At 71.9% G+C, this 57671-nt stretch carries 44 protein-coding genes and 2 tRNA genes (1 of these 46 running past the window's edge); 22 read left to right on the forward strand and 24 right to left on the reverse strand.

Going from position 1 to position 57671, the window contains the following annotated elements:
* Positions 1 to 366 precede the first annotated feature (366 nt).
* Positions 367 to 1716 carry an XrtP-associated glycosyltransferase gene (locus GPA10_RS06600; protein ID WP_343040439.1) on the forward strand — a complete coding sequence of 450 codons (1350 nt, stop codon included), beginning with the start codon at positions 367 to 369 and terminating at the stop codon, positions 1714 to 1716.
* A gap of 159 nt (positions 1717 to 1875) precedes the next feature.
* Here the strand turns inward: GPA10_RS06600 and GPA10_RS06605 are convergent, their stop codons facing one another.
* Positions 1876 to 4500, reverse strand: coding sequence for a valine--tRNA ligase (locus GPA10_RS06605; RefSeq protein ID WP_343040441.1), 2625 nt, complete (start codon positions 4498 to 4500; stop codon positions 1876 to 1878).
* 164 nt (positions 4501 to 4664) lie between these two features.
* On the opposite strand from GPA10_RS06605, the gene GPA10_RS06610 reads away from it, so the two are divergent.
* The 3 genes from GPA10_RS06610 to GPA10_RS06620 all read left to right on the forward strand — a co-directional run bounded on the left by GPA10_RS06610 (position 4665) and on the right by GPA10_RS06620 (position 7697).
* Positions 4665 to 5684: a hypothetical protein gene (locus GPA10_RS06610; protein WP_157164695.1), complete on the forward strand. Its 1020-nt coding sequence runs from the start codon at positions 4665 to 4667 to the stop codon at positions 5682 to 5684.
* 160 nt (positions 5685 to 5844) lie between these two features.
* Positions 5845 to 6894 carry a hypothetical protein gene (locus GPA10_RS06615; RefSeq protein ID WP_157164696.1) on the forward strand — a complete coding sequence of 350 codons (1050 nt, stop codon included), beginning with the start codon at positions 5845 to 5847 and terminating at the stop codon, positions 6892 to 6894.
* 80 nt (positions 6895 to 6974) lie between these two features.
* Positions 6975 to 7697: a hypothetical protein gene (locus tag GPA10_RS06620; protein WP_157164697.1), complete on the forward strand. Its 723-nt coding sequence runs from the start codon at positions 6975 to 6977 to the stop codon at positions 7695 to 7697.
* A gap of 152 nt (positions 7698 to 7849) precedes the next feature.
* Here GPA10_RS06620 and clpX read toward each other — a convergent pair whose 3' ends face one another.
* The 5 genes from clpX to GPA10_RS06645 form a co-directional block, all read right to left on the reverse strand.
* Complete coding sequence (clpX, locus tag GPA10_RS06625; RefSeq protein ID WP_058850985.1) at positions 7850 to 9136, reverse strand: ATP-dependent Clp protease ATP-binding subunit ClpX; 1287 nt, start codon at positions 9134 to 9136, stop codon at positions 7850 to 7852.
* A 205-nt stretch (positions 9137 to 9341) separates the two neighbouring features.
* The gene (locus GPA10_RS06630) at positions 9342 to 10013 is read right to left on the reverse strand and encodes an ATP-dependent Clp protease proteolytic subunit (protein ID WP_058850986.1); all 672 of its coding nucleotides are present in this window, start codon (positions 10011 to 10013) and stop codon (positions 9342 to 9344) included.
* 121 nt (positions 10014 to 10134) lie between these two features.
* Positions 10135 to 10740: an ATP-dependent Clp protease proteolytic subunit gene (locus GPA10_RS06635; RefSeq protein ID WP_058851065.1), complete on the reverse strand. Its 606-nt coding sequence runs from the start codon at positions 10738 to 10740 to the stop codon at positions 10135 to 10137.
* 761 nt (positions 10741 to 11501) lie between these two features.
* Complete coding sequence (gene tig, locus GPA10_RS06640; protein ID WP_343040443.1) at positions 11502 to 12914, reverse strand: trigger factor; 1413 nt, start codon at positions 12912 to 12914, stop codon at positions 11502 to 11504.
* Between the two features lie 249 nt (positions 12915 to 13163).
* A tRNA-Pro gene (locus GPA10_RS06645) sits at positions 13164 to 13240 on the reverse strand.
* Between the two features lie 200 nt (positions 13241 to 13440).
* On the opposite strand from GPA10_RS06645, the gene GPA10_RS06650 reads away from it, so the two are divergent.
* Positions 13441 to 13514: transfer RNA gene (locus GPA10_RS06650), tRNA-Gly, on the forward strand.
* Positions 13515 to 13779: 265 nt separating this feature from the next.
* On the opposite strand, the gene GPA10_RS41630 is transcribed toward GPA10_RS06650, so the two are convergent.
* Entirely contained in the window at positions 13780 to 13974 is a 195-nt protein-coding gene (locus tag GPA10_RS41630) for a hypothetical protein (protein ID WP_030564085.1), read from the reverse strand.
* 763 nt (positions 13975 to 14737) lie between these two features.
* Here GPA10_RS41630 and GPA10_RS06655 point away from each other — a divergent pair.
* Entirely contained in the window at positions 14738 to 15991 is a 1254-nt protein-coding gene (locus GPA10_RS06655; protein WP_343040444.1) for an acyltransferase family protein, read from the forward strand.
* Between the two features lie 19 nt (positions 15992 to 16010).
* Here the strand turns inward: GPA10_RS06655 and GPA10_RS06660 are convergent, their stop codons facing one another.
* The 4 genes from GPA10_RS06660 to GPA10_RS06675 all read right to left on the reverse strand — a co-directional run bounded on the left by GPA10_RS06660 (position 16011) and on the right by GPA10_RS06675 (position 21382).
* Positions 16011 to 16445, reverse strand: a complete 435-nt coding sequence (locus GPA10_RS06660; RefSeq protein ID WP_157164912.1) for an HD domain-containing protein — start codon at positions 16443 to 16445, stop codon at positions 16011 to 16013.
* A 5-nt stretch (positions 16446 to 16450) separates the two neighbouring features.
* A complete protein-coding gene (locus GPA10_RS06665) occupies positions 16451 to 18907 on the reverse strand; it encodes an ABC transporter permease (protein ID WP_343040445.1) in 2457 nt (818 codons plus the stop codon).
* Positions 18904 to 19716 carry an ABC transporter ATP-binding protein gene (locus tag GPA10_RS06670; protein ID WP_157164699.1) on the reverse strand — a complete coding sequence of 271 codons (813 nt, stop codon included), beginning with the start codon at positions 19714 to 19716 and terminating at the stop codon, positions 18904 to 18906. The genes GPA10_RS06665 and GPA10_RS06670 overlap by 4 nt, the downstream gene beginning before the upstream one ends.
* A 481-nt stretch (positions 19717 to 20197) precedes the next feature.
* The gene (locus GPA10_RS06675) at positions 20198 to 21382 is read right to left on the reverse strand and encodes a PP2C family protein-serine/threonine phosphatase (protein WP_058850992.1); all 1185 of its coding nucleotides are present in this window, start codon (positions 21380 to 21382) and stop codon (positions 20198 to 20200) included.
* A 164-nt stretch (positions 21383 to 21546) separates the two neighbouring features.
* On the opposite strand from GPA10_RS06675, the gene GPA10_RS06680 reads away from it, so the two are divergent.
* Positions 21547 to 22785 carry a GNAT family N-acetyltransferase gene (locus tag GPA10_RS06680; protein WP_157164700.1) on the forward strand — a complete coding sequence of 413 codons (1239 nt, stop codon included), beginning with the start codon at positions 21547 to 21549 and terminating at the stop codon, positions 22783 to 22785.
* A 100-nt stretch (positions 22786 to 22885) separates the two neighbouring features.
* Here the strand turns inward: GPA10_RS06680 and GPA10_RS06685 are convergent, their stop codons facing one another.
* Together GPA10_RS06685 and GPA10_RS06690 are read right to left on the reverse strand one after the other, a co-directional pair.
* Positions 22886 to 23719: an Fpg/Nei family DNA glycosylase gene (locus GPA10_RS06685; protein ID WP_343040446.1), complete on the reverse strand. Its 834-nt coding sequence runs from the start codon at positions 23717 to 23719 to the stop codon at positions 22886 to 22888.
* Positions 23720 to 23886: 167 nt separating this feature from the next.
* Positions 23887 to 24375 carry a ribose-5-phosphate isomerase gene (locus tag GPA10_RS06690; protein ID WP_157164701.1) on the reverse strand — a complete coding sequence of 163 codons (489 nt, stop codon included), beginning with the start codon at positions 24373 to 24375 and terminating at the stop codon, positions 23887 to 23889.
* Positions 24376 to 24580: 205 nt separating this feature from the next.
* On the opposite strand from GPA10_RS06690, the gene GPA10_RS06695 reads away from it, so the two are divergent.
* Together GPA10_RS06695 and GPA10_RS06700 are read left to right on the forward strand one after the other, a co-directional pair.
* Positions 24581 to 26044: an amino acid permease gene (locus GPA10_RS06695; RefSeq protein ID WP_157164702.1), complete on the forward strand. Its 1464-nt coding sequence runs from the start codon at positions 24581 to 24583 to the stop codon at positions 26042 to 26044.
* 128 nt (positions 26045 to 26172) lie between these two features.
* Positions 26173 to 27519, forward strand: a complete 1347-nt coding sequence (locus GPA10_RS06700; protein ID WP_157164703.1) for an FAD-binding oxidoreductase — start codon at positions 26173 to 26175, stop codon at positions 27517 to 27519.
* A gap of 65 nt (positions 27520 to 27584) precedes the next feature.
* Here GPA10_RS06700 and GPA10_RS06705 read toward each other — a convergent pair whose 3' ends face one another.
* Complete coding sequence (locus GPA10_RS06705; RefSeq protein WP_157164704.1) at positions 27585 to 28175, reverse strand: biotin transporter BioY; 591 nt, start codon at positions 28173 to 28175, stop codon at positions 27585 to 27587.
* 424 nt (positions 28176 to 28599) lie between these two features.
* Between GPA10_RS06705 and GPA10_RS06710 the strand changes: the two genes are divergently transcribed.
* The 3 genes from GPA10_RS06710 to GPA10_RS06720 all read left to right on the forward strand — a co-directional run bounded on the left by GPA10_RS06710 (position 28600) and on the right by GPA10_RS06720 (position 32491).
* Positions 28600 to 29919 (forward strand): amino acid permease, encoded by a 1320-nt coding sequence (locus GPA10_RS06710; RefSeq protein ID WP_246258924.1) that lies wholly within the window; start codon positions 28600 to 28602, stop codon positions 29917 to 29919.
* Between the two features lie 270 nt (positions 29920 to 30189).
* Positions 30190 to 31596, forward strand: coding sequence for an amino acid permease (locus GPA10_RS06715; RefSeq protein ID WP_157164705.1), 1407 nt, complete (start codon positions 30190 to 30192; stop codon positions 31594 to 31596).
* Between the two features lie 244 nt (positions 31597 to 31840).
* Positions 31841 to 32491 (forward strand): superoxide dismutase, encoded by a 651-nt coding sequence (locus tag GPA10_RS06720; RefSeq protein WP_157164706.1) that lies wholly within the window; start codon positions 31841 to 31843, stop codon positions 32489 to 32491.
* Between the two features lie 141 nt (positions 32492 to 32632).
* On the opposite strand, the gene GPA10_RS06725 is transcribed toward GPA10_RS06720, so the two are convergent.
* Positions 32633 to 33310 carry a mycothiol-dependent nitroreductase Rv2466c family protein gene (locus tag GPA10_RS06725; RefSeq protein WP_157164707.1) on the reverse strand — a complete coding sequence of 226 codons (678 nt, stop codon included), beginning with the start codon at positions 33308 to 33310 and terminating at the stop codon, positions 32633 to 32635.
* 155 nt (positions 33311 to 33465) lie between these two features.
* Between GPA10_RS06725 and pepN the strand changes: the two genes are divergently transcribed.
* Positions 33466 to 36054 (forward strand): aminopeptidase N, encoded by a 2589-nt coding sequence (pepN, locus tag GPA10_RS06730; RefSeq protein WP_343040447.1) that lies wholly within the window; start codon positions 33466 to 33468, stop codon positions 36052 to 36054.
* 232 nt (positions 36055 to 36286) lie between these two features.
* Here pepN and GPA10_RS06735 read toward each other — a convergent pair whose 3' ends face one another.
* Positions 36287 to 37363 (reverse strand): S1 family peptidase, encoded by a 1077-nt coding sequence (locus GPA10_RS06735; protein WP_425505680.1) that lies wholly within the window; start codon positions 37361 to 37363, stop codon positions 36287 to 36289.
* Positions 37364 to 37684: 321 nt separating this feature from the next.
* On the opposite strand from GPA10_RS06735, the gene GPA10_RS06740 reads away from it, so the two are divergent.
* Together GPA10_RS06740 and GPA10_RS06745 are read left to right on the forward strand one after the other, a co-directional pair.
* Positions 37685 to 38767, forward strand: coding sequence for a hypothetical protein (locus GPA10_RS06740; RefSeq protein WP_157164708.1), 1083 nt, complete (start codon positions 37685 to 37687; stop codon positions 38765 to 38767).
* 306 nt (positions 38768 to 39073) lie between these two features.
* Complete coding sequence (locus tag GPA10_RS06745) at positions 39074 to 39592, forward strand: DUF1203 domain-containing protein (RefSeq protein WP_157164709.1); 519 nt, start codon at positions 39074 to 39076, stop codon at positions 39590 to 39592.
* Positions 39593 to 39753: 161 nt separating this feature from the next.
* Here GPA10_RS06745 and GPA10_RS06750 read toward each other — a convergent pair whose 3' ends face one another.
* A complete protein-coding gene (locus tag GPA10_RS06750) occupies positions 39754 to 40641 on the reverse strand; it encodes a LysR family transcriptional regulator (protein ID WP_343040448.1) in 888 nt (295 codons plus the stop codon).
* A 144-nt stretch (positions 40642 to 40785) separates the two neighbouring features.
* Between GPA10_RS06750 and GPA10_RS06755 the strand changes: the two genes are divergently transcribed.
* On the forward strand, positions 40786 to 41970 hold the full coding sequence (locus GPA10_RS06755; RefSeq protein WP_157164710.1) for an MFS transporter: 1185 nt from the start codon (positions 40786 to 40788) through the stop codon (positions 41968 to 41970).
* A 95-nt stretch (positions 41971 to 42065) separates the two neighbouring features.
* Here the strand turns inward: GPA10_RS06755 and GPA10_RS06760 are convergent, their stop codons facing one another.
* Positions 42066 to 42263, reverse strand: a complete 198-nt coding sequence (locus tag GPA10_RS06760; protein ID WP_157164711.1) for a hypothetical protein — start codon at positions 42261 to 42263, stop codon at positions 42066 to 42068.
* 136 nt (positions 42264 to 42399) lie between these two features.
* The gene (locus GPA10_RS06765; protein ID WP_343040449.1) at positions 42400 to 43419 is read right to left on the reverse strand and encodes an aspartate-semialdehyde dehydrogenase; all 1020 of its coding nucleotides are present in this window, start codon (positions 43417 to 43419) and stop codon (positions 42400 to 42402) included.
* 285 nt (positions 43420 to 43704) lie between these two features.
* Here GPA10_RS06765 and GPA10_RS06770 point away from each other — a divergent pair, with 285 nt between their 5' ends.
* The 3 genes from GPA10_RS06770 to GPA10_RS06780 all read left to right on the forward strand — a co-directional run bounded on the left by GPA10_RS06770 (position 43705) and on the right by GPA10_RS06780 (position 46852).
* On the forward strand, positions 43705 to 44310 hold the full coding sequence (locus GPA10_RS06770; protein ID WP_246258881.1) for an RNA polymerase sigma factor: 606 nt from the start codon (positions 43705 to 43707) through the stop codon (positions 44308 to 44310).
* On the forward strand, positions 44307 to 45125 hold the full coding sequence (locus tag GPA10_RS06775; protein ID WP_343040450.1) for a hypothetical protein: 819 nt from the start codon (positions 44307 to 44309) through the stop codon (positions 45123 to 45125). Before GPA10_RS06770 ends, GPA10_RS06775 begins: the two co-directional genes overlap by 4 nt.
* A gap of 224 nt (positions 45126 to 45349) precedes the next feature.
* A complete protein-coding gene (locus GPA10_RS06780) occupies positions 45350 to 46852 on the forward strand; it encodes a M28 family peptidase (RefSeq protein ID WP_343040451.1) in 1503 nt (500 codons plus the stop codon).
* A 90-nt stretch (positions 46853 to 46942) separates the two neighbouring features.
* Here GPA10_RS06780 and GPA10_RS06785 read toward each other — a convergent pair whose 3' ends face one another.
* Positions 46943 to 50281, reverse strand: coding sequence for a S8 family serine peptidase (locus GPA10_RS06785; protein WP_157164712.1), 3339 nt, complete (start codon positions 50279 to 50281; stop codon positions 46943 to 46945).
* Positions 50282 to 50531: 250 nt separating this feature from the next.
* On the reverse strand, positions 50532 to 51086 hold the full coding sequence (locus tag GPA10_RS06790; RefSeq protein ID WP_343040452.1) for a CGNR zinc finger domain-containing protein: 555 nt from the start codon (positions 51084 to 51086) through the stop codon (positions 50532 to 50534).
* Between the two features lie 104 nt (positions 51087 to 51190).
* Here GPA10_RS06790 and GPA10_RS06795 point away from each other — a divergent pair, with 104 nt between their 5' ends.
* From GPA10_RS06795 to GPA10_RS06805, 3 genes are all read left to right on the forward strand, one after another.
* On the forward strand, positions 51191 to 51637 hold the full coding sequence (locus GPA10_RS06795; RefSeq protein WP_343040454.1) for an NUDIX hydrolase: 447 nt from the start codon (positions 51191 to 51193) through the stop codon (positions 51635 to 51637).
* A gap of 529 nt (positions 51638 to 52166) precedes the next feature.
* The gene (locus tag GPA10_RS06800; protein WP_157164713.1) at positions 52167 to 53951 is read left to right on the forward strand and encodes a TIGR03767 family metallophosphoesterase; all 1785 of its coding nucleotides are present in this window, start codon (positions 52167 to 52169) and stop codon (positions 53949 to 53951) included.
* Positions 53952 to 54108: 157 nt separating this feature from the next.
* Positions 54109 to 55302, forward strand: coding sequence for a serine hydrolase domain-containing protein (locus GPA10_RS06805; RefSeq protein ID WP_157164714.1), 1194 nt, complete (start codon positions 54109 to 54111; stop codon positions 55300 to 55302).
* A gap of 7 nt (positions 55303 to 55309) precedes the next feature.
* Here the strand turns inward: GPA10_RS06805 and GPA10_RS06810 are convergent, their stop codons facing one another.
* From GPA10_RS06810 to GPA10_RS06820, 3 genes are all read right to left on the reverse strand, one after another.
* Positions 55310 to 56599, reverse strand: coding sequence for a flavin-dependent oxidoreductase (locus tag GPA10_RS06810; protein ID WP_058851071.1), 1290 nt, complete (start codon positions 56597 to 56599; stop codon positions 55310 to 55312).
* 5 nt (positions 56600 to 56604) lie between these two features.
* Complete coding sequence (locus tag GPA10_RS06815; protein WP_157164715.1) at positions 56605 to 57426, reverse strand: ABC transporter ATP-binding protein; 822 nt, start codon at positions 57424 to 57426, stop codon at positions 56605 to 56607.
* Positions 57427 to 57554: 128 nt separating this feature from the next.
* A protein-coding gene (locus GPA10_RS06820; protein WP_343040456.1) for an ABC transporter permease crosses the window boundary here: on the reverse strand, positions 57555 to 57671 show its final stretch. It continues 693 nt past the right edge of the window; 117 of the gene's 810 nt are visible here — the last part of the coding sequence; the start codon falls outside the window, past its right edge; it ends in the stop codon at positions 57555 to 57557.

Genomic DNA, 57671 nt, shown 5'->3' on the forward strand with positions numbered 1-57671 from the left:
CCGGCCGCGCCTGAAGCCCCACGCTCGCCGCACGCGCTTGAAAGCCCCGCCCGCCGGACGGTCCCGCCATCCCCCACCGACCGGCCCCGCCCGGAAACCCCACTCGCCGCACGCACCAAAACCCCCGCCCACCGAACGAGCCCGACATCCCCCGCCCACCGGACGGGCCCGACATCCCCGCTCCCGTGCGGACCTGAAAACCCCTGCTCGCCAGGCGGGCCTGAGAGCCACCCGCTCACCGGACCGGACGGGCCTGACGTCCTTCCGCCCACCGGACGGGCCTCAGAACATCCCGCTCGCCACGCGGGACGAAGCGCCGTTCCGCCCAAGACCGCCCGCCCCACCACCCCGAGGACCGAGGACCCCGTGCTCACCCCCCACTATCTCCTCTACGCCCTGCCCTTCTTCCTGCTCGCCTGCTTCCTGCTGTACTGGGCCGGCGCCCGCCACGCGTACACGCGCCGCAAGCCCGTCCCGGACGGGGACCCCGCCGCCTTCGACTGGCACTTCTTCGTGCCGTGCCGGGACGAGGAGACCGTCATCGGGGCGACCGTCGCGCAGTTGCGCGCCGACTTTCCCGCCTCCCATGTGTGGGTCGTCGACGACGACAGCGACGACACCACCGCGGCGGTCGTGGCCGGGCTCGCCGACGGTGACGGCCAGGTGCACCTGGTGTCGCGTCGGCGCCCCGACGCCCGTATCGGCAAGGGCGCGGCGCTCAACTCGGCGTACGCGGCCCTGAACGACTTCCTGCCCGTGGCCGCGGACCGCTCCCGTACCGTCGTGTGCGTCGTCGACGCCGACGGGCGGCTCGCCCCGGACGCGCTCGCGCGGGTCAGCGGCGACGCCGGGTTCGGTGACCCGGAGACCGGCGGGGTGCAGGTCAGCGTGCGGATGCGCAATGTCGCGGACGCCCGGCCGCTGCCCGAGCGCGGGCGTGCCGCCAACGCCGTGGCGCGGCTGCTCGTCCGGATGCAGGACATGGAGTTCGCGGTGTCCAACGCGGGCATGCAGCTGCTGCGCGGCCGCACCGGTTCGGTCGGCCTCGGTGGCAACGGCCAGTTCACGCGGCTCACCTCGCTCGACCGGATCGCGGCGGCGGAGCGCCGCCCCTGGCAGCGCGACGCGCTCCTGGAGGACTACGAACTCGGCCTGCACATGATCCTCGGCGGCTACCGGATCGCCCACATCGCCGACACCCACGTCTCGCAGGAGGCACTGCCGCGCGCCCGCCGCTTCCTCACCCAGCGCACCCGCTGGGCGCAGGGCAACCTGCAGTGCGTGCGCTACGCGCCCCGCATCGTCGGCTCCCGGCACTACTCGGGCCGGGGCGTCCTGGAGACCCTGTACACCTTCATGCAGCCCCTCGCGCACGTGGCGACGCTCGTCCTGAGCGTGATCCTGCTCGCCGCCGTCGTCGCGGGCGGTTCCATGCGGGACGCGTTCCTCGGGAACTGGCCGCTGATCCTGCTGCTGTGCGCCCTGTCGGTGCTGCCGTTCGTGGCCTGGGGGCCGCTCTACCGCCGGGACTTCGCACCCGACCGCTCCCGCCTCACCGGTCTGCTCTGGGGGCTCGCGCTGTGGCTGTACGCGTACCACGTGTTCGTCGTGGCGGCCCGCGGGTTCCTGCGCCTGCTGCGGGGCCGCAACGGGTGGGCCAAGACGCGGCGCAACGCGGAGGCCGTGGGGACGGGGCCGGTGGCGACGGAGGCCTGACCTACGAGGGCCGACGGGAGCGGACGAGGGCCGACGGGGGCGGATACGGCGAAGGCGCCCGGAACTCGGTATCCGATGTTCCGGGCGCCTTCGAAGCGCTACCCAGCTGCCCAGCTGCCCAGCTGGCAAGTCTCCCAGTCGCCGAGCCGCCCGCCGGCGTTACGCGGCCGGGAGGCCGTCCAGCTGCGCCTGGAGGCGGGCGATGTCCTCCTCGGCCTTGGCGAGCCTGCCGCGGATCTTGTCCACGACCTGGTCGGGCGCCTTCGCCAGGAACGCCTCGTTGCCGAGCTTGCCGGTGGCCTGGGCCTTCTCCTTCTCGGCGGCGGCGAGGTCCTTGGCGAGCCGCTTGCGCTCCGCCGCCACGTCGATCGTGCCCGACAGGTCGAGCGCGACCGTGGCGCCGGAGACCGGCAGCGTCGCCGTGGCCGCGAAGCCCTCGCCCTCCGGCTGGAGGCGCAGGAGCTGGCGGACCGCGGCCTCGTGCGGGGCGAACGGCGTGCCGTCCAGGGTGAGGCGGGCCGGGACCTTCTGGCCCGGCTGGAGGCCCTGGTCGGCGCGGAACCGGCGGACCTCGGTGACCAGGTCCTGGAGGGAGCGGATCTCCTGCTCGGCGGCCGGGTCCCGGAAGCCGGAGTCGGCGGGCCACTGGGCGATCACGACGGACTCACCGCCGGTGAGGGTCGTCCACAGCGTCTCCGTCACGAACGGCACGACCGGGTGCAGGAGGCGCAGCGTGACGTCGAGGACCTCGCCGAGGACGCGCTTGCTGACCTCCGCGGCCGGGCCGCCCGCCATGAACGTGGTCTTGGACAGCTCCACGTACCAGTCGAAGACCTCGTCCCAGGCGAAGTGGAACAGGGCGTCGGAGAGCTTCGCGAACTGGTAGTCCTCGTAGTACGCGTCGACCTCGGCGACCACTGTGTTCAGGCGGGAGAGGATCCAGCGGTCGGTCGCCGACATGTCGGCGGCGTCCGGGAGCGGGCCCTCGACGGTGGCGCCGTTCATCAGGGCGAAGCGGGTGGCGTTCCAGATCTTGTTGGCGAAGTTCCGGGAGCCCTGCACCCAGTCCTCGCCGATCGGGACGTCCACGCCGGGGTTGGCGCCGCGGGCGAGGGTGAAGCGCAGCGCGTCGGAGCCGTACTTGTCCATCCAGTCCAGCGGGTTGACCGCGTTGCCGAAGGACTTCGACATCTTCTTGCCGAACTGGTCGCGGACCATGCCGTGCAGGGCGATGGTGTGGAACGGCGGGGTGCCGTCCATCGCGTACAGGCCGAACATCATCATCCGGGCGACCCAGAAGAAGAGGATGTCGTAGCCGGTGACGAGGACGGAGTTCGGGTAGAACTTCGCGAGGCTCTCGGTGTTCTCCGGCCAGCCGAGGGTGGAGAAGGGCCACAGGCCGGAGGAGAACCAGGTGTCGAGGACGTCGGTGTCCTGCGTCCAGCCCTCGCCGGTGGGCGCCTCGTCGTCGGGGCCGACGCAGACGACCTCGCCGTTCGGCCCGTACCAGACCGGGATGCGGTGGCCCCACCAGAGCTGGCGCGAGATGCACCAGTCGTGGAGGTTGTCGACCCAGTCGAAGTAGCGCTTCTCCATCTCCTGCGGGTGGATCTTGACCTGGCCGTCGCGGACCGCGTCACCGGCGGCCTTGGCGAGCGGGCCGACCTTGACCCACCACTGCATGGACAGGCGCGGCTCGATCGTCGTCTTGCAGCGCGAGCAGTGCCCCACGGAGTGGGTGTACGGGCGCTTCTCGGCGACGACGCGGCCCTCGGCGCGCAGCGCGCCGACGATGGCGGACCGGGCCTCCAGGCGGTCCAGGCCCTGGAAGGGGCCGGGGACCGTGATCACGGCGTGCTCGTCCATGACCGCGAGGTTCGGCAGGTCGTGGCGGCGGCCGATCTCGAAGTCGTTCGGGTCGTGGGCGGGCGTCACCTTGACGGCGCCGGTGCCGAACTCGGGGTCGACGTGCGTGTCGGCGACGACCGGGATGGCGCGGTCGGTGAGCGGCAGCTTGATGGTCCTGCCGATCAGGTGCTTGTAACGCTCGTCGTCGGGGTGCACGGCGACGGCCGTGTCGCCGAGCATGGTCTCGGCGCGGGTGGTCGCGACGACGAGGGTCTCGTCGCCGTCCCCGTACGTGATCGAGACCAGCTCGCCGTCGTCGTCCTGGTACTCGACCTCGATGTCCGAGATCGCCGTGAGACAGCGCGGGCACCAGTTGATGATGCGCTCGGCGCGGTAGATCAGCTCGTCGTCGTAGAGCCGCTTGAAGATCGTCTGGACGGCCTTGGACAGGCCCTCGTCCATGGTGAACCGCTCGCGCGACCACGCGACGCCGTCGCCGAGGCGGCGCATCTGGCCGGAGATCTGGCCGCCGGACTCGCCCTTCCACTGCCACACGCGCTCGACGAAGGCCTCCCGGCCGAGGTCGTGCCGGGACTTGCCCTCCTTGCCGAGCTCGCGCTCGACCACGTTCTGGGTGGCGATACCGGCGTGGTCCATGCCCGGCTGCCACAGGACCTCGTACCCCTGCATGCGCTTGCGGCGGGTCAGGGCGTCGATGAGGGTGTGCTCGAAGGCGTGGCCCAGGTGCAGGCTGCCGGTGACGTTCGGCGGCGGGATGACGACGGTGAAGGGCTCCTTGTCGCTCTTCGCGTCCGCGTCGAAGTAACCGCGCTCTACCCAGCGCTCGTACAGCACCCCTTCCACCTCGGCCGGCGCGTACTGCGTCGGGAGCTCGGGGGTGGTCGCTGGCGGCTGCTGCTGAGCGTTCTCGGTCACGGGGTCAGTTTAGAGGTGTCACAGAGTGGTCCCGAAACCCGAATCTTCAGTAACGGTTGCCGTCCCGGTCCCCACCCCACGCTCCAGGTCGGTCAGGATGTCGGGACCACATAAGCGCGCGGGAGTATGAGGGCGCGCTCAGGCGTTCGAGGGGATCCCCAGTAATGAGCTACAACCAGCCGGGCCCGTACGGCGGGCAGCAGCCGCAGCAGCCCGGACCGTACGGCGGTGGCCAGCCGCAGCAGCCTGGCCCCTACGGCCAGCAGCCGCCGCAGGCCCCGCAGCCCGGCTACGGCTACCCGCAGCAGCCGCCCCAGCAGCCGGGATACGGGCACCCCCAGCAACCCCCGGGCGGCGTCCCGCCGCAGCAGCCCTACGGCCAGCCCGGCTACAGCCAGCCGCAGCAGCCCGGCCCCTACGGGCAGCCGCCGCAAGGCCCCTACGGCCAGGTACCGCCGCCCCCTCCGGGCGGAGGCGGCGGGAAGAAGACGGGCCTGGTCATCGGGGCGGTCGCGGTGGTCGCGGCGATCGGGGTGGGGGCGTACTTCGTGCTGGGGAGCAGTGACAGCGGCGGCTCCGGCAAGGTCAAGGACGACGGCGCGCACAAGCTGACCACCCCCGAGACGGTCCTCACCGACTACAAGAAGAAGCCGGGCAGCGCCAGCGGCGGCGACATGTCCTCGGAGCAGACGAAGAACGCCGCGAAGTTCGGGGTGAAGGACCCCAAGGAGATCGCCGCGCAGTACAGCTCCGGCAGCCAGGACAACCCGCTCGCGCAGAAGATCCTCCAGTTCAACGGTGTCTACGGGGAGATCGAGGACCCTGCGGCGGTCGTCGACAAGATGTTCGCGGAGGCCAGGAAGAAGTCCGAGAAGAGCGACGCGAGCGGCACCGGGCGCAAGGTGACCGTCGTCGGCGAGCCGAAGTCGTACAACCCGTCGGCTCTGGACGGCGCGGTGATGAAGTGCCAGGAGATGAAGTACGCCATGGGCTCGTCGTCGTCCTCCACCAGCCAGGGGCCCAAGGAGATGTCGATGGCCACCTGCATATGGGGCGACAAGAGCACCATCGGCGTGGTCGTCACCACGACCGTGGCGGACGCGCTCGCCAACAAGGCCGCCGATTTGGCGGACGGCGCGGAGAAGGCCGCCGGCTTCCGCAAGGAGGCCCGCGTCAAGCTCTGATGTCAGCAGCCGCCCGCTGACGTCTGCGGATGTCTGCTGACGTCTGCTGACATACCGACGCGGGTCGCGTACGCGCAGCGGGCCCCGGCCGCCACGGCCGGGGCCCGCTTCCGTCACGATGGGGTGGCGCAGCACCGTATCCCGAAGGGGGAACCGAGGAATGAGCCACAACCAGCCGGGCCCGTACGGCGGGCAGCAGCCGCAGCAGCCAGGCCCCTACGGCGGCGGGCAGCAGCCCCCGCAGCCGGGCCCCTACGGGCAGCCCCAGCAGCCCGCGCAGCCCGGCTACGGCTACCCGCAGCAGCCGCCCCAGCAGCCGGGATACGGGCACCCCCAGCAACCCCCGGGCGGCGTCCCGCCGCAGCAGCCCTACGGCCAGCCCGGCTACGGGCAGCCGCAGCAGCCCGGCCCCTACGGGCAGCAGGCCCCTTACGGCCAGCAGACCCCGTACGGGCAGCAGCCCCAGGCCCCCTACGGCCAGGTCCCGCCGCCCCCGCCGGGCGGAGGCGGCGGCAAGAAGACGGGCCTGATCATCGGCGCGGTCGCGGTCGTCGCCGCCATCGCCGTGGGCGCCTACTTCGTCCTCGGCGGCAGCGACAGCGGCTCCGGCAAGGTCGAGGACGACGGCCCGCACAAGCTGACCACCCCCGAGACCGTCCTCTCCGAGTACAAGAAGGAGTCCGGCAGCGGTGGCGGGGGCATGTCCTCCAGCGACATCAAGGAGGCCAGGAAGTTCGGGGTGAAGAACCCCAAGGACGTCAGCGCCCAGTACCAGGCGGGCGACGAGGAGAACCCGCTCAGCCTGAAGCTGATCGAGTTCGGCGGCGTGTACGGGGAGATCGCCGATCCGGAGAAGACCCTCGACGCCATGTTCGCCAACATGAAGAAGGAGTCCGAGGAGGACAAGGAGGGCGCGTCCGGCGACCGCGAGATCGAGATGACCGGCGACCCCAAGTCCTACAACCCCGACTCCCTCGACGGCGCGATCCTCAAGTGCCAGGAGGCGAAGGCGTCCAACTTCGACTCGGGCGGCGGCGCGGGGGCGCCCAAGGAGATGAAGGTCGTGTTCTGCCTGTGGGCGGACCACAGCACGCTCGGTTTCGCCACGCCCATGGAGGTCGCCGGGATGGCGGCGGGCAAGGCCGCCGACCCCGAGGCTGCCGCGGAGACCACCGCCAAGCTGCGCAAGGAGATCCGCGTCAAGATCTGACCCGTGGGGGTCGGTCGTACGAACAGCGCGAGGGCCCGGCTCCGGCCGGGCCCTCGGCATGCGTCAGGGAGTAACGAGCAGTGAGCGGACGAGAAGTGAGCGGCGCGAGGGGCGCGGGCGTGGCCGTGGAGGCGGTGGTGCTCGCACTCCTCGGGGCGGTCTGCGTCGGGTGCGGCGGTAGCGACGCGTCCGGCGGCAGTGAGGGCGCGGGCGGCGGCAAGGCCGGGGCGGTCGTGGACGACGGGCCGCACAAGCTGGTGGCGCCGAAGACCGTGCTCGGCGGGTACCGGACGGTCGACGGCATCACCTCGGCCGGTCTTGAAGGCCACGCGCGGCTCGGGGTGCGCGACGCCGAGAACGTCCAGGCCGTGTACGGGTCCGGCGCCAAGGGCAATCCGATGGGCGGTGGGATGATCCAGTTCACCGGTGTGTACGGGAAGATCGCCGATCCGGAGAAGACCGTCGACGCGATGTTCTCCGACCTTGAGGACAAGGCGGAGAAGAAGGGCAGGGGCGGCGAGCGGAACGAGATGCTCGGCACGCCGCAGGACTTCGACGCGGACGGCGCGGTCCTCAAGTGCCAGGCGACGAAGGTGTCCCAGGGCTCCGCCGCCGGTACGGGTTCCGGCCCCGAGGAGGCCCGTACGGCCCGCATGGCCCTGTGCGCCTGGGCGGACCGCAGCACCGCCGCGGTGGTACTGCCGATGGACGTCCGCGCCATCAAGGCGGGCAGGGCGACACCCCTCCGCGAGGCGGCGGAGACGACGAGGAAGCTGCGCGCGGAGGTCCGCGTCGAACGCTGACTGGGCCCACTCCGACGGCGGCGTCGCCGGCAACGGCAACGGCAACGGCAACGCCGAGGGGCGCCGAGCGAGTTCGTCTCGCTGGGCGCCCCTCGGCGTTGCTTGTTACTTGTTGCTTGTTGCTTGTTGCTTGTTGCTTGCCGTCGTGTCGGCTACGCCGACTTCTGCTCGCCGGGGCCGGAACCCCGCGCGTCGCGCGGCACCAGCGTCGGGTTCACGTTCGAGTGGACGACGTCCGCCGTGATGACGACACGGGCGACGTCCTTGCGGGACGGGACCTCGTACATCACCGACTGGAGGACCTCCTCCATGATGGCGCGCAGGCCGCGGGCGCCGGTCTGGCGGAGGATGGCCTGGTCGGCGATGGCCTCCAGGGCCTCGCGCTCGAAGTCCAGCTCCACGCCGTCGAGTTCGAACAGGCGCTGGTACTGCTTGACGAGGGCGTTGCGCGGCTCGACCAGGATCTGGAGGAGCGCCTCGCGGTCCAGGTTGTGCACGGACGTGATGACCGGGAGGCGGCCGATGAACTCGGGGATCATCCCGAACTTCACCAGGTCCTCCGGCATGATGTCCTCGAACTGGTCCTTCTCCTCCAGCTCCCGCTTGGAGCGGATGGTGGCGCCGAAGCCGATGCCCTTGGCTCCCGCCCGCGCCTCGATGATCTTCTCCAGGCCCGCGAAGGCGCCGCCCACGATGAACAGCACGTTCGTCGTGTCGATCTGGATGAACTCCTGGTGCGGGTGCTTGCGGCCGCCCTGCGGCGGTACGGAGGCCGTCGTGCCCTCCAGGATCTTGAGCAGGGCCTGCTGGACGCCTTCGCCGGAGACGTCACGCGTGATCGACGGGTTCTCGCTCTTCCGGGCGACCTTGTCGATCTCGTCGATGTAGATGATGCCCGTCTCGGCCTTCTTGACGTCGTAGTCGGCGGCCTGGATGAGCTTCAGGAGGATGTTTTCCACGTCCTCGCCGACATAACCCGCCTCCGTGAGCGCCGTCGCGTCGGCGATGGCGAAAGGGACGTTCAGCATGCGGGCGAGCGTCTGGGCGAGCAGCGTCTTGCCGGAGCCGGTGGGGCCGAGCAGCAGGATGTTGGACTTCGCCAGCTCGATGGCGTCCTCGCGGCCCTGCGCGCCGCCGTTCTCCCCGGCCTGGACGCGCTTGTAGTGGTTGTAGACGGCTACGGACAGCGCCTTCTTGGCGGGTTCCTGGCCGACCACGTACCCCTCGAGGAACTCGTAGATCTCGCGGGGCTTGGGCAGTTCCTCCCAGCGGACCTCGCTCGTCTCGGCGAGCTCCTCCTCGATGATCTCGTTGCAGAGATCGATGCACTCATCGCAGATGTACACGCCGGGGCCTGCGATGAGCTTCTTGACCTGCTTCTGACTCTTTCCGCAGAACGAGCACTTGAGCAGATCGCCGCCGTCACCGATGCGTGCCACGGTGTGCTTCCCCTTCGCCTGGGAGACGCCGTTGGTCCAGCGGCTCCTGGTGCCTTGTATCCGACGGTACCTTGCCTGGCCCCTCGTTCGGGCCCCCCTTGGCGTGGTTCGCTTCGACGCGGGTCGTGCCGAGGGGTGGGCGGACGGTGCCCCGACGCCCCGGACGAGGCCGGCAGGTGGTCTCGCCCGGGGCTCGGCCGAGCTCTCAGAGAACCGAGGAGTTGTTCATCTTGCGGGTGGAGATGATCTGGTCGATCAGGCCGTACTCCAGCGCGTCCTCGGCGGTGAGGATCTTGTCGCGCTCAATGTCGTCGCGGATCTTCTCGATGGGCGTCGTGGAGTGCTTGGCCAGCATCTCCTCCAGCTGCGTACGCATGCGGAGGATCTCGTTGGCCGCGATCTCCAGGTCGGAGAGCTGCTCACGGCCCGTACCGCCGGACGGCTGGTGGATCAGGACGCGGGCGTTCGGCAGGGCCATGCGCTTGCCCGGCGTACCGGCGGCGAGGAGCACGGCGGCCGCGGAGGACGCCTGGCCCATGCAGACCGTCTGGATGTCGGGCTTCACGAACTGCATCGTGTCGTAGATCGCGGTGAGCGCCGTGAAGGAGCCGCCGGGGCTGTTGATGTAGACCGAGATGTCCCGGTCGGGGTCCATCGACTCCAGGCACAGGAGCTGCGCCATGACGTCGTTGGCGGAGGCGTCGTCGATCTGGACGCCGAGGAAGATCACGCGCTCCTCGAAGAGCTTCGCGTACGGGTCGTACTCGCGCACGCCCTGCGAGGTGCGCTCGACGAAGCGCGGGATCACATAGCGGTTGTCCACCTGGGGGCCGGTGTGCAGGCCCGAGGGCTGGCCGCTGGCGGGGAAGGTGTTCATCTGAGGTGTTCCGTCCTGGGTGTGAGCGTGGGCTGGGTCGGCTGGGGCCTCGCCGGTGTCCCCTCCGGGCGCGGCGACCGCGACGGGTCCGCCTGCGCCGGGGGGCCGGCCGGATGCCTGGTCAGGCCCCCGTGCCGCCGCCGCCCGGAACACCCGAAGCGGCGCTGATGATCTCGTCGATGAGGCCGTACTCCTTGGCCTCCTCGGTGGTGAACCAGCGGTCGCGGTCACCGTCGCGGATGATCGCCTCGACCGTCTGGCCGGAGTGGCGGGCGGTGATCTCGGCCATGCGCTGCTTGGTGCGCAGCAGGTACTCCGCCTGGATCTTGACGTCCGACGCGGTGCCGCCGATGCCGGCGGAGCCCTGGTGCATCAGGATGTCCGTGTGCGGCAGGGCGAAGCGCTTGCCCGCGGTGCCGCCGGTCAGCAGGAACTGGCCCATGGAGGCGGCCATGCCCATGCCGATGGTGACGACGTCGTTCGGGATGTACTGCATGGTGTCGTAGATCGCCATGCCGGCGGTCACCGAGCCGCCGGGGCTGTTGATGTAGAGGTAGATGTCCTTCGAGGGGTCGGCCGCGAGGAGGAGCATCTGCGCCGTGATCTTGTTCGCGATGTCGTCGTCGACCTGCTGCCCGAGGAAGACGATGCGCTCGCCGAGCAGCCGGTTGTACACATGGTCGCCGAGGCCACCACCGATGGACGGCTCACCGGCTGCGTTGGGCATCAGATTCGTCACGTATCCACCTGCTCGTCTCTGACGGCACCGGCCGTCTCAGCATCTTCGTTCCGAGGGCAACGAGTCCACTGCCCTCGTATTCATGGACCCTAACGCCCAGGTGGGACAACGCCATCCCGGTTCCCGAACTGTTCGCTGGCAGCGCAAGGTCTGGCGGGGGCGCCTCGGGCGGGGCGGCAACCGTCCCGCCGCCGCGCGGCGGGCTTCCCACCCGCCCACCCGTGACCGCCGTACCCGGGCTCGGGAAACAGCCGTCCTCGGGGTGGGGCGGATTGCGTCCGGGGGCCGGGGGGTGGGGTGCCCGGGGCGCGGGGCCGCGCGGGTCGCCCCGGCAGAGGGCGGTAAGGCTGGGACTGCCAGTACGGGTGGGTGGGAAGCCCGCCGCGCAGCGGCGGACGGCGGAGGCAGCCGACGCGAGGAAAGGTGCCGGGCGGCTGGAACGACCGACCGCTCGGCTCGCCCCCAGCAGGGGCGGTAAGGCTGAGACCACCCGCACGGGTGGGTGGGTGGGAAGCCCGCCGCGCAGCGGCGGACGGCGGAGGCAGCCGACCCGAGGAAAGGTGCCGGGCGTGCGGGGACCACCCGGCCGCCCCGCACGGCCCGGCAGGGCGGCCGGGTACGCGGAAGGCCCCCGTCGGGCGCAGGGCGCGGCAGGGGCCTTCGTGGCGTACGTGGGCCGCTGGACGCGGCCGGATACCAGCGGGTGGTACCGGCGGCGGTGTGGCCGCCGGCACCGGGTGGTCCGAGGGTCAGGCCTTGGGCTTGTCCTCGGAGGCGTCGGCCTCGGAGGCGTCGGCAGCGGCCTCGGCGGGGGCGTCCTCCGTGGAGGCACCCTCGGCGGCGTCCTCGTCCTCGTCCTCGAGGTCGACGACCTCGCCGTTGGTGTCCTTGACCGTCGCGGCCTCGACCACGACGGCAAGCGCCTTGCCGCGGGCGACCTCGCCGACGAGCATCGGCACCTGGCCACCCTCGACGACAGCCTGGGCGAACTGGTCGGGGCTCATGCCGGAGGACTGCGCGCGACGCATGAGGTGCTCGGTGAGCTCCTCCTGGTTCACGTTCAGCTTCTCCTTGTTGACGAGCTCGTCGAGGACGAACTGCGTCTTGATGCCCTTGACCGCCTGCTCACGGGTCTCGGCGTCGAACTCCTCCTCGGTCTTGCCCTGGATCTCCAGGTACTTCGCGAGGTCGAGGCCCATCTGGCCGAGCTGGTGGTGCTCCAGGTTGTGCTTGCGGGTGCGGATCTCGTCCTCGAGCAGCTTCTCGGGGACGGGGACCTCGACCAGCTCCAGGAGCTTCTCCAGGACGCGCTCCTGGGCCTGCGTGGCCTGGTCGAACTGACGGGCGGTCTCCAGACGCTTGCGGCTGTCGGCCTTCAGCTCGTCCAGGGTGTCGAACTCCGACGCGAGCTGCGCGAAGTCGTCGTCGAGCTCGGGCAGTTCACGCTTGGCGACCTGGGTGACCTTGACGGTGACCTCGGACTCCTTGCCGGCGGCCGAGCCGCCCTTGAGCTCGGAGGTGAAGGTGGCCTCAGCCCCGGCCTCCAGGCCCTTCACGGCGTCGTCGATGCCTTCGAGCAGCTCGCCGGAGCCGATGGTGTAGGAGACGCCGGACGCGACGCCGTCCTCCAGGACCTCGCCCTCGACCTTGGCCTCCAGGTCGATCGTCACGACGTCGCCGTCCTCGGCGGCACGCTCGACCGGGGAGGTGGACGCGAAGCGCTCGCGCAGCTCCTCGACGGCCTTGGCGATGTCCTCGTCGGAGATCTCGACGGCGTCGACCTCGACCTCGATGCCGGAGTAGTCCGGGATCTCGATGGCCGGACGGACGTCGACCTCGGCGGTGAAGTTGAGGGTCTCGTTGTCCTTCAGCTCGGTGATGTCCACCTCGGGCTGGCCCAGGACGTTGAGCTCGGCCTCGTTGACCGCCTCGGTGTAGAACTTCGGGAGGGCGTCGTTGACGGCCTCCTCGAGCACGGCACCGCGGCCGAACCGCTGGTCGATGACGCGGGCCGGGATCTTGCCCTTGCGGAAGCCCTTCACCGTGACCTGCTGGTTGATCTTCTTGTACGCCGCGTCGAGGCTGTCCTTGAGCTCCTCGAAGGGCACCTCGACAGTGAGCCGAACCCGGGTCGGGTTCAGGGTCTCCACGGCGCTCTTCACGGTTCGGTCTCCTTGGGGGCTGACTTCTTGGTTTCTGCCCGGTTGAGAGACACACGGGCACACAGCTTGCATAGTAACGGCACGCGGGAGCCGACCCACAATGCGATCTTGGAAGAGGGACCGCGGGGGCCGTACGGGCGCCCCTCGCCGCGGGAGAGCCGCCGGGGAGCTGTCGGGAAGCTGCCGGAATACTGCCGGAGAGAAGCCGGGAACCCGCCGGGAACAGGCCACGCGGGCGGGGGACCGTACTGGTCGGGGTGGCGGGATTTGAACCCACGGCCTTCCGCTCCCAAAGCGGACGCGCTACCAAGCTGCGCCACACCCCGTCGGTGCGACACGTAGGGTACATGCCCGCAGGCAGTGCGGCTCCCGGTTTGTGGGGGCGCACGGAGGTGGTGTGCGAGGGGCCGTACCGACCCGCTACGATGCTTGCCGTGCAGCGGTCACCGGCATCCCGCCGGGGTCCGTGACGATCAGTGGCGACCGACCATGGCTGGCAGTCGTGATCGTCACCTGTGCGAAGCATGCGGGCGTAGCTCAATGGTAGAGCCCTAGTCTTCCAAACTAGCTACGCGGGTTCGATTCCCGTCGCCCGCTCCAAGGCCTCCGGCCCGGTCCCCGACACGTTCGGCGGCCGGGCCGGAGGCGTTTCCGCCCGGCGGCGGCGGGCACCCGCTGGTCAGCCCGTCACCGCGCCCGCCGATCAGCAGGGCGCGCGTGCCCCGTCGCACCCGTCACCGGGGTCGCCTGCCCGGCGCCCGGCCACGGACCCCGGAGAGGGGCCGGCCGGACGCTCATGGGCACGCACGGCATGCGTACAGGCACGCGCGCGGGCCCGTGGGCACACGTGTGCCCACGGGCGCCGTCAGAACTGTATGTCTCCGATGGTGTTCGCGAGCGAGTCCAGGAGTTCCTGGATGTCGTCGGCCATTCCCGTCGAGGCGAGGACGAACCCGAAGAGGGCCGCGACGATGGCGGGCCACACCTTGATGTTCCCCTGACGAATCATCATGACAAGGACGATCGCCAACAGCAGTACCACTGACAGCGAAATGGCCACACTGATCACACCCTAGGTCGGTCGCTTGCCCACCCGGGGGGTACGACCCGCACTCCCCCGCCAGAACCATCGTGCCACCAACAGGACCCCGTCATGCGGCCGGTGACACATCGTCGGCCAAGGCTTGACCAGTGCCGCCCCTGTCCCGAGCGGTACTTGAGGCACCGCGGCGCACCGGTCACAGGGGAACCGGGGTTATCCGTACGGGAATTCGACGGCCCACCCACGGCCGAATTCGACGTGATCGTTTCCATGGCCGGACAACGCCCCGCCATCACAAGGACACCGTCCCGTCACCCGTACACGGGGACGTTCGCACAAGTTCCTCACAGGAATTCGCATTGTCATCGGGAGCACACCGAGCGGAGCGTCATATTCCGCCACGACCCATTCAACACGGACATTCCCCCCGAGTCCCCCGCGGGCGTTATGCACGATTTAAGCGGTGCGAGTTATGACGTACCGGACAGTTAGCTGTCCCGAAACAGGGGTAACCGATAGTCGCATTCAAGCCGGTAGCCCGGCCGGAGAAGGACCGGAGAACGTCGGCGAGCGGGAGAAATCAGTGCGCGACGAGTGGCGGAATCCGCCGAACTCCAGCGAACTCAGACGCCCACCGGGCAATGCACGGGAGGAATGAGTTGAGAGTTTTACGGGAACACCACGGCGACGCTAGGGTGCCTCAGATGTTCCACGCTGCCACGACCCCCGCAGGCGCAGTGCGGTCCCGGATCGTCTCACCGAGCTCGTGGTGGGAGGGCCTGTGACGAACTCCGTGCAACCGCATGGCAGGCATCGGGCGCCGCTGCCTCCCGTACAGCCCCCCGTACCGGAGCCGGCCGACGCGATGCCCGCCCCGCGCGCCCCCCACTCCGTCCCGAGACCCGCCCCGGGATCCGCCCCCGGATCCTCCTCGGCGTACGCGGCGGCCCCGGCTCCCACGGCCACCGGTGACTCCCGGGCCGCGGGCAGACCCGCCAAGCAGCGCGACTCGTTCTTCGACAACGCCAAGTACCTCGCGATCGTGCTCGTCGCGATGGGCCACGCGTGGGAGCCGCTGACGGACCACAGCCGCAGCGCCGAGGCGCTGTACATGACCGTCTACACCTTCCACATGCCGGCGTTCATCCTGATCTCCGGCTACTTCTCCCGCAGTTTCGACATGCGCCCCGACCGGCTCAAGCGCCTGGTGACGGGCGTCGCCGTGCCGTACGTGATCTTCGAGGTGGCGTACACCCTCTTCAAGCGGTGGGGCGACGACGATCCGACGCAGCCGATCAGCCTGCTCGACCCGTGGTACCTGACGTGGTTCCTGATCGCCCTGTTCGTGTGGCGGCTCACCACCCCGCTGTGGAAGATCGTGCGCCGGCCGGTGCCCCTGGCCCTCGCCATCGCGATGCTCGCCGTGATCTCGCCCGACATCGGCGACGACCTCGACCTGCAACGCGTCCTTCAGTTCTTGCCGTTCTTCGTCCTCGGCCTGTTCATGAAGCCCGAGCACTTCCAGCTCGTGCGGCGGCGCGAGGTGCGCATCCTGTCGGTGCCGGTGTTCGCGGCCGCGGTGCTGTGCGCCTACTGGGCCGCGCCGCGGATGACGTCGGTGTGGTTCTACCGCCGTGACAGCGCCCAGGAGCTGGGCGTCCCGTGGTGGGTCGGCATCGTCATGACCCTCGCCCTGTTCGGCTGCTCGGTACTGCTCACCGCGTGCTTCTTCGCCTGGGTGCCGCGGCGCAGGATGTGGTTCACCGTGCTCGGCGCAGGCACCCTGTACGGCTATCTGCTGCACGGCTTCCTGGCCAAGGGCTCCCGGTTCTGGGGCTGGTTCGACGCCAACCCGTGGCTGCACGAACCCGCGGGCGAGGTGTTCGTGACGGTCGTCGCGGCCGCCGTCGTCACCCTGCTCTGCACGCCGCCCGTCCAGCGCCTCTTCCGCTTCGCGATGGAGCCGAGGATGGAGTGGGCGTTCCGCAGGGACGCGGCCGCCCTCGCCCGCGAACGAAGTTCGTCCGGGCGCTAGCCGGGCGCGGCTCTCCCGTTCAGCCGAGTCCCAGCAGGGCGCGCATGCGCGCGTACTTCGCCGTGAGGCGGTCCCGGGTCGTCCCGTCCAGTACGGACAGGCGGCCCGGGTCCGCGTTGTGGGCCAGGTCGGCCTCCTTGACCAGGAGCGCGCCCGGTGTTTCGAGGATTCGGGCGGCGTACGCCTCCGGGGTCTCGCCGGGCCGCTTGGTGACCGCGAGCACGATCGCCCTGGTGGCCGGGGTCAGCGCCGCCCGTGCCAGCCAGTCCGCCGTGAGGGCGTCGTCCTCGACCGCGTCGTGCAGCCACGCCGCCGCGACCTGCTCGTCCGAACCGCCCCGCGCCCGCACCCCCGCGGCGACCGCCGCCAGATGCTCGGCGTAGGGCCGCCCCGCCTTGTCGGTCTGCCCGGCGTGCGCCCGCCGGGCCACCGCCTCCACCTCTGCCGGTGTCATCAGCGTCATGACCGGGACCTTAGCGCCGCCCGTGCCGGTACCGCCGTGGCCACCAGGCCGAGCACCACGGCCGACCCGGCGAACGCCCCGTACAGGAGCGGCGGGATGTACGGGCCCTGGCCCGTGAGGCCCTTCATCATCGGGACGAGGGTGGCCAGGGCGATCGCGGTGCCGATGACGACCCCGGCGCCCGTCACGAGCAGCGCCTCCCAGCGCACCATCCGCAGCACCTGGCGCCGGGTGGTGCCGATGAGCCGCAGGGTGCCCAGCTCGCGCCGCCGGTCGAGGACCGTCATCACGAGCGTGTTGGCGGCGGCGACCGCGGCGAAGCCGCCGAGTACGGCCGCCATGGTGGTGTTCGCCCAGGCGTTCAGCTCCCGGTCGTCGGACTGGGCCGTGGTGTAGTCGTCGCGGCCGAGGAGCGTGCCGTGGGACGTCAGCCGCTTCAGGGCCGCGGCGGAGGCGCCCTTCGTCCAGACCTCCGTGACGAACGCCGAGGTGACGTGCTCCTTCAACGTGTCGGCGGACAGCGTGACCTGGGCGAGTCCGAGGCCCCGCTCGTACGTGGCGACGACCGTGGGCCGGACCTTCGTGCCGTCGGGCAGCCGGATCTCGACGCGGTCGCCGGCCCCGACCTTCGCGGAGTGCGCGAGGTTCGCGTCCAGGGCGACCTTGCCCTTGCCGAGGGCGAGTTCACCGGTCTCGGTCTTGAGGTCCTGCACCTTCGCGAGGTCGGCGGCCGTGCCCGCGACGCCCTGGGTGCTCGCCGACTCCAGCCAGCGGTCGCCGCCCGAGCCGACGGGCAGCAGCACGGAGGTCTTCAGCACGCCGACCGCGGCCCCGCCCCCGGACGCCGCCCCGCGTACCGTCGGCGCGTCGAAGCCGGTCCGCGACGTCACGACGTGGTCCGCGGTGATGCCGTCCCGCTGCTGGTCGGCCGCCACCCTGTCCTCGCTGGTGTGCATGAAGACGAGGGTGGAGGCGAACGCCATGGCGAGCACGATCGGGGTGATCGCGGAAGCGAGGCGGCGGGAGTTGCTGCGGGAGTTGGCTGCGGCCAGCGACGCGGACGCGCCCGCCCCGCGCAGCGGCAGGCCGAACAGCGCCGCGCAGCCGCGCGCCACCAGGGGCCCGAGGAGCGCCACCGCCAGCATGAAGAGCATCACCACGCCGAGCGCCGCGTTCGCCGCGTCCTCACCGGTGGTGGTGGCGGCGACCCGCGCGAGGATCACACCGCCGACCGTCGCGGCGACCCCGAGGGGCGTACGGATCCAGCCGACCGGAAGCGGCTCCACTGACGCCTCGCTCAGCGCCTGGCCCGGCTTGATGCGGGAGGGGCGGCGCGCGGCCATGTACCCGGCGAGGAGGGCGGAGAGCACCGCCGTACCGGCCGCGACGAGCAGCGGGATCCAGGACACGGACAGGTCCACGGCCTCGGGGACCGCGCCCTTGTCCTTGAGCTGCCCGAACCACCAGCGGGCCAGGGCGGTGCCGGGCAGGCAGCCGAGCACGCCCGCGAGCGGCGCGACGAGCAGGGACTCGGTGGCGATGGTCCGGCGGATCTGCCGGGGCGTGGTGCCGATGGCCCGCAGGAGCGCGAACTCGCGGGCGCGCTGGCCCACGGAGAGGGCGACCGTACCGGCGGCCGTGAAGACGGCGACCGCCGTGGCGATGCCGCCGAAGGAGCCGCCGATGCCGGCGAGCATGTCCTTGGCCTCGGCGAGGCCCGGGTCCTCGACGGCTCCGCGCGCGTCGCCGGTGTGCACGTCGGCTCCGTCCCCGAGGGCCTTCGCCACCTGGGACTTGAGCTCGGGCGTGCCGACGCCGTCCTTGGGCAGCACGGCGATCGCGTCGACACGTCCCGGGTGCCCGGAGATCCGTACCGCCTCCGCGTCGCTGAACCACGCCGTCGGCACCGCTCCCCCGGCGATCCCGGACACCCGGAAGTCGCGGGGGCCCGCCGCCGTGGTCAGCGTGACGTGCTCGCCGACGCGGGCCCCGGCCGGGCCCGCGAGAACCACGTCCCCGGCGGCGGGTGCGCGGCCCGCGGAGAGCTTCTCGCCGGTGAACGCGGTGGAGCCCCAGCCGTGTGCCGTCAGCTCCTTACCGCCGTGCTTGACGGGGAACGTGACGTCGGCGACGGCGGTACGGGCGCCGGGTACCGCGGCGGCCTTCGCCACCAGGGACCCGTCGATCCTGGCCCGGTCGGGCACCGGTGTGCTCTCGTCCTCGCGGTCCTCGCCGCCGCCGGTGACGAAGTGGGCCTTCTGGTCATCGGCCGCCACCACGGGCGCGTTCGCGTAGCGCACCGGCGGCACCGAGGCGCGCAGGCCCGTCTCCAGGAGGATGCCGCACGCCGTCACGATCAGGGAGGCCATCGTGAGGGCGACGAACGTGCCCACGAACGCGGCGGGCTTGAAGCGGACGGCCGCGCGGGCCAGGCCGTTGGGTACGAGGCTCACGCCGCCGCCCCCACGTACGCGGGCGCGGTGAGCGCGGTCATGCGGTCCGCGATCCGGGCGGCCGGGGCGCGGTCCAGGTGGTCGACGATCAGGCCGTCGGCGAGGAACAGGGTGCGGTCGGCGTGGGCCGCGGCGGCCGGGTCGTGGGTGACCATCACGACCGTCGCGCCCATGCCGTCCACGGCCGCGCGCAGCAGGGTCAGGATCTCGGTGGCGGTGGTGGTGTCGAGGGCGCCGGTCGGCTCGTCCGCGAAGACCACGTCCGGCGAGGTCACCAGGGCGCGGGCGATCGCCACGCGCTGCTGCTGGCCGCCGGAGAGCTGCCCCGGGCGGCGCCTGCCCTTGTCGCCGAGGCCCACCCGGGCCAGGACGTCGGCGGCCCTGCGGCGGTCGGGGCGGTGGCCCGCGAGGCGCATCGGGAGCAGGACGTTCTGCTCGACGGTGAGTGACGGGAGCAGGTTGAAGGCCTGGAAGACGAAGCCGAGGCGGGTGCGGCGCAGGGCCGTCAGCTTGTTCTCGCTCATGCCGGTGATCTCGGTGCCGCCGAGGCGGACGGTGCCTGCCGTGGGGCGGTCCAGGCCCGCCGCGCACTGGAGGAACGTGGACTTGCCGGAGCCCGAGGGGCCCATCACGGCGGTGAAGCTGGAGCGGGGCAGGTTCAGGTCGATGCCGCGCAGGGCGTGCACGGCGCCGGAGCCGCGGCCGTACTGGCGGCGCACCCCGCCCAGCTCCACGGCCCAGTCGCCCGCCGTTCCCCGTACGGGGGCCGCGATCTCCTCGCCCCGCTGCTTCTTCCTGCGCAGCCCCATGGCGTGCACCCTCTCCGTCGTTTGCGTCGTTCTTACTTGGCCGATGCATTGAACGTACGGAGTGCGGGGTGGGCGGGGCCATGAGGCGGCCCGGCCAGTGGGGGGTGGGGTTTACCCCACCTCGGGGGTCGTGGCTGGCGGAGGCCCTCGCGGGGCGCCCCTGGCCCGCCCCTTCACCGAAACCATGGGGCTCCGCCCCCTGGACCCCCGGTCCTCAATCGCCGGACGGGCTATATCCAGCCCGTCCGGCGATTGAGGACGAGCGCGCAGCGCGATCCACGGTGGCCGACGCCCCCGGCCCCGTATCGGCGCTCCGCGCCTCGTCCTCAAACGCCGGACGGGCTGAGAACCCCCGCCGGAGCGGCACTTGAGGACGAGCGGGCGGGAAGAAGCCCGTCCGGCGATTGAGGACGAGCGCGTCAGCGCGACGGGCGGCAACCGCAGCCCCGGCGAAGGGGAGACCGCAAGGCCCAGGGGCCCGCTAGATGTCCCGGCAGATGAGCAGCAGCGCCCGGTCGTCGTTGACGTCCTTGGCGACCGCCTCGATGAGGTGCCACGCGGCGCCGTGGAAGCCGCCGGGGACATAGCGGTCGGCTTCGCCGGTGAGGCGGTCGATGCCTTCCGCGATGTCGCGGTCGGCGGACTCGACGATGCCGTCGGTGAAGAGCATCAGGACGTCGCCGGGGCGCAGCGAGCCCTTGACGGGGTCGAACTGGGCGCCGTCGTAGACGCCGAGGAGGGGCCCCTCGGCGGCCTTCTCCTCCCAGCGGCCGGTGCCCGCGTTGAGCTGGAGGGCGGGGAGGTGGCCCGCGGAGAGGAGTTCGTAGTCGCCGGTCTCCAGGTCGAGGACGAGGTGGATGGAGGTGGCGAAGCCCTCGTCCCAGTCCTGGCGCAGGAGGTAGCCGTTGGCAGCGGGCAGGAAGGCGTGCGGCGGCAGGGAGCCGAGCAGGCCGCCGAAGGCACCGGAGAGCAGCAGGGCGCGGGAACCGGCGTCCATGCCCTTGCCGGAGACGTCGGTGAGGACGACCTCCAGGGTGCGCCCGCTGTTCGTGCGGGCGGCCACGACGAAGTCGCCGGAGAAGGACTGGCCGCCGGCGGGCCGCAGCGCCATCTCGCGGTGCCAGCCGCGTGGCAGCTTCGGCAGCTTGCTCTGCACGCGGATGCGTTCGCGCAGGTCGAAGAGCATGGTGCCGCCGCCGCGCCAGGGCACGCCGACGCGGCTGCGGAACTGGGCGATGAGGAGCCCGAAGAAACCGCAGGCGGCGACGGTCAGGACGGTGCCGGGAGTGACCCGCGCGGGCCCTTCCGCGTAGGGCCCGAGCTTGGCGGACTCCACGATCAGGGCGGCGGCCGACGCGGCGTACAGGCCGAGCAGGCTGGAGGGCCGGAGCAGCAGGCCGCCCGCGACGATGGGCAGGACGAGGGTGGACGGCGAGAACCACACCGGGTTGACGATGGTGCAGGTGGTGATGACGGGGATGGTGAGGAGCAGCGCGGCGAGGGCCACCCAGTCGGAGCCGTCCCCGCGGAAGTAGTCGACACCGGATTTGCGCAGCCCTGTGCGAGCCCGGTGCACCCGCTTCTTCATCCGGGCCGGGAACGTCTCGGCTTCGGCACGCCGCGCACGCTGTTCGCGTCGCTCGCGCCCTTCTCGTCGTACCGCCATTGCTCGTGGACCCTATCCACCGGGCCAGGCGCTTCGCACGGGAGGTACCTCTTGTCCCCCTTCAGGGGCACCTCACCCGTATCTCCGCACCCAGCGTCCACACGCGCGTTCCGGTACGCGGAAAACCACTCGCCGCGTCCTGGGAGCCCTGGTAGGCATGGCATATGACAGCAGAATTGCGGCAGTTGGACCAGAGCGAATGGGAGCAGTGGTACGCAACGCTGGAGCGGGCCTTCGGCGGGGTCGCCGAGGCGCCGGAGGAGCGGCAGCTGTGGGACGACCTCACGGAGTGCGAGCGCTCGATCGGGGCCTGGGACGACGGTGTCTGCGTGGGCACGGCCGGTGCGTTCAGCTTCCGCGTGACCGTGCCGGGCGGCGCCCTCCTGGACACGGCGGGTGTCACGATGGTGGGCGTGGCGGCCACGCACCGGCGTCGCGGTCTGCTGCGGGCGATGATGCGGCGCCAGCTCGACGACGTGCGCGAGCGGGGCGAGGCGGTGGCGGTCCTGACCGCGTCGGAGCCCGCCATCTACGGCCGGTTCGGGTACGGCACGGCGTCGTACAGCCTCCGCCTGGAGATCGACACGACCCGGGTGCGGCTCGCCGTCCCGCCGGGCACGGACGAGGTCCGGCTGCGCTACGCGGTGCCCGCCGAGGCCGGCCCCGCCTGCGAGGCGGTGTACGCGCGGCGGGTCGCGGGCCGCCCCGGCATGCTGGCCCGGCGGCCCGGCTGGGAGCGCCTGATCACCCTGGACCCGCCGGGTGAGCGCAACGGCGCGTCGCCGCAGCAGTGCGTGCTCGCCGAGCGCGACGGCGAGGTCGTCGGGTACGCGCTGTTCGCGGTCAAGCCCGAGTGGGACGCGCGGGGCCCCAAGGGCACGGTCCGCGTGCAGGACGTCGAGGCCCTGGACCCGGCGGCGTACGCGGCGCTGTGGCGCTTCCTGTGCGACATCGACCTGACGACGACGGTCCTCGCGCTGAACCGTCCGGTGGACGACCCGGTGGTGCAGCTCGTCTCCGACGTACGCCGCTGCGACCTCCGCTCCCGGGACTCCCTGTACGTACGCCTGGTGGACGTCGGCGCCGCCCTCGAAGCGCGTACGTACCAGGCGCCGGTGGACGTGGTCCTCGACGTCGAGGACGCCTTCTGCCCGTGGAACGAGGGGCGCTGGCGCCTGGTGGGCGACCCCAAGGGAGCGTCCTGCAAGCGCGTGGACGCCGACGGCACACCGGCCGACCTCGCGCTGTCCGTACGGGAGTTGGGCTCGGCCTACCTCGGCGGGGTGCCGCTCGCGCAGCTCGCGGGCGCGGGCCGGGTGCGTGAGCTGCGCCAGGGCGCGCTCGCGGAGGCGTCACTGGCGTTCGGCTCGGCGTCGGCGCCCTGGCTGCCGCACGGCTTCTAGCGGAGCCCTGCCGCCGTACGGCTGCCGGCCGGGTCCTGGCTGCCGTACGACGGCCCGCCCGGCCCTGGCTGCCCGCCTGGCCTCGGCTGACGTACGGCCGCTAGCGGCGGGCCCTGGGCGGCTGGCATCCGGGGCACCAGAACAGGTTGCGGGCGGCGAGATCGGCGGTGCGGATCTCGCCGCCGCAGACGTGGCAGGCCTGACGGGCTCTGCGGTACACGTACACCTCGCCGCCGTGGTCGTCCACGCGCGGCGGGCGCCCCATCGCGTCCGGGGTGTGTTCGGGCCTGACCGTGTCGATGCGGTTGAGCCGCACCCCCTCGTGCATCAGGTCCACCAGGTCCGCCCAGATCGCGGTCCACTGGTCGTACGTGAGGTCCTTGCCGGGGGTGTACGGGTCGATGCCGTGCCGGAACAGGACCTCCGCGCGGTAGACGTTGCCGACGCCAGCGACGACCTTCTGGTCGAGGAGGAGTGCGGCGATCGTGGTGCGGCTGCGGGAGACGCGGCGCCAGGCCGTGTCGGGGTCGTTGCCGTCCGCGGTGTCCGGGCGCAGGGGGTCGGGGCCGAGGCGGGCGTGTATCGCCTGCTTCTCCTCGTCGGTGGTCAGGGCGCAGGTCGTCGGGCCGCGCAGGTCCATGTACGCGGTGTCGTTCGCCAGGCGGAGGCGGACCGTGTCCGTGGGTGGGGGCGGGGGTGCGGTGCCGAGGGTCACCTTGCCGAAGAGGCCCAGGTGGATGTGGATCCAGCCGGTTTCCGCGAAGCCCAGGAAGAGGTGCTTGCCGTGGGCCTCCGCCGTGGTCATCGGCTGCCCCGTCACCAGGGCGGCGCTGTCGGAGAACTTGCCCTGCGGGCTGCTCGCCCGCACCGGCCGCCCCTCGAACCGCTCCCGGTGATCGGCCGCGAGGCGGTGGATGGTGTGGCCTTCCGGCACGGGTGTCTCCTGATTGGGGGGGGGGGGGGGGGGGGCCTCGCGGGGCGCCCCAGTCCCGCCCCTTCTCCGAAACTGGGGCTCCGCCCCAGACCCCGCTCCTCAAACGCCGGAGGGGCTGAATATCCGCCGGTGCGGGGTCTGGGGCGGAGCCCCTGGACGGGGGCGACTCAGCCCTGCTGCGGGTGGTGCGCCGGGATGGCGGGGAGTTCGCCGGTGGTCTCGTAGGCCGTGAGCATCTCGATGCGTCGCGTGTGGCGGGGCTCGCCCGAGTACGGCGTACCGAGGAAGATCTCGACGAACTTGGTCGCCTCGTCCTGGGTGTGCATCCGCCCGCCGATGGAGATCACGTTGGCGTCGTTGTGCTCACGCCCGAGCGCGGCGGTCTGCTCGCTCCACGCGAGAGCGGCCCGCACCCCCTTCACCTTGTTCGCCGCGATCTGCTCGCCGTTGCCGGAGCCGCCGATGACGATGCCGAGGGACTCGGGGTCCGCGGCCGTCCGCTCGGCGGCGCGCAGGCAGAACGGCGGGTAGTCGTCCTGGGCGTCGTAGATGTGGGGCCCGCAGTCGACGGGCTCGTGCCCGTGCGCCTTGAGCCATTCGACGAGGTGGTTCTTGAGTTCGTAGCCGGCATGATCCGAGCCGAGGTACACGCGCATGCGACTGAGTGTGGCACGGGTCGCGCCGGGAAGACGCCCTGGGTCCGGGCGATTGGTGCAGGCCAATCCCGCCACCGTCATCGTCCGTAACCAGTCGCGCACCGAGGATACCGGCGAGTACAACGATCCGGAGACGGGCCCTTTCGCGCCAAGAGCGCCTGAGTTTGAATGCGGAAGCTCTGCTTGTGAACCAAAGGAACTGCTTATGACCTCGCAACCATCCCTTGCGAAGGAAGACGGCACCCCCGAAGGGCCCGTGCATTCCCAGACGGGGACCGGGCACGGCGGCGGTGACGGCCTTCAGGCGGGGCTCAAGAACCGCCATCTGTCGATGATCGCCATCGGCGGTGTGATCGGAGCGGGTCTCTTCGTCGGCTCCGCCTCCGGCATCAAGGCGGCGGGCCCCGCGATCCTCGTGTCGTACGCCCTCGTCGGCACGATGGTCGTCCTCGTGATGCGGATGCTCGGCGAGATGGCCGCGGCGCGGCCGACGTCCGGCTCCTTCTCCGCCTACGCCGACCAGGCGCTCGGCCGCTGGGCGGGCTTCTCCATCGGCTGGCTGTACTGGTTCTTCTGGGTCGTGGTGCTCGCGGTGGAGGCCACCGCCGGAGCCGTGATCCTGGAGGGCTGGGTGCCCGCGATCCCCCAGTGGGGCTGGGCGCTCATCGTGATGGTGGTGCTCACCGCGACGAACCTCGTCTCGGTCGGCTCCTACGGCGAGTTCGAGTTCTGGTTCGCCGGGATCAAGGTCGTCGCGATCGGCGGGTTCGTGCTCATCGGTCTGCTCGCCGTGTTCGGCGTGCTGCCGGGCTCGGACAACCCGGGCAAGGGCTTCGCCCACCTCACGGACGCGGGCGGCTTCATGCCGGAGGGCGCGGGCGCGATCCTCACCGGTGTCCTGATGGTCGTCTTCTCCTTCATGGGCTCGGAGATCGTCACGCTCGCCGCCGGTGAGTCGGAGGACCCGCAGCGCGCCGTCACCAAGGCCACCAACAGCGTCATCTGGCGCATCGGCGTCTTCTACCTCGGCTCCATCTTCGTGGTGGTGACGCTGCTGCCCTGGAACGACAAGTCCATCGCCGAGGACGGCTCGTACGTCGCCGCGCTGAACTCGATCGGCATTCCGCACGCCGGTCAGGTGATGAACGTGATCGTGCTCACCGCGGTGCTCTCCTGCCTCAACTCCGGTCTGTACACCGCCTCGCGGATGGCCTTCTCGCTCGGGCGGCGCGGGGACGCGCCGAAGTCCTTCGCGCGCACCGACGCCAACGGCGTGCCGCGCACGGCGATCCTCGGCTCGGTGGTCTTCGGCTTCGCCGCCGTGTGGTTCAACTACCAGTGGCCGGACACCGTCTTCGACTTCCTGCTGAACTCCTCCGGCGCCGTCGCGCTGTTCGTCTGGCTCGTCATCTGTTTCACGCAGCTGCGGATGCGCGGCATCATCCTGCGCGAGGAGCCGGAGAAGCTGGTCGTGAGGATGTGGCTCTTCCCGTATCTGACGTGGGTCACCATCGGCATGATCTCGTTCGTGATCGTCTACATGCTGTACGACGACGCCGGGCGCAAGCAGATGGTGCTCTCGCTGCTCGTGGCGGCCCTCGTGCTCGGCTTCGCCCTCGTGCGGGAGAAGGTGCTGCCCCGCTCGGCCGAGGAGCGCTCCCGGGTCTGAGAGACCTGACGCGGGGTGCCTGGGATGCCCGGGGTGCCCGGGGTGCCGAGAAAACCTGACGCTGGGTGTCAAGTTATTGCGCCAGGGTGTGCTCATCGGCAAGGCCGTACCACCTCAGGGAGCACACCATGGATTCGCGCAGCCCCGGCACCCGCACCGCCCCGCCCCTCGTCCTCCGGCCCGGTGACGACGGGTACGACGACGAACTTGCCGGGTTCCAGACCGGGTTCGCCCAGCGCCCGGACGTGGTCTTCGCGGCCCGTGGCACCGACGACGTCGTCGCGGCCGTGACGTACGCCGCCGGGGCCGGTCTGCCCGTCGGCGTGCAGGCCACCGGGCACGGCCTCCCGGACGCCTCGCGGGGCGGCGTACTGATCAGCACCCGCCGCCTGGACGAGGTCGCCGTGGACCCGGCGGCGCGCACCGCCCGGGTCGGGGCCGGGGTGCGCTGGGGGCAGGTCGTCGCGGCCGCGGCGGAGCACGGGCTCGCGCCGCTGAACGGCTCGGCTCCGTCCGTGGGCGCCGTCTCGTACACGCTTGGCGGCGGACTCGGCATCCTGGCGCGCGAGTTCGGGTACGCGGCCGACCATGTGCGCTCCGTGGACCTCGTCACCGCGGACGGCAGCGTGCGGCACGTGACGGCCGCCGGTGACCCGGAACTGCTCTGGGGGCTGCTCGGCGGCGGCGCGAACCTGGGCGTGGTGACCGCCCTGGAGATCGGCCTGGTGCCCGTGACGCACCTCTACGGGGGTGCGCTCGCCTTCGACGGGCGCGAGGTCGACCCCGGGGCGGTCCTGCGCGCGTACGTGGCATGGACCGGGGGCCTGCCGGACGAGGTGACCTCCTCCGTCGCCGCGCTCGTGTACCCGGATCTGCCGATGCTGCCGGAGGCCATGCGCGGGCGGTACCTGGTGACGGTGCGTGTCGCGTACACCGGCCGCGCGGAGGACGGTGAGCGGCTCGTGGCCCCGCTGCGCGCGATCGGCCCCGCCTTCTCCGACTCCCTGCGCGAGCTGCCGTACACCGACAGCCACACCATCCACAGCGACCCGGACTTCCCGCACGCGTACTACGGGGAGAGCCGGATGCTGGACGGCCTCGACACCGCCGGGATCGCACGGGTCCTGTCCCGCACCGGGCCCGCCGCGGGGCACATGCACGTGGTGCAGCTCAACCATCTGGGCGGCGCGCTCGCCCGGCCCGCGGACAACGCCGTGCCGCACCGGGACGCGCGCTGGCTGCTGCGGATCCTGTCCCCGCTGGACGGCACGGACCGCGAGACGCTGCGGGACTTCTACGCCGAGACGCTGGCCGGGGTGCGGGGGCACGTCGTCGGGCGGTCCCTGAACTTCACCTTCGCGAGCGGGGACCGTACGGAGGGGCTGTACGACGCGGAGACGCAGAAGAGGCTCGCCGGGCTGAAGGCCCTGTACGACCCGGCGAACCTCTTCAGGCGGAACTACGGCGTCGGCTGACGGCTGCTGCTGACGGCTGCTGCTGACAGCTTCTGCTGACAGCTTCTGCTGGTGGAACTCCCGCGTCAGTGCTTCTCGTCGGCGCCGTTGATGAACTTCCACGCCAGCGGCAGCACACCCATCGCGAGCGCCGCCTTGAGCGCGTCGCCGATGAGGAACGGTGTGAGTCCGGCCGCGACCGCCTCCGTCAGGGACATGCCGGTGGCCGCGGCCAGGTACGGCACGCCGACGGCGTAGATGATCGCGGAGCCGAGGACCATCGTGCCCGCCATCCGCGCCACGCTCCGGTCGGCGCCGCGACGGGCGAGCGCGCCCACCACGACGGCGGCCAGCATCATGCCGAGGACGTAGCCGAGGCTCGGCGCGCCTATGCCCGCCTTGCCCTGCGCGAACCAGGGCATGCCCGCCATGCCGACGATCGCGTACACGGCGAGCGAGGCCGCGCCGCGGTAGGCGCCGAGCGAGGTGCCGACGAGCAGGGCCGCGAAGGTCTGGCCGGTGACCGGGACCGGGGAGCCCGGGACCGGGACGGCGATCTGGGCGGCGACACCCGTGAGCGCGGCACCGCCGAGCACGAGCGCGGCGTCCTTCACGCGGGAGGCGGGCAGGAGGTCGGCCAGGACCTGGCCCGGACGGGTTATGACGGCTGTGCTCATCGGGACTCCGTGGTTGAGGGGGCCGTGGGGCGGGTGAGCGGGACGCTGTGACCCTATCCCCGGCCCCGGCAGCTTTCAGGAGGCGCCGGTAACAAAGGGAACGGCCCGGCGTTGGTGGGCTTCGCACAAAGGCCTGGGGCCACACCCGCTTCGGCGTGACGCTCGTCACTGAGGTCAGGGGGACATGGGCCCGGGTTGCTCGTCGGGGCGCCCTGCGGTGACACTGTAGATTCTCACCAAACTCCTGCGCATCGAGAGCCGACTGAACGTGAAGCACGACTCCAGGCCGTCCCAGTCGGCGGTGCCCTCCGGCGCGAGCCCCGAACCGGCCGCCCCCGGCTCCGGTCCCCTCGGCGCGGGCCCCGGTCCTCTGGGCGCGGGCCCCGAACCCCTCGGTGGCGGGCTCAAGCAGCGCCATCTCACGATGCTGGGCCTCGGCGGTGTGATCGGTGCCGGGCTCTTCGTGGGCTCCGGGGCCGGGATCGCCGTCGCGGGGCCCGGGATCGTCCTCTCCTATCTCATCGCGGGCGCCCTCGCGATGTGCGTGATGCGGATGCTCGGCGAGATGTCCGCCGCGATGCCGGCCTCCGGCGCCTTCTCCGTGCACGCCGAGCGCGCCCTCGGACGGTGGGCGGGGTTCTCGGTCGGCTGGCTCTACTGGTTCCTGCTCGTCGTGGTGCTCGCCGTGGAGGCGACGGGCGCTGCGCGCATCGCGAACGGGTGGGCACCCGGCGTGCCGCAGTGGGCCTGGGTCCTCGTCTTCATGGTGGTCTTCACCGGCGCCAACCTCGCGGCGGTGAAGAACTTCGGCGAGTTCGAGTTCTGGTTCGCCGCGCTGAAGATCTTCGCGATCGTCGCCTTCCTCGTACTCGGACTGCTCGCGATCCTCGGTGTGCTGCCCGACACGGACCCGGTGGGCCTCACCCACCTCACGGGCGACGGCGGCTTCCTGCCGCACGGCTGGAGCGGAGTGGTCTCCGGCGTGGTCGCGGTCCTCTTCGCCTTCGGCGGCCTGGAGATCGTGACGATCGCCGCCGCGGAGTCCGACGATCCGGTGCGCTCGGTGGCGCGGGCGGTGCGCAGCGCGGTGTACCGCATCCTCTTCTTCTATGTGGGCTCGATGCTCGTCGTCGTGACGGTCCTGCCGTGGACGGCACAGCAGGCAGGTATCAGCCCGTATGTCACGGTTCTGGACTCCATCGGCGTCCCGTCGGCCGGGACCCTCATGAACATCGTGGTGTTCGTGGCGCTCCTGTCGTCCCTGAACGCCAATCTGTACGGCTCCTCGCGGATGGTCTTCTCCCTCGCCGAGCGCGGGGAGGCGCCGAGGGGCCTCCTGAAGGTGTCGGAGGGCGGGGTGCCGCGGCGCGCGGTGCTCGCCTCGGTGGCGTTCGGCTTCGTGTCCGTCCTGCTGAATCTGAAGTGGCCCGAGTCCGTCTTCCTCTATCTGCTCAACTCCGTGGGCGCGGCGCTCCTCTTCGTCTGGGCCCTGATCGCGCTGTCCCAGCTGCGCCTGCGGCGGCGGATCGAGCGCGAGGCGCCGGAGACCCTGACGCTGCGGATGTGGTTCTTCCCCTGGCTGACCTGGGCGGCGCTGGCCGGGATGGCCGTGGTGGTGGTCCTGATGCTGCGGGACGACGGGGCGCGGCCGCAGTTGCTCTGGTCGGCGGGGGCCGCGGCGCTCGTGATCGCGGTGGCCTGGGTGAGGGAGTGGCGCACCGGGCGCTCGGCCTCGCGGTGCTGAGGGAGTGGCGCACCGGGCGCCCGGCCTCACAGTGCCGAGGGAGTGGCGCGGCGGGCGCTCGCCTTCGCGGTGCTGCGGAAGCGGCGTACCGGACGCCCCTCCTCACACTTCTGACGCATATGTGCCCATGATGTGAAGATCTCTTCACCATGTGTGAGCGTCGTGTCCGTATACCGGTCAACGGTTCCCTGTGAGCGGTGCCAGTGCTCACACTGTGGGCCGCTCCCCCGTCTCAGCTACCTCGTCTCAGCTACTGAACAGGGCACGCCCATGTCTCGGACGTCCGTGCAGGACGCACCACCCCAGGCCGACTCCCCGCTCGGGCACGGCCTCAAGCAGCGCCATCTGTCGATGATCGCCCTCGGCGGCGTGATCGGCGCCGGGCTCTTCGTGGGCTCCGGGACCGCCATCGCCGCGGCCGGGCCCTCGATCATCCTGGCCTACGCGATATCCGGCGCCCTGGTCATGCTCGTCATGCGCATGCTCGGCGAGATGGCCGCCGCCAACCCGGCGTCCGGCTCCTTCTCCGTGCACGCCGAGCGGGCGCTCGGCCCGTGGGCGGGATTCACCGCCGGCTGGTCCTTCTGGTTCCTGCTGTGCGTGGCGGTCGGCCTGGAGGGCATCGGCGCCGCGAAGATCGTGCACGGCTGGGTGCCCGGCGTGCCGGAGTGGGCCTGGGTGGCCCTCTTCATGCTGGTCTTCTGCGGCACGAACCTCGCCGCCGTGAAGAACTTCGGTGAGTTCGAGTTCTGGTTCGCCGCCCTGAAGGTGGGCGCGATCGTCCTCTTCCTCGGCATCGGCGTGCTCGCGATCCTCGGCTGGCTGCCCGACACCGACGCGCCCGGCATGACCAATCTGACCGGGCACGGCGGCTTCATGCCCAACGGCGTGGACGGACTGATCGTCGGCCTGCTCGCCTCGGTCTTCGCGTACGGCGGTCTGGAGACGGTCACCATCGCCGCCGCCGAGTCCGAACATCCCGTCCAGGGCGTGGCCAAGGCCGTGCGCACGGCGATGTGGCGGATCGCCCTCTTCTACGTGGGCTCCATGGCCGTCGTCGTGACGCTGCTGCCGTGGACGGCGGAGGAGGTCGCGGCCAAGGGTCCGTACGTCGCCACCCTCGACCACCTCGGCATCGACGGCGCCGGGCAGATCATGAACGTGGTCGTCCTGGTCGCCCTGCTGTCCGCGATGAACGCCAACATCTACGGCGCCTCGCGCATGGCCAACTCCCTGGTGGCGCGCGGCATGGGCCCGAAGGCGCTCGGCCGCCTCTTCGGCGGCGTGCCGCGCATCGCCGTCCTGACCTCGTCGGTCTTCGGCTTCCTCTGCGTCCTGCTGAGCTACTGGCGGCCCGACGACATCTTCCAGTGGCTGCTCAACACCATCGGCGCGATCATCCTCGTGGTGTGGTTCTTCATCGCGGCCGCGCAGTTGAAGCTGCGCACCGCCCTCGAACGCGAGGCACCGGAGAAGCTGGTCGTGAAGATGTGGCTCTTCCCCTGGCTCACCTATGTGGCCCTGGCCGGCATGGCCACCGTGTTCGTCCTGATGGCCCGCGAGTCCGAGACGCGCACCCAGCTCTTCTACACGGGCGGCCTGACCGTGCTCCTCATGGCGATCGGGTACGCCCGCCAGAAGGTCATGGAGAGCCGCGGCACCGGCCCGCGCGCCTAGTCCTGCCCTGTCCCACGTCATCCTCATCCGTCATCCCGAAGGCCCCGCTCCCCCCTGTGGAGCGGGGCCTTCGGCCGTCGGCGCCCGGGACCGTGCGTCCCACGCCCTAGGACCAAGGGCTGATCAACTTCACGGTACTACTGCTGCTAGCCTGCATCTGCACATAGGTCGCAATAAGAGGTGCGAGGCGGCGCCGCGCGACACGGCGCGGCACAGCACGCAGAGCACGTCGGAGGGCTAGATCATGGCCATTTACACGCTTCCTGAACTTCCGTACGACTACGCGGCGCTCGAGCCGGTCATCAACCCGCAGATCATCGAGCTCCACCACGACAAGCACCACGCCGCGTACGTGAAGGGCGCGAACGACACCCTGGAGCAGCTGGCGGAGGCGCGCGACAAGGAGTCGTGGGGCGCCATCAACGGGCTGGAGAAGAACCTCGCGTTCCACCTCTCCGGCCACATCCTGCACTCCATCTACTGGCACAACATGAACAGCCCGAAGGACGGCGGCGGCGGCGAGCCGACGGCCGCCGACGGTGTCGGCGAGCTCGCGGACGCCATCACCGAGTCCTTCGGCTCCTTCGCCAAGTTCAAGGCCCAGCTCACCAAGGCCTCGGCGACGACGCAGGGCTCCGGCTGGGGCGTGCTCGCCTACGAGCCGCTCAGCGACCGCCTGATCGTCGAGCAGATCTACGACCACCAGGGCAACGTCGGCCAGGGCTCCACCCCGATCCTGGTCTTCGACGCCTGGGAGCACGCCTTCTACCTCCAGTACAAGAACCAGAAGGTGGACTTCATCGAGGCCATGTGGGAGGTCGTGAACTGGCAGGACGTGGCCAAGCGCTACGAGGCCGCCAAGCAGCGCGTGAACAGCCTGCTGCTCGCCCCCTGACACCCCGCGGGCCACGCCCGCACGCAGCGTCCTGCCTCGTGATCGTCTTCTCAACCTTCATGCGGGCAGGCGGATGAAGGAAGGACCCCCGCGAGGACGTGACTCGCGGGGGTCCTTCGGTATGCCGGGCGCACATCGGGCTCAGTCGAAGACGGGGCCCTGGGTGCGGGTGCGCTTGATCTCGTAGAAGCCCGGTGTGGCGGCCACCAGGAGGGTGCCGTCCCACAGGCGGGCCGCCGCCTCGCCCTTGGGGGCGGGGGTGACGACGGGGCCGAAGAAGGCGACTTCCTCGCCGTCGGGTCCGGGTACCGCGATGACCGGGGTGCCGACCTCCTGGCCGACCTTCTCGATGCCCTCGTTGTGGGAGGCGCGCAGAGCGGCCTCGTAGGGCGTGGCGTCCCAGTGGTCGAGGAGCGAGGCGGGCAGCCCGACCTCCTTCAGGCCCCCGGCCACGGCCTCCTTCGTGGGGCCCTCGCCGCCGTTGTGGACGCGGGTGCCGATGGCCGTGTAGAGGTCGCCGAGCACCTGGGCGCCGTGCTCCTCCTGGGCCGCGATGACGACGCGGACGGGACCCCAGGCGTACTTCTCCAGCCATTCGCGGTACTCCTCGGGGAGTTCGTCCAGCTTGTCCTCGTTCAGGACGGCGAGGCTCATCAGATGCCAGCGGACCTCGATGTCGCGGAGCTTCTCCACTTCGTGGACCCAGCGCGATGTCATCCAGGCCCACGGGCACGACGGGTCGAACCAGAAGTCGACCGGGGTCTTGCCGCTCGACGCATTGCCGCTCGACGCATTGCCGCTCGTGGCGTTCTCAGCCATGTCTCTCCCTAAGGAATCCGTTCGATGACTGGCCAAGAAACGTCGGGGACGGGCGGGGGCATTCCCGGATGTCCGCCGTTCGGGACGCATGCGAGGATCGGAGTCATTAAGAATTCCGACGTCAGTGTCATGCGAGCCACAAGGGAGTGCCGCCCGTGCCCGGTGAGAATCTGTCCCGTGACGAGGCCCAGGAGCGGGCCGCGCTGCTGTCCGTCGACGGGTACGAGGTCTTCCTCGACCTGCGCTCGGCAGTGGGCGAGAGCAACGGCGACGAAGGCGCCCCGCGCACGTTCCGTTCGGTGACGACCCTCCGCTTCCGCTGCGCCGAGCCGGGCGCCGCCAGCTTCGCCGACCTGATCGCACCGAGCGTCACGGCGGTGTCCCTGAACGGCAAGGACCTGGACCCCTCCGAGGTCTTCGACGGCGCCCGCATCACCCTGGAGGACCTCCGCGAGGAGAACGAGCTGGTGGTGGACGCCCAGTGCGCCTACAGCCGCACGGGCGAGGGCATGCACCGCTTCGTCGACCCCGAGGACGGCGAGGTCTATCTCTACACGCAGTACGAACCAGCGGACTCCCGTCGCGTCTTCGCCAACTTCGAGCAGCCCGACCTGAAGGCCCCCTTCCGCTTCTCGGCGCAGGCGCCGGAGGGGTGGACGGTGTGGAGCAACGGCGTCGGGGAGGTCGCCGACCAGGTGTGGAAGTTCGCCGAGACGAAGCCGATCTCGACGTACATCACGGCGGTCGTCGCAGGCCCGTACCACTATGTGGAGGACGCCTACGAGCGCGTCCTCGACGACGGCACCCGCCTGGAGATCCCCCTCGGCGCGATGTGCCGCAAGGGCCTCGCCAAGCACTTCGACGCCGACGACATCTTCCTCGTCACCAAGCAGGGCCTGGACTTCTTCCACGACAACTTCGACTACCCCTACCCCTTCGGGAAGTACGACCAGGCCTTCGTCCCGGAGTACAACCTCGGGGCGATGGAGAACCCGGGCTGTGTCACGTTCCGCGAGGAGTTCATCTTCCGCGGCCGCGTCACCCAGGCGTCCTACGAGCGCCGGGCCAACGTCATCCTGCACGAGATGGCGCACATGTGGTTCGGCGATCTCGTCACCATGCAGTGGTGGGACGACCTGTGGCTGAAGGAGTCCTTCGCCGACTTCATGGGCTCCTTCTCCATGGTCGAGGCGACACGTTTCAGCAGCGGCTGGATCACCTTCGCCAACAACCGCAAGGCCTGGGCCTACCGCGCGGACCAGCTCCCCTCCACCCACCCCGTCACGGCCGACATCCGCGACCTGGAGGACGCCAAGCTCAACTTCGACGGGATCACGTACGCCAAGGGCGCCTCGGTCCTCAAGCAGCTCGTGGCGTACGCGGGCCGGGACGCCTTCCTGGAGGGCGCCCGCCGCTACTTCAAGCGGCACGCGTACGGCAACACCCGCCTCGGCGACCTCCTCTCCGTCCTGGAGGAGACCAGCGGCCGCGACATGACGGCATGGTCGCGGGCGTGGCTCCAGACCGCGGGCGTCAACTCCCTGACCCCGCAGGTGACCCTGAACGCCGAGGGCCGCGTCACTGAACTCGCCGTGGTCCAGGAGGCCGCCGAGTCCCACCCGGAGCTGCGCCCGCACCGTGTGGCCGTGGGCCTCTACCGCCGCGAGGCCGGCGGCGACCTGGTGCGGTACGCCCGCGCGGAGGTGGACGTCGAGGGCCCCCGGACCACGGTCGCCGAACTCGCCGGGGCCGAGGCACCGGAGCTCGTCCTCGTCAACGACGACGACCTGACGTACTGCAAGATCCGCTTCGACGAGACCTCCCTCGCCACGCTCCGCGCCCATCTGGGCGACATCACGGACCCGCTGGCCCGTGCCCTGTGCTGGTCGGCGCTGTGGAACCTCACGCGGGACGCCCTCATGCCCGCCCGGGACTTCATCGGCCTGGTCCTGCGCTTCGCGGGCCAGGAGTCCGACATCGGCGTCCTGCAGATGCTGCACGCCTGGGCGAACGCCGCCCGGACGCACTACGCCGCCCCCGGCTGGCGCGAGGAGGGCGGCCGGCTGCTCGCCGAGGGTGCCCTGCGGGAGCTGCGGCTCGCCGAGCCGGGCAGCCAGCATCAGCTGACGTGGGCGCGGTTCTTCACGTCGGTGGCGTCGTCGGCGGCCGACCTCCAGCTCCTGCGGGGCCTCCTGGACGGCACGGCCAAGATCGACGGCCTGGAGGTGGACCAGGAGCTGCGCTGGACGTTCCTCGGCGCGCTGGCGTCCCAGGGGGCGGCGGACGAGCAGGCGCTCGCCGCCGAGCTGGCCCGCGACGACACCGCGTCCGGCAAGCGGCATCAGGTCCGCTGCCTGGCCGCGCGGCCCTCCGCCGCGGTGAAGGCGCAGGCCTGGGCCACCGTGGTGGAGTCGGACAAGCTGTCCAACGCGCTGGTGGAGGCGACCATCGCGGGCTTCCAGCAGCCCTCCCAGGCCGAGCTGACCGCTCCCTACACGGCGCGGTACTTCGAGGCGATCGAGCGGGTGTGGGCCGAGCGGTCCATCCAGATCGGCATGGACGTGGTGCGGGGTCTCTTCCCGCATTCGCAGGACAGCCCGGAGACGCTGGCGGCCGCCGACTCGTGGCTCGGCTCGCACGAGCAGGCGCCGCCCGCGCTGCGGCGGCTCGTCCTGGAGTCGCGGGACGATCTGGCGCGGTCGCTGCGGGCGCAGCGTTGCGACGGGGCCTCGGGCCCCGTGTAGGGGGTGGGTGCGGTGGGCCAAGGGGTTGCCGCCCCTTGGCCCACCGTTTGTCGCGCTGCGCGTGAATACGGCGTAAGTGCGGTGGGTCGAGAGGGTGCCGCCCTCTTGGCCCACCGCTCATCGCGCTGCGCGCTCGTCCTCAAACGCCGGACGGGCTGGGACTGTTCCGCCCGCCCCCGTAGGGGAACACCACGGTTCGCCCCGTGGGTGTCGGGCGGGGTGGATGGTGGTCTCAGCCGATCTCGGCGCCGTAGTGGTCCAGGGCGTCGGTGACCGGGGCGAAGAAGGTCTCGCCGCCGACTGAGCAGTCGCCGCTGCCGCCGGAGGTCAGGCCGAGGGCGCTGTTGTCGGCGAACAGGGAACCGCCGCTGTCGCCGGGTTCGGCACAGACGTCGGTCTGGATGAGGCCGTGGACGTCGCCCTCCGGGTAGCTGATGGAGGCGTCCAGGGCCTGGACGGTGCCGTCGTGGACCTGGGTGGTGCTGCCGCTGCGCCGGACCCGCTCGCCGACGACGGCCTCGCGGGCGTCGGAGATCGGCTGGGCGCTCCCGTCGTAGAGGTTGACCTCGCTCGGATGGGCCACGTCGGCGGTGTACTCGACGAGGGCGTCGTCGTTGCCGGGGAAGCGGTAGTCGTCGACCTCGCCGACGACCGGGCCGCCCTCGGTCTCGGACCAGGTCGCGCCGGAGAGGGCGGCGCAGTGCCCCGCGGTGAGGAAGTACGGCCGGCCGTCCTTGACGACGTTGAAGCCGAGGGAGCAGCGGCCCTCGGAGCTGTAGATGGCGTCGCCGCCGCTGAGGAGGGACCGGAACGTGCCCGCGGTGCGCCGGAGCACGGCCTTGCCGTCCTGGGCGGCGACGTCCCGCTCCAGCCGGTTCAGGGCCGCGCCGCGGACCGTGCTGTCGGCGGTGACGACGACCTTGTTGAGCTTCGGGTTCACGCCGCGCGCGGTACCGGGGACGGCGCGCTCGCCGAGGCTGTCCTGCACGTTCTTCAGCTGGGCACGGGAGTGCTCGACGTGCCGGGGTTCGGCACCGGCGTCGCGGACCCGGTCGGCCGCGTCGTCGTCGAGGACGTTGACGACGAGTTTCCGGGCCGTGCTGTCGTAGTAGGCGCCCGCGGTGCCGTTCTCGGGTCCCGCGGTCAGGGTGCGGGCGAGCTTGCTCGCCGAGGACGAGGTGAGGGTGTGGGGGGTGGGGGCGGGCGCGGCGGCGCCGGTGTCCGCCAGCGTCAGGGTGCCGGCCGCGAGCGCGGCGACACCGATCGCGGTGCGGGTCAGTCGTCGTCCGCCTGTTCGTCGGATGCTCACGCAGTACCTCCGTGGGGGGATGGGCCGCTCAAGTGGGGTTGGCGGCCTGGAGAGTTACCGGTGCCTGGCGCACGGGACCCCCGAGGGTCACTCTACGAAGTCGCGTGCATGCCAAGCGTTACGATCTAGTGTGACAACATCCCCCGGATGCCTTCAAGAGAGCGCCAAACGGCAGCGCACGCCCCCCACTTCACCCCCGCGCTCCCCGAACCGACTCTTTTCGGCTCTCGAACGCCCGTACTTTAGGACGGGGTTGTCCGGTTTTGTCGACGGGACTGTAACAGCGGTTAACGGGGCGAGCGGGCGCGGAAAGCCCCCCTCATGAACCACAACACCCCGCTCCACCCCCGCCCCCTGCACCACCTCACCACCTCCCAGCGCCGCGTCATGAGCACCGCCCAGCTGCGCGACCACGGCGTCTCCGGCGCCGAAACCTCCGCGCACTGCCGCCCCGAAGGGCCCTGGCAGCAGTTCCTGCCCGGCGTCGTCCTGCTCCACCCCGGCCCCCCGACCAGCGAGGAACGGCTGCACGGCGTGCTCCTGTTCGCCGGCAGGCCCCCGGCGGGGCGGACCGGTGCCGTGCCCGCGCAGCCCGGCCCCGGCGCACCGCACGCGGCGTACACGGACGTGATGATCACGGGGCTCGCCGCGCTCGCGCTGCACCGGTTCTCCTGCGCGCCGCCGCTGCCCTCCCTGGACCGCATCGACGTCCTGGTGGAGCGCACCCGGCGGTTGCGCTCCACCGGCTGCGCCCGGCTCGTGCGTACGCATGCGCTGCCCGCCGCGCAACAGATCGCGGGCCTGCCGGTGGCCCCGGTGGAGCGGGCGCTCGCCGACGCGGTGGCCCAGCTCGCCGACGCGGGCGCGGTACGGCGGCTGCTCACCGAGGCGGTGCGCGCAGGACACTGCGAACCCGCGGCCGTGGTACGGGAGTTGAACTCCGCGCGGCTCCTCACCCGGCCGCACGTCGTGGACGCCGTGGACGCCCTGCTCGCCGAGGGGCGTGCGATCGCGGAGGACCGCCTGTACGGGCTGATCCGTGAGCACGAGCTGCCCGACCCGCTGTGGAACGTCGACCTGCGCCTGCCCGGCGGGCCGCACCTCGGGAGCGTCGACGCCTACTGGCCCGAGCACGCCGTCGCCGTCGAGCTCGACACCCGGGCGCCGCGGCAGGGCGAGGACAGCTCGGGCTGGACCCTGGTGGAGCGGAGCCGGGAGCTCGGCGAGTGGTCCGAGTACGCCCGCAAGCGCGAGCACCTGGAGCGCCTCGGAGTCACCGTCGTCCACATCACGCCACGGAAGCTCCGCGACGCCGCGGAGCAGCAAGCCACCGTCCTGCGAACGGCCCTGATGGCGGCCGCCGACCGGGAGCCCGCCGCGTATCTCGTGGTGCTGCCCAGATAGCGACTGCCGCGGTGTCCTCGGGGGGCCGCGGTGTCCTCGGGGGGCCGCGGTGTCCTCGGGGGGCCGCGGTGTCCTCGGGGGGCCGCGGTGTCCTCGGGGGGCCGCGGTGTCCTCGCGGGGCGCCCCATCGCGTCCGTCAGCGCGCTCCGCGCGGGCACCCCTCCACCGGAACCGGGACTCCGCCCGGGAACCCGCTCGGCACACGCCGGAGGGGCTGTTCACACCCCGCCCTGCACGGGGCGGGGGGAGAGATCCACGTCCGGAAACCGCCAGCCCCGCGCCCGCGCCCGCGCGAGCCTGGGGTCCATGGCCACCACCACCGCATACACGCCCCGCCCCATCCCCCGGGACACCCTTGAGGAGCTCCGCCGCACGGACGACGCGGGTCGGCCGTGTGCCCCGTACACGGCTGAGGAGGGGGGCTCCCCGCTGCGCTGCTGCCTCCGCCCCGCCCGGCAGGGCGAACGGCTCGCCCTGGTCTCCTACGCGCCCCTCCGCCGCTGGGCGGCGGCCACCGGCGCCGCCCCGGGGGCGTACGACGAGCAGGGGCCTGTCTTCATCCACGCGGAGCCGTGCGAGGGCCCCGACCCGGCGGACACGGGGCAGGACTATCCGTTCGCCAGGGCGGGGGCGCTGCGCGCCTTCCGTCGTTACGACGCCCGCGGGCACATCGTCGGCGGCCGTCTCGTCGAGATCCCCGAGCGTCCGGCGGAGGGCTTCGACGCGGCGCTCACCGAGGCGTTCGCAGACCCGCAGGTCGCCCTCGTGCACGTGCGCGCGGTGGAGTACGGCTGCTTCCACTTCGAGGTGCGCCGACCGGTGTGAGACGGCCGGTGTGCGACGGCCGGTGTGGGACGACCGGTGCGAGACGACCGGTGTGGGACGACCGGTGCGAGACGACCGGTGTGGGACGACCGGTGCGAGACGACCGGTGTGGGACGACCGGTGCGAGACGACCGGTGTGCGGCGGAACGGGCGGCCGGGGTTCAGGCGGCCGTGACGGCGGCGTCCCCGGCCCCGGCCACCGCCCGCGCGAGCGCCCGCACCCGCGCCGTCTCCCCGTCCCGGTGCCACACCATCCCGAGCACCGAGTCCGGCACCCCGGCCACCGGCACGAACACCACGTCCTGCCGTCCGTGGTACTCCGCCGTCGGCCGGCACAGCAGCATCGCGCCGCGGTCGGCGGCCACCAGGGTCAGCCCCTCCTGGAGCGTGCGCACGGCGGGCGCGGGCACGGCGGACGGCGCGTGGGCCGCCCGCCAGTACGCGGGGGCGGGAGGAGCCGCCGAGATCAGCGGGGTGTCCGCGAGGTCGGCGGCGGCCAGGGACGTGCGGGCCGCGAACGGATGGCGCACGGAGACCGCGACCGTCTGCTGCTGCCGGGAGAACACCGGGCCGAGCACCAGGTCCGGCTCGGCCACCGGGAGCAGCACGATCGCCGCGTCCACCTCGCCGTGCCGCACCGCACCGAACGGGTCCGCGAACGGCACCTCCGCGATCTCCGCGACACAGCCCGGATGCTGCTCCTGGAACGCCGTGATCGCCGCCATCAGCCGCGCGTCGGCCGTGCCCTGGAAGCCCACCCTGATCCGCCCCGAAACCCCGCGCGCCGACTCCCGGGCCCGCTCCACCGCGCCCGCCAACTCGTCGTAGGCGGGACGCAGCTCCGTACGGAACCGCTCGCCGAGCGGGGTCAGCCGCACCCGGCGGCTCGTCCGCTCCACCAGGCGGGCGCCGATACGGTGCTCCAGTGCCGCAAGGAGCTGACTGACCCGGCTCTGGGAGACGTAGAGCCGCTCACCCGTCCGGCCGAAGTGCAGCTCCTCGGCGAGGACGAGGAAACACTCCAGCTCCCGCATCTCCAGACCGCTCACCGCTCGGGTCCGTTCCCTCGTCCCCCGGCGGGCGCGCCCCGCGCGTTCCCGCCCCGCCTGTCCTGCGATCGATTAGCCACGCTCATTCAAGGATGAGAACTCCGGCGTTGTTCCCCGAGGCCGCGCGGGCGTTGGGTGGAGGCCATGGAAACCGTGACCACAACCGCGCCCGCCCCCACCGGACGGCGGTCCCTGCCGCTGTCCGTCGTCGCCGTCGCGGCCGCCACCTTCTCGGTCGTCACCACGGAGATGCTGCCCGTGGGTCTGCTCACCTCGCTGTCCGCGGGACTGCGCGTCTCCGACGGCACCGCCGGACTCACCGTCACCCTGCCCGGCGTCGTCGCGGCGCTCGCCGCCCTGCTGCTGCCCGTCGCCGTGCGCCGCACGGACCGCAAGCGCGTGCTGTGCGGCCTGATGCTGCTGCTCGGCGCCGCGAACGTGCTGTCGGCGCTTGCGCCCTCCTTCGCGGTGCTGCTCGCCGCGCGGATCGTCGTCGGGCTGTGCATCGGCGGCGTCTGGGCCGTCGCCGCGTCGCTCGCGGTGCGCCTGGTCGCCTCCGAGTCCGTCGGCCGGGCCACCGCCGTCATCTTCAGCGGCATAGCCGTGGCGTCGGTGCTCGGTGTGCCCGCCGGTACCTTCCTCGGCGAACTCGCGGGCTGGCGCTGGGCGTTCGGTGCCGTCGCGGTGCTCGGGTTCGCCGTCGCCGCGCTGCTCGCCACCGTCGTGCCGCCGCTCCCCGCCGACGAGCCGGTGCGGCTCGGAGTCTTCCCCGGCCTGCTGCGTCTTCGCCGGCTGCGGATCGGTCTGATCGCCGTGGCGCTGCTCGTGGTGGGGCACTTCACCGCGTACACCTATGTGCGGCCGGTCCTCGAGCGGGTGCCGGACCTCGGTGCGGGGCTCGTCAGCGGGCTGCTGCTCGCGTACGGCGTCGCCGGGATCGCCGGGAACTTCATCGGCGGCTCCCTCGCCGCCCGCGACCCGCGCCGGGCGCTGCTGATGATCTCCGCCGCGCTCGGTGGCGTGGTGCTCCTGATGGGGCCCGCCGGGGGCTCCCTCGCCCTGTCCGTGGTGCTGCTCGTGGCGTGGGGGCTCGCCTACGGCGGGGTGTCCGTCTCCTCGCAGAACTGGGTGATGGCCGCCGCGCCGGGGGCCCGCGAGGCGGCGTCCGCACTGTTCGCCGGGGTGTTCAACGTGGCCATCGCGGTGGGCGCGCTCGCGGGCGGCCGGGTGGCCGACGGCATCGGGGTCACCGACGTGCTGTGGGTGGGCGGCGGGCTCGCCGTCGCCGGCCTCGGCGTGATCGCGCTCGCGGCGCGCGAGGAGGGATGACGAGCGGCTGCGCGACGGCAGCCGCGCCCGGGCGGACCTGGTCGGAATCCGTACGGGCGCGGCTGCCGTCCCCGGGGCTCCTCGGCCCCCTCAGCTCAGGGTGCGAGGCACCCGGTGGCCGGGATCTCGGCGGGTACGCCGAGGCCGGCCGGGTCGACGAGGCCGGTGACCTCCTGCACGGCGCAGTCGACGGTTGCCACGGGGTCCGGTACGGCGCTCGCCGGGGCGGCGAGGGCGCCGACGAGGGCGAGGGTTCCGATGGCCATGGTGGTCATGGCGGCGATACGGCGCATGAACTTCCCTTGTGAGTGGTGCGGTTGGTGCACCCCATCACTGCCCGGACACGCCCGGGGCACATGCGCCGTATCACTCGTTGGTGGGTGCGGAAACGATCCCCCGCGATCTGGACGTTTCGGCCGGTCCCGGCGGTCAGGAGCCCGAGAGCTCCGCCGCCACCAGCTCCGCGATCTGCACCGCGTTCAGCGCGGCGCCCTTGCGGAGGTTGTCGTCGGAGATGAAGAAGGCGAGGCCGTTCTCGACGGTCTCGTCACCGCGGATGCGGCCCACGAACGACTCGTCGCGGCCCGCGGCCACCAGCGGCGTCGGCACGTCCGTGACGACGACGCCCTCCGCGCCGGACAGGACCTCGGTGGCGCGCTCGGGGGACAGCGGCCGCGCGAAGCGGGCGTTGACCTGGAGGGAGTGGCCGGTGAAGACGGGCACGCGGACACAGGTGCCGGAGACCTTGAGCTCGGGGATCTCCAGGATCTTGCGGGACTCGTGGCGGAGCTTCTGCTCCTCGTCGGTCTCGTTCAGGCCGTCGTCGACGATCGAGCCCGCCATCGGCAGGACGTTGTACGCGATCGGCGCCACGTACTTGTCCGGCTCGGGGAACTCCGCCTGGTCGCCGCCGTGCGTCAGCTTCGGTGCGTCGTCACCGATCTTCTTGACCTGCTCGAAGAGCTCCTCGACGCCCGCGAGCCCGGAGCCGGACACCGCCTGGTAGGTGGCGACGACCAGCGAGGTCAGCTCCGCCTCCAGGTGCAGCGGCTTCAGGACCGGCATGGCCGCCATCGTCGTGCAGTTCGGGTTCGCGATGATGCCCTTGGGGCGGTCGGCGATGGCGTGCGGGTTCACCTCGGAGACGACCAGCGGCACCTCGGGGTGGCGGCGCCAGGCCGAGGAGTTGTCGATCACCACGGCGCCCTGGGAGGCGACCTTCTCGGCGAGTGCCTTGGAGGTGGCGCCGCCCGCGGAGAACAGGACGATGTCCAGGCCCGTGTAGTCGGCCGTGGAGGCGTCCTCGACCGTGACCCCGTCCAGGACCGTGCCGGCCGAGCGGGCCGAGGCGAACAGACGCAGCTCGTCGAGCGGGAACTCGCGCTCGGTGAGGATCTTGCGCATGACCGTGCCGACCTGACCGGTGGCTCCGACGATTCCGACCTTCACAGGGTTCCTCCGTAGGTATGTGCCTGGCGCGCGGCCGTCCGGCCTGGGGCGTTGTCGCCGTCGCTCCATCATGCGTCTGTCCGAGGCCGCTTTGTCCAATCCATTGTCCGAGGTGTGGAACACCACATGTGACGTCGGGCGGAACCGGAACCCGGTTCCCGCTCCGGCAGCCGAACGTTTCCGCGCCTTCCCGCGTCGTAGGGGAGACGCGGGAACGCGCGGGCCGAACGGATACGGATCGGGACGAGGCACCGGGACGAGGCACCGGAACGAGGGGGAGGGCCATTGCTGCGCAGAATCACGCGCCGCGGACCACGGGGGCGGGCACCCGCCGGTCCGCTCGACCCGGCCCATGAGACCGCCGCCCCTGCCGCGGCCACCGCCCCGGCCGCCGCTCCGGCCACCGACCCGCTCGACGCCGCCCAGGAGGACCGGGTCCGGGCCGTCCTCTCGCTGGGCGGGGTGCCGCACGGGGAGCTCCAGGACGGCGTGCAGCACGTCAGGCTGCGGCTCCTGGAGCGGGCGGCGCGCGGGCAGGAGGCACCCCGGGAGGTGTCGGCGTGGGCGGCCGTCGTGGCGTCGAACTGGGCCATGGACTACCACCGCGCCCGGCGCCGCCAGGAACGGCTCGGCGAGCGGCTCGCGGCCCTGCACCCCGAGGAGCCGCAGGAGGACGGCGCCGAGTCGCGGCTGCTCTCGCTCGCCGTGGCGCAGGGGCTCGACGAACTGCCGGACAGCCAGCGCCAGGTCGTCGTGCTGCGCTTCTACGCCGATCTGCCGGTCCGCGACATCGCGGATGAACTGGGCATTCCGGAGGGCACGGTGAAGAGCAGGCTGCACGCGGCGGTACGGGTGCTGCGCACGCGGCTGCACGAGGGAGAGGTGGTGTGACCGTGGCGCACGAGGAGCCGTACGACCCCGTCGACGCGCTGACGCGGGCGGTCACGGACGAGCCGGTGCCCGCGGCGAACCGTGCCGACGAACGCTTCATGGCCGAGTACGCCGCGGCCGTCGCCGATGTCGCGGTGCTGCGGGACCAGCTGCGGATCGTGGGGGACACGCTGGCGCGGGGCGCACCGGGGGCGGAACCGGCCGCTTCCCCCCGTCCGGCACGCCCCGCGCTCCCCTCACCGCTTCCCGCGCCCTCCCGCGCAGGAGCCCCGGCCAGGTCCCGGCCCCCGGGACGTCCCCCGCGCGCCGCCCGCCGCGGCGCCGTCCTCGCCCTAGCCGCCGCTCTCGGCGCCGGGCTGCTCGGCGGAGTGGTCTGGCTCGGCGTGCGGAGCGGGACGGGGGACGACGACATGACGTCCGGGGCGGCCGACGCGAAGGGCTCCGCGCCGAGCCGCGCCCACGACCGGCCGGGGCACGCCGCCGAAGGGGCCAAGAGGTCCCCCGAGGGCTACGTCGCCTGCTCGCGGCTCATCGCCGAGGGCACCGTACAGAGCGTGGAGCTGCTGCCCGACGGCACCCAGGACCGGATCACCCTCGACGTGTCCCGCTACTACAAGCCCGCCGAGGGGAAGGAGCAGGTCACCTTCGTGATGGATGTCTCCGTGGACCCGCGGCTGCGCACGGGGGACCGCGTACTGGTCGCGATCCCCGAGGGCGAGGCGTCCCCCGACCTCTGGTCCACCGGCGCACGGCTCGCCGAGGACCGGGCGTGGATCGAGAAGGCACTCCCCCGGGCGCGCGGCACACAGTGCTGAGCCGGCACCGATACCGCCCCGCCGAGGCGGATTACTGAGTTCCGGTGACAACTCCGTGAAGGCGCGGTTGCGAACCCGGCGAACCACCCGACCTGCGATTTCACCGGGCTACGGTCCTTCCACCGCTCGCCGCTGATCACCGGCGTACGAGGTCGCGCACCTGACCAGCGCGCGACCACGGAGATCAGCGGCGCCCCGTACCGACCACGCAAGGAAGGACCTCCGTGCGCGCACCCCGCAGCCGGACGACGGCCGCTCTGCTCTCCGCCGTCGTCGCCGCCCCCGTCCTGTTCGCCGCCGCGTCCCCCGCGGGCGCGCAGGACGCCGCCCGGCACGACAAGCACCCGACGGCACAGGCCCAGAAGGCGCAACAGCTCGCCAAGAAGCTGGTGAAGAGGTCCAGCGGCAAGAGCGCCCACCGCCACCTGGAGAAGTTCCAGGAGATAGCCGACGCCCACGGCGGCAACCGCGCCGCGGGCACCCCGGGCCACAAGGCCTCCACCACGTACGTGCACGACCGCCTGGAGAAGGCCGGGTACAAGGTCTCGTACCAGGACTTCGTCTTCCACACGTCGCAGACGGTGCGGGAGGGCGCGAGCGTCCTGTCGCCCGAGGCGCGCAAGCTCAACGCCCTGGCGTTCGACTTCAGCAAGTCCACCCCCGAGGGCGGCCTCGCGGCCCCGGTCGCCGCGGCCCGTGTCGACGACACCCCGGGCTGCGAGGCCGACGACTACACCTCGGACACCTTCACCGGGAAGATCGCCCTGGTGAAGCGCGGCACCTGCACGTTCGCCGAGAAGGAGGCCGCCGCGGCCAAGGCGGGCGCCGTCGGCCTCGTCCTGTACAACCACTCCGGCGACGCGCCCGTCAAGGGCAACCTGGAGACCCCGGACAACGCGCACATCCCCGCCGTCGGCATCTCCAAGGCCGAGGGCGAGAAGCTGGCCGAGCAGGTGAAGCAGGGCGAGGTCAGGATCTCCCTGGACGTCGTCACCAAGGCGATCCCGCACAAGACCCGCAACGTCGTCGCGGAGACCCGAGGCGGCCGCGCCGACCGGGTGGTGGCGCTCGGCGCGCACCTGGACTCCGTGGAGGAGGGTCCCGGCATCAACGACAACGGCTCCGGTTCCGCCGGTCTGATCGAGGTCGCGGAGAAGCTCGCCAAGGAGACCAAGGGCGGCAAGAACCTCGCCCACAAGGTCCGCTTCGCCTGGTGGTCGGCCGAGGAGCTGGGCCTGCTCGGCTCGGACCACTACGTGAAGACCCTGAGCGCGCGGCAGAAGAAGGACATCAAGCTGTATCTGAACTTCGACATGATCGCCTCGCCCAACGCGGCCGAACTCGTCTACGACGGCGACGACTCGGACAAGACGGGCGCGGGCGCGGGTCCGGCGGGCTCCGCCCAGATCGAGAAGCTGATCAACGGCTTCCTCGACAAGAAGAAGGTCCCGCACTGGGGCACCGACTTCGACGGCCGCTCCGACTACGGCGCGTTCATCGCGAACGGCATCCCGGCGGGCGGCACCTTCACCGGCGCCGAGGGCCTCAAGACCGAGGAGCAGGCGGCGAAGGCGGGCGGCAGGGCCGGTCAGCCGTACGACCCGAACTACCACGCCAAGGGCGACGACATCAAGAACATCAACCGCAAGGCGTTCGACGTGAACGTCGACGTCATCGCGAACGCGGTCGGCACCTACGCGCAGGACCTCAGCTCGCTGAAGCACTGATCCCAGCAGCCCGACGGGGGCGGACACTTCGCTGTCCGCCCCCGTCTTCGTGCCGCTGTCAGCGTGTATCAGCGCTTCGGCGTGCGACGGTCACTCAGTGACCTTCTCCAGCGTCACGCTGCCGGTGCCCGCGACCGTGCCGCGCGCGTTCAGGAGGTTCACCTCACCGAAGAGGACCCGGCCCGCGGCGCCGGGGGCACCCACGACCAGCTCGGCGGAGACGTCCGCGGTCGCGCCGTTGGCGAGCTTCACGACCTTGCTCTCGTCGACCTCGACCTGGCCGAGGGAGGCGGAGAAGAACACGTCACGGTAGTCGTACGCGGTCTGCCCCGACGGGATGGAGTAGCCCGCGACCTGGAGCGTGTAGGTGCCCGGCGCCGGCTTGGCGAGACTCACGGACTCCTCCGAGTCGCCGTCCGCCGACTGCACGACGAGCTGGCCGTCCTTGTACAGCGCCAGGTCCAGGTCGGCACGCGAGTCCGCGGTGGAGCCGATCGCGGCGTCGAGCCGCTCGGCGCCCTCGGGCACGACGACCGTGGTGGTCTGCGTCTCGCCCTGCTCGATGGTGGGCCTGCTGGTGGCGGCCGAACCGAGCGAGCCGCCCTTCAGCCTGCCGTCCACGGCGGCGTAGTCGTTCTTCGCCTTCCAGGTGACCGGGGTGGACGAGCCCGCCTTGGCCTCGGCGACCTTCAGGGGCGCCGGGGCGAAGGTCACGCCGAGGGCGGAGACTTCCAGCTTGTACGGGTTGTCGAGCACCGGCGAGGTGCGGCGCGCCTCGACCTCGATCTCCCAGACGCCCGGCGTCGGGTTCGCGTACGAACGGGCGTCGGGGCGGCAGGTGTTGTCCGGGTTCGGGAAGTTCGCGTAGCAGACGAGCGACGACGTCGACTCGGCCGGAAGACCGTACGGGTGGATCGAGATGAAGCGCGTCTGGCTCTTGTCCTTGAGCCCGCCGAGCGCGACCTCCAGGGACTTCGCGCCCTTCGGCACGTTCACGAAGTACGACTTGTTGCTGTTGCGCTGCACCGAACCGGACGCCTTATAGGTGAACGACGGCTTCGCCAGGTCCTTGGCGACCACCACGGTCGTCATGATCTGGTGGTCGACGCCGCGGGTGCGCTTGTCGTCGACGGTCAGCGCGGCGCTGGAGACACCCGAGGACTTCGGGGCGGCCTGCACCTTCACCTTGACCGGGCGGTCGAGCGGCAGGAAGACCTCGCCGTCGGCGGCGTCGCCGAGCAGCTTGAACGTCTTGTCGTGGTTGTTGACGAAAGCGAGCTTGTGGCGCAGCGGACGGCTGGATCCCGTGGTCCGCGTGATCGTCACCTCGTACGTCTTCTTCTGACCGGCCTTCAGGCCGCCCTCACGGTCGTACAGGCCGGTGCCGGGCTTCTTCAGCTCCTGCTCCAGGGCCGTGTCGACGGGCGCCTTGACCGTGTACTCGTGGGCCTTGGCGCCGCCCTTGACGGCGCTCCAGGCGTCCACGATGTCGATCAGGCCGGTGCCCTGCTCGTAGGCCTGCACGCCCGGGATGCGCTGCGCGGTCGAGGTGAGCGCGGTGCGCAGCCTGGCCGGGGTGAGGTCGACGCGGTGCTGCTTGGCGGCGCTCAGGAGCAGCGCGGCGGCGCCCGCGGCCTGCGGGGACGCCATCGACGTGCCCTGGAGCATCGAGTAGCCGGCGGGCAGCTTGTAGCCGGCCTCGGCGACCGGGGAGCCCGGCAGCCAGGTCTGCGTGGTGTTGATGGCGGAGCCCGGCGCGGAGATCAGGGGCTGGAAGCCGCCGTCCTCGCGCGGGCCGCGCGAGGAGAAGCCGAACATGCCGTACTTCTTCTTCACCTCGGAGCCGTAGTTGGCGGCCCAGGTCTCCTTGGAGACCGACGCGCCCACGGAGATGACGTGGTCGGCGAGGCCGGGGTCACCGATGGTGTTGGCGCCGGGGCCCGAGTTGCCCGCGGAGATCACGAGTTGCACGCCGTAGGTGTCGATGAGGCGCTTGTACAGCTCGGCGCGCGCGTTGTTGCCGTCGTTGAGCGCGGGCAGGCCGCCGATCGACATGTTGACGATGTCGACGCCGCGCTTGGTGACGAGGTCGATCATGCCCTCGGTGAGCGCGACGTTGGTGCAGCCGCCGGTCCAGGTGCAGGCGCGGGACGAGACGAGCTTGGCGCCGGGCGCGGCGCCGTTCATCTTGCCGCCGAACAGCTTGTTGGCGGCGGTGATGCCCGCGACGTGCGTGCCGTGCTCGGACTCGATGACGCCGATGTTCACGAAGTCGGCCTTCTTGCCGACCCAGTCGCCGCCGTAGGGGTCCGTGGGGACGTCCTTGCGGATCTCGACGACGAACGGCACCCGCTCGGCGACGTCGGTCGCCGGGTCGTCCTTGCCGAAGTAGCCGACCTGGTGGTTCTTGCCGTACGGCTTCATCGGCTTGTCGTCGCCGAAGTCCTTGTTGTCGTTCAGGTCGACGCGGACGGTACCGGCGGCCGGGTCGTACAGGACGCCCCAGCTGTCGGTGGTGTCGCCGTCGCGGTTGAGGTCGCCCTTGGCGTCGCCGCCGGTGGTCGCGTTCTCGCGGAAGCGGCTGATCTGGTACGAGCCCGCGGGGGCCTTCCAGGTGTCGCCGTCGAAGGTGAACGTAGGCCCGGACACCGGGTTGGTCATGCGGCGCCAGGTGCCGTCCGCGTCGACGATCGGGTCGGTCGCCGTCACCCAGTCGGTGATCTTGCGCTCGCCGGTGGTGGTCTTCTGGAGCGCCGGGTGGCCGAGGTCGACGCCGGAGTCGAGGACGCCGATGGTGACGCCGCGGCCGTCGGCCTTCGGGTTCTTCTTCACGAAGTCGACGGCGCCCGTCTCGAAGGACGGGTTGTACGGGTTCACGGCGGGCGTGTTCTTGCCGGGCGCCGGGTACGCGGCGCGCCCCGCGGCGCCCTTCGCGCCCTTGCCGCTCCCCGGCCGCGGGTCGTCGAGCTCGATCTCGTGCCGCAGGTCGATGGCGTGCACGGAGGGCAGCTTGGTGGCGGCCTCGATCGCGGCGTCGGCGCGCGCGGTCGGGACGGCGGCGCGGACGTAGCCGAGCTTGTCGTAGGTGCGGCCGACGGAGCCGCCCTTGACCGCGTCGAGCTGCCTCGCGACCTGCTCGGTCGCGCCGGGCGCGGTGGCGACCATCATCGTGACGGTCTTCTCGCCGTCCGCCTTGGCGTCGGCGAGCAGTTCGGCGTCCGCTGCGCCGAGCTTGGCGGCGGCGTCCTTGGGAGCCGGGGCGACGGGCGCCGGGGAGGGGGTGTCGGCGGCGAAGGCCAGCGGGAGCGGGGCCGCCGCGGTGAGAGCGGCGGCCACGCCTATCGCGGTGGCGAGACGTGCGGTGCGTCTGGCGCGGTCGGAGCGTCTCGCACCCGGTTCGGGCGCGCGTGCGTCGAGGGTCATCAGCATCCCTGTGCGTGAAGACCGGCTGGTCGAGCCGGTGCAGGATGGGGTCTCCCCTGCTCGAACGAAGTCGAGAGCTCGGGGAAGTCCGGAATACGGGGCCGGATGACCGCTCAGCTTTACGTAAGGGGTGCCTGTTTGGGGAGAGTTGCCCGGGGTGGGATGCGCCGGTGGCGTACTTCCGCCATACGCCATCGGGAACAAGGCGGTGCATAACGGTACTTGGTACCCCTGGCGTGGGTGTCGGCGGGCGGAGTCAGGCCTCCCGCGAACGCGCGTAGTGGCGGGAAGCCTTCGCTCGGTTGCCGCACAGGGCCATGGAGCACCAGCGGCGGGTGCCGTTCCGCGAGATGTCGAAGAAGTGCAGGACGCACGCCTCGTGGGCGCAGCCGCGGATGCGGTCGGGGGCGTCGGCGAGCAGCGTCAGATAGTCCCGGGCCGCGAGCCACGCGGGCCCCCAGGACGGGTCCGCGAACTCGCTCTCCTCGGCGGGGCCCGCCGGTGTCAGGGCCGCCCGGACCCGGCCGTGCGCGAGGACCGCGTCCACGCGTGCGACCGCGGCGGCCTCACCGCCCGGCTTGCCCGGCAGGTCGACGACCCCGGCGAGGGCGTCCCGGGCGCGCAGCAGGTGCTCCAGGGTGGCCCCGTCGGCGTCGAACCGCGCGTCGAGCCCGTGCGCGGCCAGCCACACACCGAGCCCTTCGACGCCGTCGAGCAGATCCTTGCGCACCCCGTCCTGCACCCAGCGGGTGTTGAGCAGATCCAGGGCGAGGGGCTCACCGGTGAGCGGACGAGGATCGATCACGCGCACTCCTCCTTCTCCTTCTCCTTCTCCTCCTCTAACCCCTCAAGGGTAAATCACTGGTTCGGGTAACAGGGCGTGCCTATCCGGTGTACGCGGTCTAACGTCGGCCCGTGCACAAGGAACTCAGGGTGGCGGCCTACGCCGTATGCGTACGCGACGGGTCCGTGCTGCTCGCCCGCTGGGTCGCGGGGGACGGCAGCAAGCGGTGGACGCTGCCCGGGGGCGGCATGGACCACGGCGAGGACCCGTACGACACGGTGATCCGCGAGGCCGACGAGGAGACCGGGTACGCCGTGGAGCCCGTCGCCCTCCTCGGCGTGGACTCCCTGCGCCGCCGCTATCCGAGGCGGCTCGGGGCCGTCGCGGACTTCCACGGGGTGCGCATCGTCTACGAGGGGCGGGTCGTCGGGGGCGCCCTGCGGCACGAGACGTCGGGGTCGACGGACCTGGCGGCATGGCACCCCCTGGACGGCGTCGCCGCCCTCGACCGCGTGAGCCTCGTCGACATCGGCCTGTCCCTGTGGCGGGCCCGCCCGGCCCACGGCCACCTGGGGTAGGCCGTGGGCCTTGGGCGGGTCATCGGCGCTGCCGCGCCTCGTCCTCAATCGCCGGACGGGCTGAGATCGCGCTGGCGCGCTCGTCCTCAAACGCCGGACAGGCTGAAATCGTGCTGCGCGCTCGTCCTCAAACGCCGGACGGGCTCAATTCTCGCCGGTGCGGCGGCGAAGTTTTCAGCCCGTCCGGCGTTTGAGGACGAGGCGCGGAGCGCCGACAAAGCGGGGGTCCAGGGGGCGCAGCGCCCCCTGGTTACGGGAAAGGGGTGGGCCTGGGGCGCCCCGCGAGGGCCCGCTACCCCGCCACATGAACGCAGAGCGACGACACCCCCACCCCCCAAAGAGCAAACCGTGCACACGCAGTGTGCCCCCAGATCCACTTACGGTGATCGGCGCCGCACGTTGCGGCGTCGTTCACGCGCAGGCCACCCCCGCTGCCAACGATCCAGTACGAGCGGGAAGCGGAGGCCGGAACCCCGGCCGAGGCCTCCCGCGACCACTGCCGACGCGTTCGCACTCGGGGAGACGCGCCATGTCGCGGATACGCTCTGTCGCCACCGCCGCAGCCACTGCCACCACATCCGCCGCCGCCAGGCTCAACCGCCGCACGCTCCTCGCGGCGACCGGCGCCGTCACTCTTTCCGCGGGAGCCGGTTATGCCCTCGGCCCGGGGGCGGGCTCCGGCGAGGCCGCCCAGGGGACGGCACCGGTCCCCATGTCCCGCAGGGCCCCCGCCGCCCCGCTCGCCCCGTACCGCTCGGGCACCACCCTCGCCACGGTCTCCGCACCCCGCGGCCCCGAGGGGAGCTACCGCCGCCTCGGCGACGGACCGGCCTGGGACCGCGTCGTCCGCACGGACCTGGCGGACGCCAAGGACGACCGCGGCGCCCGCCGCACCGCGCTCGCCGCCTTCGTGCAGTTCACCGACCTGCACCTGGTGGACGTCCAGCACCCGCTGCGCTACGAGTGTCTGCGCGCGCAGACGGCCAGCGCCTGGCGCCCGCAGGAGGCGCTGTCCGTCGCGGGCGCCGTCTCCCTGGTCGAGCAGGTGAACGGCATGCGCGGCGCCCCCGCCACCGGCGCCCCGCTGCACTTCGTGATGACGACGGGCGACAACACGGACAACAACTCCCGCAACGAACTCGACTGGTTCCTGAAGGTGATGAGCGGCGGCCGCGTCACCCCCAACTCCGGCGACCCGCGCCACTACGAAGGCGTGCAGGACAGCGGCCTGAAGCTCTACTGGCACCCGGACGCGGCCCTGCGCGACGCCGACAAGGGCGTCGGGTTCCCGCGCCTGCCCGGGTTCCTGGACGCGGCGATCCGCGAGGTCAACAGCCCCGGTCTGAACCTGCCGTGGTACTCCACCGTCGGCAACCACGACAGCCTGCCGGGCGGCTGTTACGCGCCCGGGGACTCGTACTTCGCCGAGGTGGCCGTCGGCGGCAGAAAGCTGATGTCCCTCGACGAGAGCCGCGGCGCGGCCCTGTGGGAGACCGTCAAGAAGGGCCACGACCCGAAGGGCACCATCTTCCGGGACATCCTGAAGGCGGAGGCCCGCCGCATGCGCCCGGTCACCCCGGACGAGGGCCGCGCCCCCTTCACGCCCGAGGAGTACCTCCGCGCCCACCTCGACAAGGCGCACCGGGGCCGCGGTCCGGTCGGCCACGGCTACACCCGGCAGAACCTGGCGGAGGGCACCCAGTACTACTCCTTCCGCATCACCGACGACGTCCTCGGCATCAGCCTGGACACCACCGACCCCGGCGGTCACTACGAGGGTTCCCTCGGCACGGCCCAACTGCGGTGGCTGGAGCGGACCCTGACGGAGGTGGAGAAGAGCGGCGACGCCTCGTACGCCATCGTCTTCAGCCACCACACCAGCCGCTCCATGCGCAATCTGCACACCGACCCCCGCTATCCGCGCGAGAAGCGGCACGGCGGGGACGAGGTCGCCGCGCTCCTCGGCCGCCACCGTTCGGTGCTCGCCTGGGTGAACGGCCACAGCCACAAGAACGCCATCACCCCGCACCGCACCGAACACGGCTCCTTCTGGGAGGTCTCCACCGCCTCGCACGTCGACTTCCCGCAGCTCGCCCGGGTGATCGAGCTGGTCGACAACCGCGACGGGACGCTCTCCCTGTTCACCACCCTCATCGAGTCCGCGGCCCCGCACCGCACGGACTTCGGCGATCTGTCGCAGACCGGCCTCGCCGCGCTGTACCGGGAGCTGTCGTTCAACGCGCCGGGCGCCCGCGCCACCCTGAGTGGCGAACCGGGCGACCGCAACACGGAACTCGTGCTGCGCAAGGGCTGAGGCCCCGCGCGAGGGGCGCGGTTCCACGCGAGGGGCACAGTTGCGCGCGAGGGCCGAAGCGCGCCGCGGAAGCCGTGACGTGCCGGGCCGCCGCGGAGTTCTGCCTGGGTGAGCAGGAATTCCCCCCAGGAATTCCCCCCCCGGGAAGGAACGACGCATGTCAGTACGCGTACGCACGCAGGTCGTGGGCGCGGCGGCGGTGGCGCTCGGCGTCCTCGCCGCGCCGGCCTCGTCCGCCTCCGCCCCCGCGGCCGACGGGGCCCACCGCGGGCACCGGGCCACGCAGCGGGCCATGGACCGGGCGGTCGCGGCCGGCGTGCCCGGCGTCACAGGGCGGGCGGTCACGGCGCACGGCGAGTGGGCCGGCACGTCCGGCGTGGGCGACCTGCGTGAGAGGACCCCGCGCGGCCCGCGGGACCGCTACCGCGTCGGCAGCGTCACCAAGACGTTCGTCGCCACGGTCCTCCTCCAGCTCCAGGCGGAGGGCAGGCTGCGCCTCGACGACACCGTGGGCTCGTGGCTGCCGGGACTCGTACGGGGCAACGGCCACGACGGCGACAGGATCACCGTCCGCCAGCTCCTCAACCACACCAGCGGCGTCTTCGACTACCTCGCCGACCCCGTCTTCCAGCGCCACTACGCCACCCCGGAGTTCCTGGAGCACCGCTACGACACCCGGCCGCCGGAGCACTGGGTGCGCGTGGCCATGCGCCACCGGCCGCAGTTCCGGCCCGGTACGGGGTGGGGCTACTCCAACACCAACTACCTCCTCGCCGGGATGGTCGTCGAACGCGTGACGGGCCACCCGTACCGCGACGAGGTGCGCCGCCGCATCATCGAGCCCCTCCACCTGCGCGCCACCTCGCTGCCCGGCACCCGTCCCACCCTGGACGGGCCCGCCTCCCGGGCCTACTCCAAGCTCTCCGAGGGCCCCGGGGGCCCCACGTACGACGTGACCGAGCTGAACCCCTCCGAGGCGGGTGCGGCGGGCGAGATGATCTCCGACTCCGCCGACCTCAACCGCTTCTACTCCGCCCTGCTGCGCGGCAGGCTGCTGCCCGCGCGGGAGCTCGCGGAGATGAGGACGACGGTCCCGGCCACCGGCCGGGGCCCCGGCGTGCGCTACGGCCTCGGCCTGATGCGCACGAAGCTGTCCTGCGGCACCACCGTGTGGGGCCATCACGGCGCCCTCCAGGGCTCGGTGACCGAAAGCCTGACGACGAACGACGACGGCCACTCCCTGTCGGTCAACTTCAACGGCGACTGGGCCGGGACCCCGGCGGGGGTGGTGGAGGCCGAGTTCTGCGGGAAGTCGCCGGAGGGGCCGAGTGCCGGCCTCTCCGGCGGTTGAGGAGGTCCTACACCCCCCAGGACCCCCGCCCGTTCAACTCCGCCACATCCGTCCCCGTGGTCCAGCGGTAAGCGGCATCCAGCTCGGCGATCTCCTCACCGGTGAGCACGTCCTCCACCCGCTGGAACCCCTCGGGCGCCCGCTCGGCGACGACCTGGAGGAGCCGGTCCGCGGGCATCCGCCGATTGGCGAGGACGAGCGCGGCCGTGGTCTCCCGGCGCAGCTCCTCGTACGCCCGCAGCCCGGCCACCCGGTCGGGCTCGTGCACGGCGAGGCAGCGGGCGAGGACCCGGGCGTCGAGGATGGCCTGGGAGCCGCCGTTGGAGCCCACGGGGTACATGGGATGGGCGGCGTCGCCGAGCAGGGTGACGGGGCCCTGGCCCCAGTGCGGCAGGGGCTCACGGTCGACCATCGGGTACTCCAGGATCCGCCGGGTCGCGGCGACCAGGGCGGGCACGTCCAGGTCCCCGATGCGCCACCCGGCGAAGTGCGGCAGGACGTCGGAGAGGCGCCCCCCGCGGTTCCAGTCGGCGGCGCCGGACATGGCGCCGTGCTCGGGCGGGACCCGTACCTCCGCGACCCAGTTGAGCAGCGCGCGCCCGCGCTCCTCGGCCTCCCGCGAGATGGGGTAGACGACGAGCTTGGCCTGCGCGTTGCTGCCGGCGACGGTGACGGTGCGGCGGCCGAGCACGGGTTCCCACTCGGTGAGGCCGCGCCACATCCGGATACCGTTCCACAGCGGCGGCCCCTCCCCGGGGTGCAGCCGCGTCCGCACCGTCGAGTAGAGGCCGTCGGCGCCTATCAGGGCCCGCACCCGCACGGTGTGCTCGCGTCCGCGCGCCAGGTCGCGCAGGACCACCCGGAGCAGGGGGCCCTCCGTCTCGCCGTAGCGCACGAACGAGGTGCCGGTGACGACGGCGCGCTCGCCGATGCGGGCGCGCACCGCCTCGAGCAGGAGCATCTGGAGGGCGCCGCGGTGCAGGGAGTACTGCGGCCAGTGGTAGCCGAGGGCGAGGCCGCGGGGTTCGCCCCAGATGCGGTTGCCGTGCCGGTCATAGTGGATCATCTCGGCGGTGGGCAGGCCGGTCGCGGCGAGGGCGTCGCCGAGGCCCAGTTCGGTCAGTTCCCGGACGGCGTGCGGCAGCAGGTTGATGCCGACGCCGAGGGGCCGCATCACCTGGACCGGTTCGACGACCCGCACCCCGATGCCCGCGGCGTGCAGGCTCAGCGCGGCGGTGAGCCCGCCGATGCCCGCGCCGGCGATCAGCACGTCGACGCTCGCGTGGCTGGCGTTCACGGCGTTCACGGGCGTCGCACCGCCCGCCCGACCTCGGTGCGCAGCCGTACGAACGCCGGCAGGGCCCGGGTGCCGATCTGGTCGCGGGGCGCGGGCAGGTCGACGGGCAGGTCGCTGTGCACACGGCCGGGGGCGCCGGTGAGGACGACGACGCGGTCGGCGACGTACACGCTCTCGTCGATGTCGTGGGTGACGAGCAGGATGGTCGTTCCCGCCCCGCCCTGGTGCCCTGCCCCGCGTCGATGCCCCGCCCCGCCTCGGTGCCCCGCCCCGCCCTGGTGCCCCGCTCCGCCGCGCACCGCGAGCAGCAGGTCCTCCAGGTCCTCCCTGGTCTGCGCGTCCACGGAGCCGAACGGCTCGTCCATCAGGAGCAGCGCGGGCCGGTAGGCGAGCGCGCGGGCGATGGCGACGCGCTGCTGCATCCCCCCGGAGAGCTGCCACGGATGCTTGCCCGCGGTGGCGTCCAGGCCGACCTGCGCGAGCGCGTCCAGGGCCCGCGCGCGGCGCTCGGCGCGGGCGAGGCCGCGGCGGCGCAGCGGCAGGGCAACGTTGTCCCGTACGGTCAGCCACGGGAAGAGCGAACGCGTGTAGTCCTGGAAGACGACGGCGAGGTCGTCGGGCACGCCGTCGACGGCTCTGCCCGCCACGGATATGCGGCCCGCGCTCGGCCGCTGAAGGCCCGCGACGCAGCGCAGCAGCGTGGACTTGCCGCAGCCCGACGGTCCGACGATGCTCACCAACTCCCCGCGGTCCACGTGTAGTTCGACGCCTTCGACGGCTTGGTGCCCGTCCTCGTACCGATGACTGAGACCCGTGATGTCCAGCATCCCCTGTTCCCCCTGTCCCCCTGTCGGCGGCTGCCGTGCGGTCTACGTGATGTGAGTGCCCGAGCGACTCGGGCGTTCCCGTTGTGTCCCGCGAATCCGGCCGGTCCGCCGTCGCGGGGCCGGGAGGTCTAGGTGCTCATGCGCCGCGCGCCCCGGTGCCAGGCGAGCACTCTGCGCTCGACGAGGAGGAACAGCGCGTTGAGTACGCAGCCGACGGCGCCGAGCAGCACGATCCCCGCCCACAA

This window comes from Streptomyces typhae, assembly GCF_009755605.1.
Lineage (GTDB): Bacteria > Actinomycetota > Actinomycetes > Streptomycetales > Streptomycetaceae > Streptomyces > Streptomyces typhae.

Excerpts from the sequence above, each read along its gene's own strand:
- GPA10_RS06610 (WP_157164695.1), top strand. The coding sequence starts at position 4,665 with ATGAGCTACAACCAGCCGGGCCCGTACGGCGGGCAGCAGCCGCAGCAG.
- GPA10_RS06615 (WP_157164696.1), top strand. The coding sequence starts at position 5,845 with ATGAGCCACAACCAGCCGGGCCCGTACGGCGGGCAGCAGCCGCAGCAG.
- GPA10_RS06630 (WP_058850986.1), bottom strand. The coding sequence starts at position 10,013 with ATGAACACCTTCCCCGCCAGCGGCCAGCCCTCGGGCCTGCACACCGGC.
- GPA10_RS06635 (WP_058851065.1), bottom strand. The coding sequence starts at position 10,740 with ATGCCCAACGCAGCCGGTGAGCCGTCCATCGGTGGTGGCCTCGGCGAC.
- GPA10_RS06660 (WP_157164912.1), bottom strand. The coding sequence starts at position 16,445 with ATGACACCGGCAGAGGTGGAGGCGGTGGCCCGGCGGGCGCACGCCGGG.
- GPA10_RS06670 (WP_157164699.1), bottom strand. The coding sequence starts at position 19,716 with ATGGGGCTGCGCAGGAAGAAGCAGCGGGGCGAGGAGATCGCGGCCCCC.
- GPA10_RS06675 (WP_058850992.1), bottom strand. The coding sequence starts at position 21,382 with ATGGCGGTACGACGAGAAGGGCGCGAGCGACGCGAACAGCGTGCGCGG.
- GPA10_RS06680 (WP_157164700.1), top strand. The coding sequence starts at position 21,547 with ATGACAGCAGAATTGCGGCAGTTGGACCAGAGCGAATGGGAGCAGTGG.
- GPA10_RS06690 (WP_157164701.1), bottom strand. The coding sequence starts at position 24,375 with ATGCGCGTGTACCTCGGCTCGGATCATGCCGGCTACGAACTCAAGAAC.
- GPA10_RS06695 (WP_157164702.1), top strand. The coding sequence starts at position 24,581 with ATGACCTCGCAACCATCCCTTGCGAAGGAAGACGGCACCCCCGAAGGG.
- GPA10_RS06700 (WP_157164703.1), top strand. The coding sequence starts at position 26,173 with ATGGATTCGCGCAGCCCCGGCACCCGCACCGCCCCGCCCCTCGTCCTC.
- GPA10_RS06705 (WP_157164704.1), bottom strand. The coding sequence starts at position 28,175 with ATGAGCACAGCCGTCATAACCCGTCCGGGCCAGGTCCTGGCCGACCTC.
- GPA10_RS06710 (WP_246258924.1), top strand. The coding sequence starts at position 28,600 with ATGCTGGGCCTCGGCGGTGTGATCGGTGCCGGGCTCTTCGTGGGCTCC.
- GPA10_RS06715 (WP_157164705.1), top strand. The coding sequence starts at position 30,190 with ATGTCTCGGACGTCCGTGCAGGACGCACCACCCCAGGCCGACTCCCCG.
- GPA10_RS06720 (WP_157164706.1), top strand. The coding sequence starts at position 31,841 with ATGGCCATTTACACGCTTCCTGAACTTCCGTACGACTACGCGGCGCTC.
- GPA10_RS06725 (WP_157164707.1), bottom strand. The coding sequence starts at position 33,310 with ATGGCTGAGAACGCCACGAGCGGCAATGCGTCGAGCGGCAATGCGTCG.
- GPA10_RS06740 (WP_157164708.1), top strand. The coding sequence starts at position 37,685 with ATGAACCACAACACCCCGCTCCACCCCCGCCCCCTGCACCACCTCACC.
- GPA10_RS06745 (WP_157164709.1), top strand. The coding sequence starts at position 39,074 with ATGGCCACCACCACCGCATACACGCCCCGCCCCATCCCCCGGGACACC.
- GPA10_RS06755 (WP_157164710.1), top strand. The coding sequence starts at position 40,786 with ATGGAAACCGTGACCACAACCGCGCCCGCCCCCACCGGACGGCGGTCC.
- GPA10_RS06760 (WP_157164711.1), bottom strand. The coding sequence starts at position 42,263 with ATGCGCCGTATCGCCGCCATGACCACCATGGCCATCGGAACCCTCGCC.
- GPA10_RS06785 (WP_157164712.1), bottom strand. The coding sequence starts at position 50,281 with ATGCTGATGACCCTCGACGCACGCGCGCCCGAACCGGGTGCGAGACGC.
- GPA10_RS06800 (WP_157164713.1), top strand. The coding sequence starts at position 52,167 with ATGTCGCGGATACGCTCTGTCGCCACCGCCGCAGCCACTGCCACCACA.
- GPA10_RS06805 (WP_157164714.1), top strand. The coding sequence starts at position 54,109 with ATGTCAGTACGCGTACGCACGCAGGTCGTGGGCGCGGCGGCGGTGGCG.
- GPA10_RS06815 (WP_157164715.1), bottom strand. The coding sequence starts at position 57,426 with ATGCTGGACATCACGGGTCTCAGTCATCGGTACGAGGACGGGCACCAA.